At 70.4% G+C, this 42,349-nt stretch carries 53 protein-coding genes; 28 read left to right on the top strand and 25 right to left on the bottom strand.

Annotation, left to right across the window (positions count from 1 at the left end; all coding sequences use genetic code 11):
• Nucleotides 1–1,707 (bottom strand): acyl-CoA dehydrogenase (locus tag G3573_RS05205; protein WP_163259794.1); only part of this gene is annotated, 1,707 nt, incomplete at its 3' end.
• A gap of 194 nt (nt 1,708–1,901) precedes the next feature.
• Here G3573_RS05205 and G3573_RS05200 point away from each other — a divergent pair.
• The 5 genes from G3573_RS05200 to G3573_RS05180 all read left to right on the top strand — a co-directional run bounded on the left by G3573_RS05200 (nt 1,902) and on the right by G3573_RS05180 (nt 5,296).
• A complete protein-coding gene (locus G3573_RS05200; protein WP_163259793.1) occupies nt 1,902–2,522 on the top strand; it encodes a YceI family protein in 621 nt (206 codons plus the stop codon).
• A gap of 86 nt (nt 2,523–2,608) precedes the next feature.
• Entirely contained in the window at nt 2,609–3,214 is a 606-nt protein-coding gene (locus tag G3573_RS05195; RefSeq protein WP_163259792.1) for a YceI family protein, read from the top strand.
• Nucleotides 3,215–3,255: 41 nt separating this feature from the next.
• A complete protein-coding gene (locus tag G3573_RS05190; protein WP_163259791.1) occupies nt 3,256–3,813 on the top strand; it encodes a cytochrome b in 558 nt (185 codons plus the stop codon).
• Nucleotides 3,810–4,379: a YceI family protein gene (locus G3573_RS05185; protein WP_205598082.1), complete on the top strand. Its 570-nt coding sequence runs from the start codon at nt 3,810–3,812 to the stop codon at nt 4,377–4,379. The genes G3573_RS05190 and G3573_RS05185 overlap by 4 nt, the downstream gene beginning before the upstream one ends.
• An 11-nt stretch (nt 4,380–4,390) precedes the next feature.
• The gene (locus tag G3573_RS05180; RefSeq protein WP_346427344.1) at nt 4,391–5,296 is read left to right on the top strand and encodes an L-threonylcarbamoyladenylate synthase; all 906 of its coding nucleotides are present in this window, start codon (nt 4,391–4,393) and stop codon (nt 5,294–5,296) included.
• A gap of 11 nt (nt 5,297–5,307) precedes the next feature.
• Here the strand turns inward: G3573_RS05180 and G3573_RS05175 are convergent, their stop codons facing one another.
• The 4 genes from G3573_RS05175 to bchE form a co-directional block, all read right to left on the bottom strand.
• A complete protein-coding gene (locus tag G3573_RS05175; RefSeq protein WP_163259790.1) occupies nt 5,308–6,111 on the bottom strand; it encodes a 3-hydroxybutyrate dehydrogenase in 804 nt (267 codons plus the stop codon).
• Between the two features lie 244 nt (nt 6,112–6,355).
• Nucleotides 6,356–7,051 (bottom strand): SDR family oxidoreductase, encoded by a 696-nt coding sequence (locus tag G3573_RS05170; protein ID WP_163259789.1) that lies wholly within the window; start codon nt 7,049–7,051, stop codon nt 6,356–6,358.
• A 26-nt stretch (nt 7,052–7,077) separates the two neighbouring features.
• Nucleotides 7,078–7,839 carry a peroxide stress protein YaaA gene (gene yaaA / locus G3573_RS05165; protein WP_163259788.1) on the bottom strand — a complete coding sequence of 254 codons (762 nt, stop codon included), beginning with the start codon at nt 7,837–7,839 and terminating at the stop codon, nt 7,078–7,080.
• 69 nt (nt 7,840–7,908) lie between these two features.
• Nucleotides 7,909–9,444 carry a magnesium-protoporphyrin IX monomethyl ester anaerobic oxidative cyclase gene (bchE, locus tag G3573_RS05160; RefSeq protein WP_163259787.1) on the bottom strand — a complete coding sequence of 512 codons (1,536 nt, stop codon included), beginning with the start codon at nt 9,442–9,444 and terminating at the stop codon, nt 7,909–7,911.
• Between the two features lie 86 nt (nt 9,445–9,530).
• On the opposite strand from bchE, the gene G3573_RS05155 reads away from it, so the two are divergent.
• Nucleotides 9,531–9,938, top strand: coding sequence for a hypothetical protein (locus G3573_RS05155; protein WP_163259786.1), 408 nt, complete (start codon nt 9,531–9,533; stop codon nt 9,936–9,938).
• On the opposite strand, the gene G3573_RS05150 is transcribed toward G3573_RS05155, so the two are convergent.
• Nucleotides 9,935–11,344 carry an FAD-binding oxidoreductase gene (locus G3573_RS05150; protein ID WP_163259785.1) on the bottom strand — a complete coding sequence of 470 codons (1,410 nt, stop codon included), beginning with the start codon at nt 11,342–11,344 and terminating at the stop codon, nt 9,935–9,937. The genes G3573_RS05155 and G3573_RS05150 overlap by 4 nt on opposite strands.
• A 91-nt stretch (nt 11,345–11,435) precedes the next feature.
• Here G3573_RS05150 and G3573_RS05145 point away from each other — a divergent pair, with 91 nt between their 5' ends.
• The 6 genes from G3573_RS05145 to G3573_RS05120 are packed head-to-tail and all read left to right on the top strand — an operon-like array spanning nt 11,436 to nt 14,619.
• Nucleotides 11,436–11,879: an NUDIX hydrolase gene (locus G3573_RS05145; RefSeq protein ID WP_163259784.1), complete on the top strand. Its 444-nt coding sequence runs from the start codon at nt 11,436–11,438 to the stop codon at nt 11,877–11,879.
• Nucleotides 11,880–11,933: 54 nt separating this feature from the next.
• Nucleotides 11,934–12,275: a hypothetical protein gene (locus tag G3573_RS05140; RefSeq protein ID WP_163259783.1), complete on the top strand. Its 342-nt coding sequence runs from the start codon at nt 11,934–11,936 to the stop codon at nt 12,273–12,275.
• A gap of 17 nt (nt 12,276–12,292) precedes the next feature.
• Nucleotides 12,293–12,628 carry a TIGR02301 family protein gene (locus tag G3573_RS05135; RefSeq protein ID WP_163259782.1) on the top strand — a complete coding sequence of 112 codons (336 nt, stop codon included), beginning with the start codon at nt 12,293–12,295 and terminating at the stop codon, nt 12,626–12,628.
• Nucleotides 12,629–12,685: 57 nt separating this feature from the next.
• Nucleotides 12,686–13,627: an SPFH domain-containing protein gene (locus G3573_RS05130; RefSeq protein WP_163259781.1), complete on the top strand. Its 942-nt coding sequence runs from the start codon at nt 12,686–12,688 to the stop codon at nt 13,625–13,627.
• Nucleotides 13,628–13,639: 12 nt separating this feature from the next.
• Nucleotides 13,640–14,101 carry an NfeD family protein gene (locus tag G3573_RS05125; RefSeq protein WP_163259780.1) on the top strand — a complete coding sequence of 154 codons (462 nt, stop codon included), beginning with the start codon at nt 13,640–13,642 and terminating at the stop codon, nt 14,099–14,101.
• Nucleotides 14,098–14,619 carry a hypothetical protein gene (locus G3573_RS05120; protein WP_163259779.1) on the top strand — a complete coding sequence of 174 codons (522 nt, stop codon included), beginning with the start codon at nt 14,098–14,100 and terminating at the stop codon, nt 14,617–14,619. The genes G3573_RS05125 and G3573_RS05120 overlap by 4 nt, the downstream gene beginning before the upstream one ends.
• Before the next feature lie 3 nt (nt 14,620–14,622).
• On the opposite strand, the gene rnhA is transcribed toward G3573_RS05120, so the two are convergent.
• Together rnhA and ispH are read right to left on the bottom strand one after the other, a co-directional pair.
• Entirely contained in the window at nt 14,623–15,069 is a 447-nt protein-coding gene (gene rnhA, locus G3573_RS05115; protein WP_163259778.1) for a ribonuclease HI, read from the bottom strand.
• A gap of 41 nt (nt 15,070–15,110) precedes the next feature.
• Complete coding sequence (ispH, locus tag G3573_RS05110) at nt 15,111–16,070, bottom strand: 4-hydroxy-3-methylbut-2-enyl diphosphate reductase (RefSeq protein WP_163259777.1); 960 nt, start codon at nt 16,068–16,070, stop codon at nt 15,111–15,113.
• A 120-nt stretch (nt 16,071–16,190) separates the two neighbouring features.
• On the opposite strand from ispH, the gene G3573_RS05105 reads away from it, so the two are divergent.
• From G3573_RS05105 to G3573_RS05065, 9 genes are all read left to right on the top strand, one after another.
• Nucleotides 16,191–16,871: a Tat pathway signal sequence domain protein gene (locus G3573_RS05105; RefSeq protein WP_163259776.1), complete on the top strand. Its 681-nt coding sequence runs from the start codon at nt 16,191–16,193 to the stop codon at nt 16,869–16,871.
• Nucleotides 16,872–18,671: an arginine--tRNA ligase gene (gene argS, locus G3573_RS05100; protein ID WP_163259775.1), complete on the top strand. Its 1,800-nt coding sequence runs from the start codon at nt 16,872–16,874 to the stop codon at nt 18,669–18,671.
• 101 nt (nt 18,672–18,772) lie between these two features.
• Complete coding sequence (locus tag G3573_RS05095) at nt 18,773–19,447, top strand: hypothetical protein (RefSeq protein WP_163259774.1); 675 nt, start codon at nt 18,773–18,775, stop codon at nt 19,445–19,447.
• Between the two features lie 13 nt (nt 19,448–19,460).
• Complete coding sequence (locus G3573_RS05090; RefSeq protein WP_163259773.1) at nt 19,461–20,123, top strand: hypothetical protein; 663 nt, start codon at nt 19,461–19,463, stop codon at nt 20,121–20,123.
• A gap of 67 nt (nt 20,124–20,190) precedes the next feature.
• Nucleotides 20,191–20,925 (top strand): NYN domain-containing protein, encoded by a 735-nt coding sequence (locus G3573_RS05085; protein ID WP_163259772.1) that lies wholly within the window; start codon nt 20,191–20,193, stop codon nt 20,923–20,925.
• Between the two features lie 43 nt (nt 20,926–20,968).
• Nucleotides 20,969–21,352: a hypothetical protein gene (locus tag G3573_RS05080; RefSeq protein WP_163259771.1), complete on the top strand. Its 384-nt coding sequence runs from the start codon at nt 20,969–20,971 to the stop codon at nt 21,350–21,352.
• 94 nt (nt 21,353–21,446) lie between these two features.
• The gene (locus tag G3573_RS05075) at nt 21,447–21,707 is read left to right on the top strand and encodes a hypothetical protein (protein WP_163259770.1); all 261 of its coding nucleotides are present in this window, start codon (nt 21,447–21,449) and stop codon (nt 21,705–21,707) included.
• Nucleotides 21,708–21,800: 93 nt separating this feature from the next.
• Nucleotides 21,801–22,799, top strand: coding sequence for a D-cysteine desulfhydrase (locus tag G3573_RS05070; RefSeq protein ID WP_163259769.1), 999 nt, complete (start codon nt 21,801–21,803; stop codon nt 22,797–22,799).
• Nucleotides 22,800–22,801: 2 nt separating this feature from the next.
• Nucleotides 22,802–23,518 carry an amino acid racemase gene (locus tag G3573_RS05065; RefSeq protein ID WP_163259768.1) on the top strand — a complete coding sequence of 239 codons (717 nt, stop codon included), beginning with the start codon at nt 22,802–22,804 and terminating at the stop codon, nt 23,516–23,518.
• 201 nt (nt 23,519–23,719) lie between these two features.
• Here G3573_RS05065 and G3573_RS05060 read toward each other — a convergent pair whose 3' ends face one another.
• Complete coding sequence (locus G3573_RS05060) at nt 23,720–26,035, bottom strand: UvrD-helicase domain-containing protein (RefSeq protein ID WP_163259767.1); 2,316 nt, start codon at nt 26,033–26,035, stop codon at nt 23,720–23,722.
• A 124-nt stretch (nt 26,036–26,159) separates the two neighbouring features.
• Here G3573_RS05060 and G3573_RS05055 point away from each other — a divergent pair, with 124 nt between their 5' ends.
• Nucleotides 26,160–26,399: a hypothetical protein gene (locus G3573_RS05055; RefSeq protein ID WP_163259766.1), complete on the top strand. Its 240-nt coding sequence runs from the start codon at nt 26,160–26,162 to the stop codon at nt 26,397–26,399.
• Here the strand turns inward: G3573_RS05055 and G3573_RS05050 are convergent.
• Nucleotides 26,345–26,599, bottom strand: a complete 255-nt coding sequence (locus G3573_RS05050; protein WP_163259765.1) for a ribbon-helix-helix domain-containing protein — start codon at nt 26,597–26,599, stop codon at nt 26,345–26,347. The genes G3573_RS05055 and G3573_RS05050 overlap by 55 nt on opposite strands.
• A gap of 57 nt (nt 26,600–26,656) precedes the next feature.
• Here G3573_RS05050 and G3573_RS05045 point away from each other — a divergent pair, with 57 nt between their 5' ends.
• Both G3573_RS05045 and G3573_RS05040 read left to right on the top strand, forming a co-directional pair.
• Nucleotides 26,657–27,439 (top strand): ubiquinone biosynthesis protein COQ4, encoded by a 783-nt coding sequence (locus tag G3573_RS05045; protein WP_240454522.1) that lies wholly within the window; start codon nt 26,657–26,659, stop codon nt 27,437–27,439.
• Nucleotides 27,440–27,450: 11 nt separating this feature from the next.
• Nucleotides 27,451–27,762 carry an antibiotic biosynthesis monooxygenase gene (locus G3573_RS05040; protein WP_163259764.1) on the top strand — a complete coding sequence of 104 codons (312 nt, stop codon included), beginning with the start codon at nt 27,451–27,453 and terminating at the stop codon, nt 27,760–27,762.
• A 7-nt stretch (nt 27,763–27,769) separates the two neighbouring features.
• Here G3573_RS05040 and G3573_RS05035 read toward each other — a convergent pair whose 3' ends face one another.
• A complete protein-coding gene (locus tag G3573_RS05035) occupies nt 27,770–28,207 on the bottom strand; it encodes a YbaY family lipoprotein (protein ID WP_163259763.1) in 438 nt (145 codons plus the stop codon).
• Between the two features lie 66 nt (nt 28,208–28,273).
• Entirely contained in the window at nt 28,274–28,690 is a 417-nt protein-coding gene (locus tag G3573_RS05030) for a YbaY family lipoprotein (RefSeq protein WP_163259762.1), read from the bottom strand.
• 138 nt (nt 28,691–28,828) lie between these two features.
• On the opposite strand from G3573_RS05030, the gene G3573_RS05025 reads away from it, so the two are divergent.
• Nucleotides 28,829–29,740 carry an EamA family transporter gene (locus G3573_RS05025; RefSeq protein ID WP_163259761.1) on the top strand — a complete coding sequence of 304 codons (912 nt, stop codon included), beginning with the start codon at nt 28,829–28,831 and terminating at the stop codon, nt 29,738–29,740.
• A 44-nt stretch (nt 29,741–29,784) separates the two neighbouring features.
• On the opposite strand, the gene G3573_RS05020 is transcribed toward G3573_RS05025, so the two are convergent.
• The 3 genes from G3573_RS05020 to G3573_RS05010 form a co-directional block, all read right to left on the bottom strand.
• Nucleotides 29,785–30,297: a YkgJ family cysteine cluster protein gene (locus G3573_RS05020; protein WP_163259760.1), complete on the bottom strand. Its 513-nt coding sequence runs from the start codon at nt 30,295–30,297 to the stop codon at nt 29,785–29,787.
• A gap of 56 nt (nt 30,298–30,353) precedes the next feature.
• A complete protein-coding gene (locus tag G3573_RS05015; RefSeq protein ID WP_163259759.1) occupies nt 30,354–30,701 on the bottom strand; it encodes a VOC family protein in 348 nt (115 codons plus the stop codon).
• Nucleotides 30,702–30,769: 68 nt separating this feature from the next.
• Nucleotides 30,770–31,420, bottom strand: a complete 651-nt coding sequence (locus G3573_RS05010) for a methyltransferase (protein WP_163259758.1) — start codon at nt 31,418–31,420, stop codon at nt 30,770–30,772.
• A gap of 144 nt (nt 31,421–31,564) precedes the next feature.
• On the opposite strand from G3573_RS05010, the gene G3573_RS05005 reads away from it, so the two are divergent.
• Both G3573_RS05005 and G3573_RS05000 read left to right on the top strand, forming a co-directional pair.
• Nucleotides 31,565–32,791 (top strand): hypothetical protein, encoded by a 1,227-nt coding sequence (locus G3573_RS05005; protein ID WP_163259757.1) that lies wholly within the window; start codon nt 31,565–31,567, stop codon nt 32,789–32,791.
• Nucleotides 32,792–32,802: 11 nt separating this feature from the next.
• Nucleotides 32,803–33,375: a YdcF family protein gene (locus tag G3573_RS05000; RefSeq protein ID WP_163259756.1), complete on the top strand. Its 573-nt coding sequence runs from the start codon at nt 32,803–32,805 to the stop codon at nt 33,373–33,375.
• Here the strand turns inward: G3573_RS05000 and G3573_RS04995 are convergent, their stop codons facing one another.
• The 9 genes from G3573_RS04995 to G3573_RS04955 form a co-directional block, all read right to left on the bottom strand.
• Complete coding sequence (locus G3573_RS04995) at nt 33,376–34,299, bottom strand: fatty acid desaturase family protein (RefSeq protein ID WP_163259755.1); 924 nt, start codon at nt 34,297–34,299, stop codon at nt 33,376–33,378.
• An 85-nt stretch (nt 34,300–34,384) separates the two neighbouring features.
• On the bottom strand, nt 34,385–34,891 hold the full coding sequence (locus G3573_RS04990) for a hypothetical protein (RefSeq protein ID WP_163259754.1): 507 nt from the start codon (nt 34,889–34,891) through the stop codon (nt 34,385–34,387).
• Nucleotides 34,892–34,946: 55 nt separating this feature from the next.
• Nucleotides 34,947–35,645: an HAD family hydrolase gene (locus tag G3573_RS04985; protein WP_163259753.1), complete on the bottom strand. Its 699-nt coding sequence runs from the start codon at nt 35,643–35,645 to the stop codon at nt 34,947–34,949.
• A 40-nt stretch (nt 35,646–35,685) separates the two neighbouring features.
• Nucleotides 35,686–36,525: a DUF3298 and DUF4163 domain-containing protein gene (locus G3573_RS04980; protein WP_163259752.1), complete on the bottom strand. Its 840-nt coding sequence runs from the start codon at nt 36,523–36,525 to the stop codon at nt 35,686–35,688.
• 11 nt (nt 36,526–36,536) lie between these two features.
• The gene (ubiA, locus tag G3573_RS04975) at nt 36,537–37,469 is read right to left on the bottom strand and encodes a 4-hydroxybenzoate octaprenyltransferase (RefSeq protein WP_163259751.1); all 933 of its coding nucleotides are present in this window, start codon (nt 37,467–37,469) and stop codon (nt 36,537–36,539) included.
• A gap of 52 nt (nt 37,470–37,521) precedes the next feature.
• Nucleotides 37,522–38,037, bottom strand: a complete 516-nt coding sequence (locus G3573_RS04970) for a hypothetical protein (RefSeq protein ID WP_163259750.1) — start codon at nt 38,035–38,037, stop codon at nt 37,522–37,524.
• Between the two features lie 108 nt (nt 38,038–38,145).
• The gene (locus tag G3573_RS04965; RefSeq protein ID WP_163259749.1) at nt 38,146–38,637 is read right to left on the bottom strand and encodes a DUF3313 domain-containing protein; all 492 of its coding nucleotides are present in this window, start codon (nt 38,635–38,637) and stop codon (nt 38,146–38,148) included.
• Between the two features lie 74 nt (nt 38,638–38,711).
• Nucleotides 38,712–40,067: an ATP-binding protein gene (locus tag G3573_RS04960; protein WP_163259748.1), complete on the bottom strand. Its 1,356-nt coding sequence runs from the start codon at nt 40,065–40,067 to the stop codon at nt 38,712–38,714.
• On the bottom strand, nt 40,067–40,756 hold the full coding sequence (locus G3573_RS04955) for a response regulator (protein WP_163259747.1): 690 nt from the start codon (nt 40,754–40,756) through the stop codon (nt 40,067–40,069). The genes G3573_RS04960 and G3573_RS04955 overlap by 1 nt, the downstream gene beginning before the upstream one ends.
• 85 nt (nt 40,757–40,841) lie before the next feature.
• Between G3573_RS04955 and G3573_RS04950 the strand changes: the two genes are divergently transcribed.
• On the top strand, nt 40,842–41,735 hold the full coding sequence (locus G3573_RS04950; RefSeq protein ID WP_163259746.1) for a branched-chain amino acid aminotransferase: 894 nt from the start codon (nt 40,842–40,844) through the stop codon (nt 41,733–41,735).
• A 74-nt stretch (nt 41,736–41,809) separates the two neighbouring features.
• On the opposite strand, the gene G3573_RS04945 is transcribed toward G3573_RS04950, so the two are convergent.
• A partial coding sequence (locus G3573_RS04945) for a response regulator (protein ID WP_163259745.1) occupies nt 41,810–42,349 on the bottom strand: 540 nt, incomplete at its 5' end.

The following is a 42,349-nucleotide window of genomic DNA, read 5'->3' as shown; positions in this document are numbered from 1 at the left end:
CGCCTGGGCCAGCACGTTGTCGGCGTAGACCTGCAGCAGGTTCAGCTTGCCGTTCAGCCAGGCCGGGTCGCCCGCGCCTTCGGTCAGGCCGCGCGCGGCGGCCTGGGCGCCCTTGGCCAGCATCCAGCCGCCGGCCACGTCGCCGGTCAGGGCCAGGTAGGCGCTGGCCCCGGCCAGCACGTCGGCCGGACGGTCGGCCTTGCGCTCCAGCAGCCAGGCGGTGGCCGCCTCCAGCGCGTCGACGCCGGCGGTCAGCTTCGCGACGGCCGGGGCCAGGCGCGGATCGCCGGCCATGACAGCGATGTCGGCGCGGATGTCGGCGACCAGCTCGTGGGCGGCCTGGCCGCCGCCGACCGACAGCTTGCGCCCGGTCAGGTCGACGGCCTGGATGCCGTTGGTGCCCTCGTAGATCGGGGCGATGCGGGCGTCGCGATAGTGCTGGGCCGCGCCGGTCTCCTCGATGAAGCCCATGCCGCCGTGCACCTGCACGCCCAGCGACGAGACCTCGACGCCGACGTCGGTCGACCAGGCCTTGGCCACCGGCACGAACAGGTCCTCGCGGCGCTTCCAGCGGGCGCGCTCGTCTTCGGTCGCGGCGTGCTCGGCCAGGCCCGCGGCCACCGCGGTCGACAGGCAGACGCCGCGCGCCGCTTCGATCTTGGCCTTGGAGACGGCCAGCATGCGCCGAACGTCCGGGTGGTCGAAGATCCGGGCCGAAGCTTCGCCGGTCCAGGCCGAGCGGCCCTGGCGGCGCTCCAGGGCGTAGGCCAGGGCGTGCTGGTAGGCGCGCTCGGCGATGCCGACGCCTTCGCCGCCGACCGCCAGGCGCGCGGCGTTCATCATGGTGAACATGTGGGCGAGGCCCTGGTTGAGCTCGCCGACCAGCTCGGCCCGCGCGCCCTCGTAGGCCATGACGCAGGTGGGCGAGGCGTGGATGCCCAGCTTGTGCTCGACGCCCACCGGGCGGAAGGCGTTGCGCCCGCCCAGCTTCCCGTCGTCGCCGACGTCGAACTTGGAGGTCAGGAACAGCGAGATGCCCTTCACGCCGGCGGGGGCGTCGGGCAGGCGGGCCAGCACGAAGTGCACGATGTTGTCGGTGCAGTCGTGGTCGCCCCAGGTGATGAAGATCTTCTGGCCGTGCAGGGCGTAGGTCCCGTCGCCGTTCGGCTCGGCGCGGGTGCGCAGGGTGCCGAGGTCGGAGCCCGACTGCGGCTCGGTCAGCACCATCGCCCCGGTCCACTCGCCCGAGATCAGCTTGGGCAGGTACAGCGCGTTCTGGCGCTCGGTGCCGTGCGCCTGCAGGGCCTCGATGCCGGCCAGGGTCAGCATCGGGCACAGGCCGAAGGCCATGTTGGCGGCGTGGAACATCTCGAACGCCGCCAGCTCCAGCGCCTTGGGGAGGCCCTGGCCGCCGTACTGGGTTTCCGCCGCCAGGCCGTGCCAGCCGCCCTCGGCGAAGGCCTCGTAGGCGTCGCGGAAGCCAGGCGCCGCGGTCACCGCGCCGTTGGCGTACTTCGCGCCGTTCAGGTCGCCCTGCCGGTTCAGCGGGGCCAGGACGTCGGTGGCCAGGTCGCCCGCGTGCTCCAGCACCGCGCCGGCGAGGTCGCGGTCCAGGTCGGGCCAGGCGCCGGTCTCGATCAGCCGGTCGAGGCCGGCGACTTCGGTCAGGCTGAACAGCAGGTCGCGAACAGGGGCGCGGAAGCTCATCGACTTGGACTCTCCACCCGGCGGACGAGGCCCCACGCCCCGTCGCGACGCACCTCGGCGTGCGTAAATCGCGGTCGGCTTAGCACGGCGCCCGGCGATCCCCGCCGTCATTTTCGCCGGTTTCGCGCCGCTTCCGGCTCGAATATCTGCGCGTTAGGTTCCGTGAGGGTCGGTCCTCGGAGGGAGGCGTCCGGATGGTTCGCGTGGCGTGCGTGCTCTCGGCGGCGATCTTGATGGGCTTCGCGGCCCCGGCGGTTGCGGCCGGGCCGGTCCAGGACGCGCCTGCCGACCATACGGCGGGGACGACCCCGGGCGCCTACACCCTCGATCTGGGGCGCTCCACGCTGAGCGCGCGGGTGTCGCAGCTGGGCGTCACCACCCACACCATGAAGTTCGGCCGGTTCGAGGGGACGCTCGACGTCTCTTCAGACCCGACGGCGTCGAAGGTGTCGGTCGTGGTGGACGCGACCTCGGCGGAGGCGGGATCTTCGGCGTTCGACAAGCGGGTCGCCGACGCCATGCTCGACGCCGCCCAGTATCCGCAGATGAAGTTCGCCTCGACCCGCATCGAACGGACCGGGCCGACCAGCGGCAAGATCCACGGGGAGCTGACCTTCCGGGGCGTGACCCGGCCGCTGACCCTGGACGCGAAGATCTCCGACATCGCGTCCGGCGCCGACGGCCGCCCGCGCGTGGGCGTGTCGGCCACGGGATCGTTCAAGCGCAGCGAGTTCGGTTCCACCGAGTACCAGGTCCTGGCCTCCGACGACGTGCAGCTTCGGATCGAGGCGGAGTTCAGCCGCTCGGCAGGGTGATCACGGTTTCGTGAGTCGGGCTTCCGCCGAGCTTGGCTGTCGGCAATATCCGCAACAGCGAAAATGACAGTTCGGGAAGCCGTCCAATGATCCGCGCCACCTTGATCGCCCTGGCGGCCGCCGCCGCGTTCGCCGGAACCGCCGACGCCCAGGGGCGCGGCTGGTCGGGCAATCCGGCCGACCAGCCGGCCGGGACCTATGCGGTCGACAAGCGGCACGCGAGCGCCACGGTGCGCGGCGTGCACATGGGCTTCTCCAACTACACCTTCCGGATCGACGGCGTGGACGGCACGCTGAAGTTCGATCCGAAGGACGCCTCGGCCATATCGATCAACGCGACCCTCGATCCGGCGACCGTGCACACCGGCCTGCCGGACTTCGACAAGGAGATCGGGACCACCTTCTTCGGCGGCACGCCGATCACCTTCGTGTCGAAGAGCGTGGCGCCGCAGGGTGCTAACGCCGCCAAGGTGGCCGGCGACCTGACCCTGAACGGCGTGACCAAGCCGGTCACCCTGGACGTGACCTTCATCGGCGGAGGGGCTCACCCCTTCAACGGCAAGCCGGTGATGGGCTTCCAGGCCGAGGGCGCGTTCAAGCGTTCTGACTTCGGCGTCGCGCCGAAGCTGCCGGCCAACGTCTTTTCGGACGAGGTCCGGGTTTCCATTTCGGCCGAGTTCAACAAACAGTGACGGGCGAGGGCGGCCGCCCTCGCCAACACTCGGAGCGACTGATGGCTGAACCGCGCGACCGTTATTCGACGGTGTCGATCCTGCTGCACTGGACCATCGCCGCGCTGATCCTGACCAACGTGTGGTTCGGCTGGCAGATGGACGAGGCCAAGGGGCTGGAGAAGTTCCAGCTCTTCCAGACGCACAAGTCGGTGGGCCTGACGGTCCTGCTGCTCAGCCTCGCGCGGCTGGGCTGGCGGATCGCCAACCCGGCGCCGCCGCTGCCGGCGCACATGGCCCGCTGGGAGAAGCTGGTCGCCCGCGCCACGCACGTCGCCCTCTACGTCCTGATGATCGGCGTGCCGCTGTTCGGTTGGGCGTCCGTGTCGGCGAGCCCGCTGAACATCCCGACCGAGTTCTGGGGCGTCGTGCCCTGGCCGCACCTGCCGCTGCCGCACTCCAAGGCGCTGTCCCACCAGTTGGGGGAGGTGCATGTCGCCCTGGTCCTCTCTACATTCGCCGTCCTGGCCCTGCATGTGGCCGGAGCGTTGAAGCACCAGTTCGTGGACCGGGACGAAGTCCTGTGGCGCATGCTGCCGATCGTGGGGAGACCGCGTTGATCCGTAGAGCAATCCTGGGCGCCGCCGCCGCGCTGCTGCTGGCCCTTCCCGCCTCCGCCGCGCCCGCCGCGACCTGGACGGTCGACAAGGCCGCCTCGGTCCTGGGCTTCAAGGCCAGCGCGTCGGGCGTCGCCTTCAACGGCCGGTTCCAGCGCTGGGATTCGACGATCGCGTTCGACCCGAAGAACCTGGCGGCCTCGTCGGTGACCACGACCATCGACGTCGGCTCGGCGAACACGGGCGACAAGGACCGCGACGAGCTGCTGCCGACCGCCGAATGGTTCGCCGTGGCCAAGTACCCGAAGGCGACCTTCGTCAGCCGCAGCTTCGTCGACAAGGGCGGCGGCAATTACGAGGCGCAGGGCGACCTGACCATCAAGGGCGTGAAAAGGCCGGTGGTTCTGCCGTTCAAGCTTGCGATCACCGGCGACGTGGCGAAGATGACCGGCTCGCTGGTGCTGGATCGCACCGCTTTCGGCGTGGGAACGGGACAGTGGAAGTCCGACGACACGGTCTCGACCAAGGTGACGGTGCTGGTGAATTTGACGGCCCGCAAGGCGGGCTGACGCCGTCCAGCGTGGAGGCCGGGGCGCGCGCCCTGGCCGCCGGCGAGCTCGTGCTCATGCCGACCGAGACGGTCTACGGCTTGGCCGCGGACGCCTCCAATCCGATCGCGGTGGCCAGGATCTTCGAGGCCAAGGGCCGGCCGCGCTTCAATCCCCTGATCGCCCACGTCGAGGACCTGGACGCCGCCGAGCGCGTCGCCGTGTTCGGCGACAAGGCGCGCCGGCTGGCCGAGGCCTTCTGGCCGGGCCCGATGACCCTGGTGCTGCCGGTGCGCGATCCGCAGCGCGTGTGCGACCTGGCCCGCGCGGGCCTGTCGACCGTGGCGGTCCGCGTGCCGGGCCACGCCAAGGCGCGCGAACTGATCGGTCGCTTCGGCGGCGCGGTGGTCGCCCCCTCGGCCAACCGCTCCGGCCGGCCCAGCCCCACCACCTTCGCCGACGCCATGGACGAGACCGGCTTCGCCGTCGCCGCGGCGCTGGACGGCAATCACTGCGCGGTCGGCATCGAGTCGACCGTCGTGTCGGTGACCGACGGCGAGGTGCGGCTGCTGCGTCCTGGAGCTGTGACGCGTCAGGATCTGGAGGCGGTGGTCGGCCCGCTGGCCGAGGCCGGCGACGACGCCAAACGCTCGCCGGGCCGGCTGGCCCTGCACTACGCGCCCGACGCGCCGGTGCGGCTGGAGGCGGACGGCGCCGGGGAAGGGGAGGCCTACCTGGCCTTCGGCCCCGGGAGCGGCTCGCCATTCAACCTGAGCCCCACGGGCGACCTGCGCGAGGCGGCCGCCAACCTGTTCCGCCTGCTGCGCGAGGCGGACCGCACCAAGCCCTCCGCCATCGCCGTGGCGCCCATTCCGCACGAGGGCCTGGGCGAGGCGATCAACGACCGCCTGAAGCGGGCTGCGGGCTACGTAGGCTAGCGCTGCGGCGGCTACTGCGCCGTCCAGCCGCCGTCGACCGAGTAGGCGCAGCCGTTGGCCGAGGCGCCGGCGTCGGACACCAGATACAGCAGCATGCCGTTCAGCTGGTCGAAGGTGACGAACTGCTTGGTCGGCTGGGCCGCCAGCATGACGTTCTTGACCACCTCGTCCTCGGTGATGCCGCGGGTGCGGGCCTGGTCGGCGATCTGGTTCTGCACGATCGGCGTCATCACGTAGCCGGGGCACACCGCGTTGCAGGTGATGCCGAAGGTCGCGACTTCCAGCGCCACGGTCTTGGTGAAGCCCAGCAGGCCGTGCTTGGCGGCGACGTAGGCCGACTTGAACGGCGAGGCGACCAGGGCGTGGGCCGAGGCGATGTTGACGATGCGGCCGCGCCCTTGCGCCTTCATGTGCGGCACCGCCGCCTTGGTGGCGTGGAACGCCGAGGTCAGGTTGATCGCGATGATCTGGTCCCACTTCTCGGCCGGGAAGTTCTCGACCGCCTCGACGTGCTGGACGCCGGCGTTGTTGACCAGGATGTCCAGCCGGCCGAACTCGCGATGCGCGTACTCGACCAGGTCGGCGATCTCGTCGGGTTTGAGCATGTTGGCGCCGTGGTAGCGGACCGGCACGCCGGTCTCGGCCTCCAGCGACGCGCGGGTCTTCTCGATCCCGGCCGGATCGCCCAGGCCGTTCAGCACGACCTTCACGCCACGCTCCGACAGGGCGCGCGCCATCGCCAGGCCGATCCCGGAGGTCGAGCCGGTCACCACCGCGACCTGGCCCTTCAGGCTGGCGAACGGGTCGGTCGGCATCGGTCGCGTCTCCGTGGGCTGCTGCGCGGGCGTCGGTTTAGCGGGCGCAGGCTTTTTGAACCAGCCGAACATCGGAATTCCACTGTCGGTGAATTTAATCCACCGTAGCGTGTGCGGCCCAGCTTGGCCAGCAGCGCATTTCCCGCCGAAGCGGGCGCCGGTTCGGGGACGAGGAAATGCGCCACTCTAGATTCGGCCGAACCTCATCCAATCCAGGAGGATCGGATGAGGTTCGAGGCGGCGATCACCAGCCGAACTGCTTGCCGTCCCAGCTCAGGAACCGGCCGGTGTCGGCCATGGTGTAGCGGGCGATCCGCTCCTTCATGGCGGCGATCGACTGTTCGGGCGTGATGTGCGCGCCCGCGCCGCCCATGTCGGTCTTCACCCAGCCCGGATTGAGCGCCACGCAGACGATCCGGTCGTCGCGCAGCGCGATCGACAGGTTGCGCACGACGTTGTTCAGCGCCGCCTTGGAGGAGCGGTAGGCGAAGTAGCCGCCGCTGGACTCCGAGGTCGAGCCCATGCCGCTGGTGATTGCGACCAGCTTCTTCTCCTGGCCGGCGCGCAGGTTGTCGACGAAGGCGTCGGCCAGGCGGGCGGGGCCCAGCGTGTTCACCGACAGCGTGCGCATCCACTCGGCGAAGTCGATGTCGCCGAGCTGCTGCTGGCGATCGCCGCCCATCACGCCGGCCACCGCCAGCAGGATGTCGACCGGCTGGTCGCCGACCTTCGCCTTGAAGGCTGAGACCGAGCCGTCGTCGGCGGTGTCGAGCTTGTGGACGGTGATCGCGCCGCCGGAGGCCTTGGCGATCTCGTTGAGCTCGTCGGCCTTGGCGGGATCGCGGACGCCGGCGATGACTCGCGCGCCGTCGGCGGCGTACTGGCGGACGAATTCGAGGCCCAGGCCTCGGTTGGCGCCGGCGACGAGGACGGTCGGCATGGCGGCTCCTTAGGGTGTGCGCCCCCTCAGGGGTGTCGCCGCACGAACGTCCAATCGGCCTCCGTCGATCCCGCCTCGTCGAAGCGGTAGCCGGCCACGTCGAAGCGTTTCAGGCCGACGGCGATCTCGATCCGGTTCTCGATGGCGTAGCGCGCCATCAGCCCGCGGGCCTTCTTGGCGTAGAAGCTGATGATCCGCGCCTCGCCGTCCTTGTCCTCGAGGAAGCGGATGTTGATCAGCGGCAGCTTCAGCGCCCGGGCGTCGACCGCGCCGAAGTATTCCTGGCTGGCCAGGTTCACGAGCGTCGGGTCGGTGTGCTTGGCGGCGACCTTGTTCAGCCGCTCGGCGATCTTCGAACCCCAGAAGTCGTAGAGGGTCGTGCCGCGCTCGGTGCGCAGCCTGGTGCCCATCTCCAGCCGGTAGGGCTCGATCACGTCCAGCGGCCGCAGCACGCCGTACAGGCCCGAGAGGATGCGCAGGTGGTCCTGCGCCCACTCCAGCGAGCCGATGTCCAGGCTGCGGGCGTCCAGGCCGTCGTAGACGTCGCCGGCGAAGGCCAGGGCGGCCTGCACCTTGGCCTTGCCCTTGAACGCCTGGAAGCGCTCGAAATTCAGGTCGGCCAGCTTCTCGGAGATGTGCATCAGCGAGCGCAGGTCCGAGCGCGTCAGCTTGCGCGCCACCTCGACCAGTTCGGCGGTGTCGGCCTTCAGCTCCGGCTTGGTCGACGGCGTTTCCGCCGGGGCCGGGGTGAAGTCGAGCGACTTGGCGGGGGACAGGACGATCAGCATGCGGCCTCGCGCGGGAACGACGCGCAGATAGGCTGCGCCGCCGCGCTTGGGAAGCGCCCGATCGGCGGTTCAGCCTGTGGAAACGAGCGCGCGCGGGCGGGGCGCCGGCGCGGGGCGGACGGCGGAGGCTTCTTCCTCGTGGTCCTGCGCCGCGCCCCAGAACTCGGTCAGCAGCGGACCGTTCCGCAGGTGGCGGTCGCGGAAGAAGAAGCTGACGATCTCGTGGATCCAGACCCTGCGGCCCATGCGGTAGTACCAGCGCATGGCGTGGCGGATCTTCGGGTCGGGGTGGGACACCACACGCCACAGCGCGCGCGGCCGCAACTGGGCGCAGGCCTCGACCAGCTTGACCAGCAGGAACACGCGCCACGGCGGCATGCGCTTCATGGCCAGCACCTGGTGCTTGTAGTCCCACTTGGTCTGGTCGGGCTGGACCACGCGCCGGTCCTCGGCCAGCCGGTAGTAGGGCGTCCAGCGGTGCGGCGTGACGTACAGCGCCTGGATCTGGTCGGGGTCGTAGGAGATCAGCTGGCGCAGGCCGCGCAGAAGATCGGCGTCGGTCTGGTCCTCGAAGCCGGCGACCCAGGTGGCCATCGACAGGATGCCGTGCTTGCGCAGCAGCTTCACCGCCTCGCGGTCGGTCGCCGTCGCGCCGCCCTTTTTGATGAGCTTCAGCGTCGCTTCGTCGGTGTTCTCCATGCCGAGCAGGAAGCGTTCGAAGCCAGCCTTCTTGTAGAGGTGCAGGTGATCGGCGTCGCGAACGATGTCGTCGGCGCGGGTCGAGCCGACCAGGGTCACCTCGATGTCCTGGTCGACCAGGGCCTGCAGGAACTCCAGCCACGGCTTGCGTCCGGCGCTGGGGTTCTCGTCGGCGAAGTTGAACACCTCCACCCCGTGCTCGCGGTGCAGATGGGCGATCTCGGCGGCCAGCTTGTGCGGGTCGCGATGGCGCCAGCGGGTCCAGAAGCCGCGCTGGCCGCAGTAGTTGCAGAGGTGCGGACACCCCCGCGAGAACTGGATCACCACCGCGCGCTTGCCGCCCCAGTAGCTGTAGCGGGCGTGGTCGATCAGCTCCCAGCCGATCCGGTAGGCGTCGAGGTCGCGGATCACCGGGGCCGGCGGCGTGGCGTGGGGCTTGCCGTCCACGCGGAAGGCCAGGCCCGGGATGTCGTCGATCGGCGCGCCGGCGGCCAGCGCCTCGACCAGCCGGCGGCCGGTCTCCTCGCCCTCGCCGCGGACGATCACGTCGACCTGCGGCTCCTCGCGCAGGATCTCGCGCCAGTGATAGGTCGGGTGCACGCCGCCATAGAGGATCTTCGCGTCGGGCAGGGCGCGGCGCACGGCGCGTGACACCGCGGCGACCACCGGGTGGCCGGAGGATGAGCCGGAATGGCCGAACAGCACCGCGTCGGGCGCGAAGGCGACCGCCTGGGCCACGATCTGGGCGTGCGACATCGGCCCGAACTCGCCGTCGACCAGGCGCACCTCGTGGCCGGCGTCGATCAGCGGGCCGCCGACGCAGAGCAGGCCGAACGGCGGCAGCTGCTCGCGCGGGATGCGGCTGCCGATCGCGGGATGCGGGACGTTGACGAGTAGGATGCGCACGTGCGGTCTCCGGCGGTACAACTCGAACGTGCCGTAGCGACTCGGGCCAGACCAGCGCCGCGGGGTGAGCATTCGAAGGAGATTCCGTGCAGGAGACGCAGCCCAGCCTGCTGGTCCAGTACCAGGTGTTCGCCGAGCAGCGCCGGCACTTCGGGCGGTTGTTCTGGCTGTCGATCGCCTTCGTCTTGGCGATGTTGCTGGGCGTGGCGGCGGCCTTCCATGATCTGCCGGCGCCGCTCCCGGCGTGGTTGGTCCTGGGCGGTGGGATCGCCCTGGTGCAGACCGGCTACATCGCCCACCGCCTGCGCGGCCGCGAGGACGACTACGAGGGCCTGATGCGGACGCTGGAGGAGAAGCTGCAGGCCGCCGGCGCGGCCTGCCTGCTGGGGCCGGTGTCGAAGGGCGGCGGCGCGCGCTCCATGGTCACCCTCAGCCTGGCGGCCGCGGGCGTCGTCGCGATCGCGGCCGGCGCCTGGCTGCTGTACCGGGGCTAGAACAGCACCCGCGGGTTCATGATCCGCTTGGGGTCCAGCGCCGTGCGGATGGCCCGCATGGTCTCGACCTGCACCGGCGACTTGTAGCGCAGGGCCTCGGCCGACTTCATGCGGCCCAGGCCGTGCTCGGCCGAGATCGAGCCGTCGTAGGCGGCGACCAGGTCGTGGATGATCTTGGAGCCCTCGTCGCGCAGGGCGGAGAAGGCGGCGCCGTCGGCGCCGAGCGGCTGCAGAACGTCGAAGTGGACGTTGCCGTCGCCGACGTGGCCGAAGGCGACCACGCGCGAGCCGGGGTGGAAGCGCTCCGCCGCGGCGGTGGCCTCGACGATGAAGTCGGCGATGCGCGACAGCGGCACCGAGACGTCGTGCTTCCAGGCCGCGCCCTCGGGCTTCTGGCCTGCCGACTGGTCCTCGCGCACGCGCCAGAAGGCCTTGGCCTGGGCCTCGTTCTGGGCCAGCGCGGCGTCGGCGATCAGGCCCTCCTCGAAGGCGGCCGCCAGCAGCCGCTCCATGCCGGCTTCGGCCGCGCCGGGCTCGCCGCTGGTCAGCTCGATCAGCACGTACCAGGGATGCGGCTCGGACAGCATCTCGCGCGTGTCGGGGATGTTCTTCAGCACGTTCTCGACGCCGCGTCGGCCCATCAGCTCGAAGGCCTCGACCCCGCCGCCGGTCTCCGCCTTGGCGCGGACCAGCAGATCGACGGCCGCCTGCGGGCTGGCCAGGCCGACCACGGCGGTGGCGCGCGAGACCATGACCGGGAACAGCTTCAGGCTGGCGGCGGTGATCACCCCCAGCGTGCCCTCCGCCCCGATCAAGAGCTGCTTCAGGTCGTAGCCGGTGTTGTCCTTGCGCAGGCGCTTCAGGCCGGAGAACACCTCGCCGTTGGGCAGGACGGCTTCCAGGCCCAACACCAGGTCGCGCATGACGCCGTAGCGCAGCACCGCCGTGCCGCCGGCGTTGGTGGAGATGTTGCCGCCGATGGTGGCCGTGCCCTCGGCCGCCAGGCTGAGCGGGAAGAACCGGCCCGCCTCGGCCGCGGCCGCTTGCGTTTCCAGCAGGGTCACGCCGGCCTCGACCACGATGCAGTCGTCGACCGGGGCGATGTCGCGCACCCGGCGCAGGCGCTCGGTCGACAGCAGGATCTCGCCCTCGGGGATCTGGCCGCCGACCAGGCCGGTGTTGCCGCCCTGGGGCGTGACCGCCACCCCGTGCTCGAAGCAGATGCCGACCACGGCGGCGACCTCTTCGGTCGAGCGCGGCAGGGCCAGGAGCGGCGTCTCGCCCCGCCAGCGGCCGCGCCATTCCACCAGCTTGGGCGCGAGCCGGTCCGGATCGACGCTCCAGCCGTCGGGGCCGAGCACGGATTTCAGCTTGGAGAGGACGTCGGCGGGGACGGGGAGAGTCATGGGGCCAGCATATCGGCCGCGCGCGCCCATGAAAGGGCGGTGTTCGCCGGACGGGATTTGCTATCAGCGAGGGGCGAGCGGGGAGGGGGCGATGGCGGAGCAGACGACGGGCGAGGCGGGCGTGGCCCGGCCGGTCGCGGCGGTGGGCGTGGTCTGCCTGCGCGGCGACGAGGTGCTGCTCATCCGCCGCGGAACGCCGCCGCGGGTGGGCGAGTGGAGCCTGCCGGGCGGGCGCATCGAGTGGGGCGAGCGGGCGGCCGACGCGGCGCTGCGCGAGCTGATGGAGGAGACCGGGGTCGAGGCCGAACTCACCGGTCTGCTCGACGTGGTCGACGGGATTTTCCCGGGCGACGGAGGCCGCCACTACGTGCTGATCGATTACGTCGCGCGCTGGATTTCGGGCGAGCCGCGGGCGGGCGACGACGCCGCGGACGCGGCCTTCAAGCCATTGAACATGCTCGACGAACTGGTCGCCTGGGAGGAGACTCGCCGGATTGTGAGACTGGCGGTTTCGCGTCTGGCGGATGCTCCGTAGACGCCGGGAAATCCCCTCGTTAGGGTCCCCACATTCGGGGGGAGTACGCTTCCAATGATAAAAAGAGCCGTCGCAATAAGCGCCGCCGCAGCCTGCCTGACCTCGTTCGCGATCGGCGTCAGCGCCAAGACCGACGAACCCATGACCTTCCAGGTCGAGAACGCGTCGGGCGCGACCCTGACGGCGCTCTACGTCTCCACGCCGTCGGCCCTGGACTTCGACGCCGACGTGCTGGGCCGCAAGGTGGTGCGTTCGGGCGAGATCGCGTCGATTTCGGTCGACAGCAGCGTCTGCGACCGCGACCTTCGGGCCGAGTTCTCCGACGGGGAGACGGCCGATATGCGCGAGGTCGACCTGTGCAAGCTCAAGGGCGCTCCGCTCACCGTCGGCGGCTGACCGCAGCCGCCATCTGCGTGCTTCTCGCCGGTCCGACCCTGGCTTTGGCCCAGGACCGGCCGCCGGCCGCCCGCCAGTCCCTGCTGGAACTCGCCTGGGTGCTGGGCCAGTCGCACGCCCTGACCCAGGCCTGCACGCCGGAAGACCAGACCTGGCGCGCGCGCATGACCCGGCTGATCGCGGTGGAGACGCCCGACCAGGCCTTCGAGGCGCGCCTGGCGGAGCAGTTCAACGCCGGCTTCGCCGCCGCCCGCCAGAGCTTCCCGACCTGCCAGCCGGCCTCGAAGGCCGAGGCGGCGAAGGTCGCCAAGCGCGGCCAGGAGCTCTCGGCCGCCTTGTCCCGCACGCCGTAGCGGTCGCGCGCCCGGTCCGATACCCTTGGTCCGAAAACGACTCGGGGGTTTAGTACTATGTCCTGGTTCGCCTTGGCGCTGTTGGCGCTGGCTCTGACCATTCTGTTCAGCGTGGTGAAGATCGTCCCGCAGGGGCGCGAGTACACGGTCGAGCGCTTCGGCCGCTACACCCGCACGCTCAAGCCCGGCATCTCCTTCCTGACCCCGTTCGTGGAGAACATCCGCCGGCGCATGAACATGATGGAGCAGGTCCTCGACGTGCCCCAGCAGGAGGTCATCACCAAGGACAACGCCATGGTGAAGGTCGACGCCATCGTCTTCATCCAGGTGATCGACGCCGCCGCCGCGGCCTACCGCGTGGACAACCTGCTCTACGCCATCAGCCAACTGTCTATGACCAACCTGCGTACGGTGGTCGGCTCCATGGAGCTGGACGAGGTGCTGTCCGAGCGCGAGGCGATCAACACCCGCCTGCTGAGCGCGGTGGACGCGGCGACCAGCCCGTGGGGCGTGAAGGTCAACCGCATCGAGATCAAGGACCTGCAGCCGCCGGCCGACATCACCAACGCCATGGCCCGCCAGATGAAGGCCGAGCGCGAACGCCGCGCGGTGATCACCGAGGCGGACGGCGAGAAGTCCGCCGCCATCGCCCGGGCCGAAGGCGCCAAGCAGTCGGCCATCCTGGAGGCCGAGGGCCGCAAGGAAGCCGCCTTCCGCGACGCCGAGGCGCGCGAACGCCAGGCCGAGGCCGAGGCTAAGGCGACGGCCATGGTGTCGGAAGCGATCGCCAAGGGCGACGTCAACGCCATCAACTACTTCGTGGCCACTAAATACGTGGACGCCTTCGCCAAGCTGGCGTCCTCGCCGCAGCAGAAGACGGTGATCGTGCCGGCCGAGATGAGCGCCCTGACCGGCGCCCTGGCCGGGGTGGCCGAACTGGTGTCGACCGCGCGCGAGCAGCAGCACGCCGCGCCGCGCGGCTCGGTCCCGCGGAGCTAAGGAGAGCGAACCATGGAGCTCGTGACCTCGCTCTATGTCGCCCACCCGTTCTGGGTGTGGCTGTCGTTCGGGGCCGCCCTCTTGGCGATCGAGGCGGCGGCCAACACCGAATGGCTGCTGTGGCCGGCCGCCGCGGCCGGACTCACCGCGCTGTTCACCCTGTTGGGGCTGCGGCTGGGCGCGCCGGCCGAGGTGGCGATCTTCGCCGCCTTGACCCTGCTGACCACGCTGGGCGGCCGCAAGCTGGTCAGCCGGGTCCAGGGCGTCGGCCACGACATCAACGACCAGCGCCTGCGCCTGGTCGGTCTGGCCGGCCAGGCCGCCGGCCCGATCGCCGCCGGCCACGGCCGCGTCTTCGTCGACGGCGCCGAATGGCCGGCCGACCTGGAAGGCGGCGGCGACCTGCCGGCCGGCGCGCGGGTGACCGTCGTCGAGGTCAGCGGCGCGCGCCTGACGGTGCGGGCGGTGGGGTGAGGGCGTTCGCCGCGCTCGCCTTGGCTTTATTCGCTTCGGCTTGCGCGGATGACGCGGAGACGACGGCCTGCCGTCAGCAGATGGTTCGGTTCGACGACTTCGGCGTCCGCCGCATGAGCACGCCCCTGCCGAAGGGGGCGGGCGACCTTGGGCCGGGGTTTACGGTCGTGCGATGCATCCCCAACGAGGATGGCAGCAGCTGCCGCTATCGCGATGAGCGCGGCGTCACCTACGACGCCACCTATTGGGCGACCGATAAGGGGGGCATCGCCCAGCTCGACCTGAAAACGGCCGACGTCGAAGAGGGGGCGGCCCTGCCCTGGGGGCTTCGGCGCGACGACAGCCCCGCGCGTGCGGAAGCCAGACTGAAAGAGGCCGGGCTGAGTCTCGTACAGCGCAGCCGCACCTCGAACGGGCGGACGGCGATCAGCGCGTACCTCGCCGGATGCGGCCGGGTGCGGCTGGGCGTCGAGTTCGACAAGACCGGTCCCGTGCGCGCCGCGATCATGGCGCTGTAGCCTTCAGACCTTCGCCTTCAGCTGCTCAATGCCGAAGTTGGCCAACTGGTCGGCGCGTTCGTTGCCGGGCACGCCGGCGTGGCCCTTCACCCATTTCCAGCTGACGTCGTGGCGCGAGCGGGCGGCGTCGAGCCGCTTCCAAAGGTCGTCGTTCTTCACCGGCTTCTTGTCGGCGGTCAGCCAGCCGCGGGCCTTCCAGCCGCGCAGCCACTCGGTGATGCCCTGCATCACGTACTTGCTGTCGGTGTTGAGCTCGACCTTGCACGGCTTCTTCAGCGCCTCGAGCGCCATGATCGCCGCCATCATCTCCATGCGGTTGTTGGTGGTCAGCGGCTCGCCGCCCCACAACTCCTTCTCGTGCGCGCCCGCGCGCAGCACCGCGCCCCAGCCGCCGGGGCCGGGGTTACCCTTGCAGGCGCCGTCCGTGTAGATGATGACCTTGGTGTCCATCGCGGCCGTCTAGCCGGAGTCGCGCGGGCCGCGCGACCAAATCAGTCCGCCAGCACCCGCGGCAGTTTGAACGACACCGTCTCGCGCGCGCCGGAGTCTTCCGACACTTCCGCGTCGAAGCGGGCGGCGATGGAGGCGACCAGGGCCTCGATCAGCGGCTCGGGGGCCGAAGCGCCGGCGGTGACGCCGACGGTGGAGACGTTCTCGAACCAGCTCCAGTCCACGGCGCCCGCGTCGTCGACCAGGCGGGCGTCGCGCGCGCCGGCGCGCAGCGCGACCTCGACCAGGCGCTGGGAGTTCGAGGAGTTCTGCGAACCGACCACCAGCACCAGGTCGCAGCTGGGCGCCACCCGCTTCACCGCCTCCTGGCGGTTGGTGGTGGCGTAGCAGATGTCTTCCTTGTGCGGGTCGGGCAGGCCCGGGAAGCGGGCCTTCAGGGCCGTGACGATGCCGGCGGTGTCGTCGACCGACAGGGTGGTCTGGGTGACGTAGGCCAGCTTCTCCGGATCGCGGGGCTGGAAGGTTTCGGCGTCCTCGACCGTCTCGATCAGGGTGATGGCCGCGTCGGGCAGCTGGCCCATGGTGCCGATCACCTCCGGGTGGCCGGCGTGGCCGATCAGCACGATCTCGCGGCCCGCGGCGTAGTGCCGCTCGGCCTCGACGTGGACCTTCGAAACGAGCGGGCAGGTCGCGTCCAGGAAGAACAGTTCGCGACGTTTCGCCTCGGCCGGCACGGCCTTCGGCACGCCGTGGGCGGAGAACACCACGGGGCGGTCGTCGGGGCACTGGTCGAGGTCGGTGACGAACACCGCGCCCATGGCCTTCAGCCGTTCCACCACATGGCGGTTGTGCACGATCTCGTGGCGCACGTAGACCGGCGGCCCGTACTTCTCCAGCGCCCGCTCGACGATCTGGATGGCGCGGTCGACGCCGGCGCAGAAGCCGCGCGGAGTGGCGAGCAGGACCTGGATCGGGCGGCGGGAAGGGAAGGGCGCGTTCATCGGGCGCGAACTTAAGGCGCGCGGCGCTCCGGCGCCAGCGACCGTTCGGTTCATTGCGGCCCCGTCGTTTAACCTCTATCAATCCTGCACAAGTCGCACCTTCTTCGGCGGAACTCCCACATGCGTCGCTTCCTGCTCGCGCTCAGCGCCTTGGCTATCGCCTCGTCCGTAGCGGTCCCGACCGACGTGCTGGCGCAGCAGCGCAAGAAGCCGGCCGGCGACGAGAAGCCGTCCGAGAAGGAAAAGAAGAAGAAGGAGTGGGAGATCACCCAGCGGCCGCTGAAAGACCGGCCGAACGCGGGTCCCTGCCCCTATGTGAAGGTGCTGTACGACGCGGCGCGCTACATCGAGTTCGACGGCAAGGAAGCCTCCTCGGCGGTCGGCTTCTCGGGCGAGGTCGAGGGCGTGAAGGCCAAGTGCGAGTACCGCGAGAGCGACCCGATCAAGGTCCAGATGAACCTGCTGTTCGCGCTCGGCCGCGGGCCCAAGGCCGACGGCCAGCAGAAGACCTATCGCTACTGGGTGGCGGTCACCGACCGTAACCGCTCGGTGCTGGCCAAGCAGTACTTCGACCTGCCGGTCAACTTCCAGCCGGGCACGGACCGCATGTACGTGAACGAAGACGTCTCCGGCATCGTCATTCCGCGCCTCGACCAGGCCACCAGCGGCGCCAATTTCGAGATCCTGGTGGGTCTGGACGTGACGCCGGAAATGGCCGCGTTCAACCGCGCCGGCAAACGCTTCCGCATCAACGCGGGCCAGACCCAGAGCGCTCAAGCGCAGGGCCAGACGCAGCAGTAAATGTCCGACCTCAAGTCCGTCCTCAGCGAAGCGGCGGCCGCCGCCTTCGCCGCCGAAGGTTTGGCCGGTGAATTCGGCCGGGTGACCGTGTCCGACCGCCCGGACCTCGCCGACTTCCAGTGCAACGGCGCCCTGGCCGCCGCCAAGGCAGCCAAGGCCAACCCGCGCGACGTCGCCGGCCGCATCGTCGAGCGGCTGAAGGACGACGCGCGCCTGCAGTCGATCGAGATCGCAGGTCCCGGCTTCATCAACTTCCGCGTCACCGACGCCGCTCTGACCGAGCGCGCCGCCGAGATCGCCGGCGACGTGCGCGCCGGGGCTGGCAAGGTCGCTCAGCCGCGCCGCGTGGTCGTCGACTACGGCGGTCCGAACGTTGCCAAGCCGATGCACGTCGGCCACCTGCGCTCGTCGATCATCGGCGAGTCGCTGAAGCGCCTGTACCGCTTCCGCGGCGACCAGGTCTGGGGCGACGCCCACTTCGGCGACTGGGGCTTCCAGATGGGCCTCTTGATCGTCGCCCTGGGCGACGAGGGCCGCGCGGTCGAGTTCATGGCCGAAGGCCCGGGCCCGTTCCCGGCCGAGAGCCCGGTCACCCTCGAGGACCTCGAGCGGCTCTATCCGTCCGCCGCCGCCAAGGCCAAGGAAGACGTCGCCTTCCGCGATCGCGCGCGCAAGGCCACCGCCGAGCTGCAGGGCGGCCGCGCCGGTTACCGCGCCCTGTGGAAGCACTTCCACGACGTGTCCATGGCCGCGCTGAAGCGCGACTTCGGCGCGCTCGACGTCTGGTTCGACCTCTGGAAGGGCGAGAGCGACGCCGATCCGCTGATCCCGGAAATGGTCGAGGACCTGAAGGCCAAGGGCCTGCTGGTCGAGGACCAGGGCGCCCAGGTGGTGCACGTCGCCCGCCCGGGCGAGACCAAAAAGAAGAAGCTGGCGGACGGCACGGTCGTCGTGGTCCCCAGCCCGGATCCGCTGCTGGTGGTCTCGTCGGAAGGCTCGGCCATGTACGGCACCACCGACCTGGCCACCATTCTGGACCGTCGTCGGTCCGAAGAGGCGGAGCTGATCCTCTACGTGGTGGACCAGCGTCAGGCCGACCACTTCGAACAGGTGTTCCGCGCCGCCTACCTGGCCGGCTACGCCGCCGAGGGTTCGCTGGAGCACCTCGGCTTCGGCACCATGAACGGGCCCGACGGCACGCCGTTCAAGACCCGCGCCGGCGGCGTGCTGAAGCTGAACGACCTGATCGAGATGACCCGCGACAAGGCGCGCGCTCGCCTGCACGAGGCGGGCCTGGGCGAAGCGCTGGACGAGGCCGAGTTCGAGGACACCGCCCACAAGGTGGCCGTCTCGGCCCTGAAGTTCTCCGACCTGTCGAACTTCCGCGGCACCTCCTACGTCTTCGACCTCGACCGCTTCACCAGCTTCGAGGGCAAGACCGGGCCGTACCTGCTGTACCAGGCCGTCCGCATCAAATCGCTGCTGCGCAAGGCGGCGGCCGAAGGCGCCGCGGCCGGGCCGATCGCCGTCGTCGAGCCGGCCGAGCGCGACCTGGCCCTGACGCTCGACGCCTTCGAACAGGCCCTGGTCGACGCCTACGACAAGCGCGCGCCGAACTACATCGCCGAGCACGCCTACCGGCTGGCCCAGAGCTTCTCGAAGTTCTACGCCGCCTGCCCGGTGCTGGCCGCGCCCGACGTCGCCACCCGCGGCTCGCGCCTGCGGCTGGTCGAGGCGACGCTGCAGCAGCTGGAAGTGGCGATGTCGCTGCTGGGCATTGAGACGCCCGAGCGGATGTAAGCCCGAGCGCTCCCCGGCGGAGGGGGCGCGACCGCCGATACGCGACACCGTTGCGTGCAGAGCCTCCCTTCCGCAGTCTGAGGGCGAGGGGGAGTCTCTGCATGAAAGCGTTCGTGTCCGCCGCGCTCGCGGCGTTGGTGCTGGCCTCGGCCGGCGGCGTCCAGGCCAAGAACCGCGACTGCGATGGTTTCGCCGAGGCGGCCGACGGGTCCGACCTGTTGGTCACCTTCACCGTCGACAAGGCGGGGACGGTGGTGTCCCGCGAGGCCAGCTGGAGCCCGCCCTTCAAGGCGATCGACGGCGCGACGCCCACCACTCTGATCGGCGGTTCGCCGGAGCTGTCCGTCCGCTATTCCGCGCCGACGGCCGAGGGACTGGGCGCGCCCTACGGCTTGATGGCCACGTTGCTGAGCATCGGCACCCCGCCTGAGATGCTGAAGGGCGGAAAGGTGGTCTTGACGCTCGGGGAGCAGACCTGGTCGTCCGACATGTTCGTTCGCGGCTCGGAGGTCTTCAACATGCGGGACCGCAACCTGGCGGTCGGCCTGGCGAAGCTGTCGTCCACCCAGCCGCAAGAGCCCGTTCATCCCGACCTGCTCGCACTGCTGGACGCCGCCGTCGGCGTTACGGTCGGGGCGGATATTTCCGACGGCCGGCGCCTGGGGGCCGGGAGCTTTGACTTCTCCGACCACGCGGCGCGCGACGCCCTGTTCCGCCAGGCCTGGGCCGCGGCGGAGAAGGCGGCCGAGACGCCGCGCAAGTGCAAAGCGAGCTGATCTGGGCCGCCCCATGAAAGTCTTGATGACTGGCGCGGCCGTCGCGTTCGCGCTTGCGGCTGGCGGGAACGCTCAGGCTGCGGTCAGGCGCTGTCAGGCGACCAGCCCTGCGCCTGGCGGCTCCACCATGGTCGTCACTGCGGAGATGTACGACGCCGGAAACGCGCAATCGGCTCAGGTCTGGTATCTGCAGAACGACGAGCTGAGCAATCCGGAGATCAATATCGCGGCGTGGCTGCAGGAAGGCGATCCGGGTCGGTTGCGATCTCTCGAGGCCAACCTTCGGATCCCAGCAGCAATTCCGTCGAGGTCGTCGAGGGCTGACCTGGTCTTGGTCCTCGACGACGAACCGGCCTTGCGGTTCCCCTGGGATGGTTTCCCCAGCGCCATCGCCAGCGCGGGCTCACGAAGCTACATTTCGGAACCCGTCGCAAATGATCGCACCAACCCAGAGTTCCTGCGCAAGCTGAGCGCGGCCCGGCGTTTGACCGTGTCGATCGAAGGCGATGGGGGCGACATCTTCGCCCGGCGCGTTTTCGAGCTCCCCGATCCTGTCTCGCGGGCGGCGATCCTCTCGGAAACGCGCGCGAAGGCGATGGCGCAGCTGGGGTCGCCGGGATGCACGCCCGCGCCCACGGAAGGACCTCCGCTCCTCGCCAGCGGTGCGGCGCTGTAGCGCCGGCGACACGGACTCTTCCAGCTAGACCGGCTTATGGTGAGCGGCGAGGTAACGTCGTTCGTCCATGCCGCCCCGTCAGGCTCGTCAGCGCCAAGTCCCGGTCGTCCGCACGGACGGCTTTCACCTGCCGGTGTTCCGGCGGCGGGCGGCGCTGTATGTCGACGGCTTCAACCTCTACCACGCCATCGACGAGCTGAAGCGGCCCTACCTGAAGTGGCTGGACCTGAAGGCCCTGGCCCGTGTGATCGCGCCGCGCTCCGAGGTGGTGCGCAAGGTCACCTGGTGCACCGCCTTCCGCCCGGCCTCGCGCGGCAAGCTGGTGCGTCATCAGCTGTACCTGGCGGCGCTGGAGACCCAGGGCGTGGTCTGCCGCACCGGCCACTTCGTGGTCCACGCCGACGGCTGCAACGCCTGCGGGCACATGTGGCAGGTCGCGACCGAGAAGCAGGGCGACGTGAACCTGGCCCTGTCGGTGCTGGACGACGCGCACGAGAACCGCTTCGACGTCTGCTACCTGATGACCACCGACGGCGATCACGCCGCCACCGCGCGCTGGCTGAAGCAGCGCTTCCCGCAGAAGAAGCTGGTCTCGGTCGCCCCGCCCGGGCGCGGCCACAACCGCCATGTCCTGACCTGGGCCGACGCCCAGGTCAGCCTGACGCCCGAGCACCTGGAGCAGGCGCTGCTGCCGGAGATGCTGAACAGCCGCGAGGGCGTCATTCAGCGCCCGGCCAGCTATCTCCCGCCGGACGTGCCGCGGGTGAAGCGCCATTTGACCCTGGTCAGCTCCCAAAGCTGAAACCCGCGCTGAAACCCGGCGCATGTCGGGGAGTTCTGCCCCCGTGGCCCGCAAGTCCAAGTATCAGACGCTCGCCGATCATCTGGCGGCCTTCGAAGGCGTCGAATGGCGTGCGACCTTCGCCGAGGTCGAGCAGGTCATGGGCGCCGCCCTGCCCAAGGCGGCGCGCGCCCACGAGGACTGGTGGGAGGCGCCCGACACCCGTCAGTCGCAGGCCTGGCTCAAGGCCGACTGGGAGGTGGCGCGCGCCGACGTCGAGGACCGCACCGTCACCTTCCGGCGCCGCCCGGCCGACGCCGCCGCGGAGACGCCCGAGAAGGACGTCGCGCCGTGGATTCCGATCACCGCCTGGGCCGTTCTGGGAGGACTTTTGCTGACCCTCGGGGCGGTCGCGGTACGAAAGCGCAGCCGTGGCCGTCCGCGATGAGGAACCAAGATCTTGTTCGAACGTTCGCGCGATAGCGTGCGTTGTAAATTCGGCGGCGCTCGCCATCTTGGACTTTCGTAAGGAGGAGCGCGCGATGACGATCGACCTCTATGGCGGTGGCCGAGCCGTCGATGATCGCGCGCTGGACCTCGTCCGCCTGGGGGCCTCCCTGCAGGAAGAGGCCAAGACCCTGACGGCCGACGTGAACGTGTCCTACCGCCTGGTCCACGAGGTGCTGAGCGAGGCCATGATCGGGCACCCGGCCCGTCCGGCCGACATCGGCGTCCTGCGTCGCAACCTGCGCGCCAAGCTGCGGGTCATGCGCCCGGACCTGGACGACGACGAGTTCGACTGAGCCGCCCGATACGGTTGAAGGGTAAAGCTTCGACGGCCTAGCGCGGCGGCGCGGATCGGTCCTATGGTTCCGCCGCCTTAGGCCGGAGCCCCCATGCACCTCGCGCGCTTTCCCCGTCGGCGTTACACGCCGCACCCGACCCCGATCGAACACCTGAAGCACCTGAGCCGTGAGCTCGGCGGGCCGGAGATCTGGATCAAGCGCGACGACCTGCTGGGCCTGGCCGCCGGCGGCAACAAGACCCGCAAGCTGGAGTTCCTGGTCGCCGACGCCCTGGCCAAGAGCGCGGACACCCTGGTCACCGTGGGCGCCGTGCAGTCCAACCACTGCCGCCTGACCCTGGCGGCCGCCGTGAAGGAAGGGCTGAAGTGCCGCCTGGTGCTCGAGCAGCGGGTGCCCGGCAGCTACGACCCCAAGGCCTCGGGCAACAACTTCCTGTTCGACCTGCTGGGCGTGGACGGGATCACCGTCGTCGAAGGCGGGAGCGACCTCGCCGCCGCCATGAACGCCGTGGCCGACGACGTCCGCGCGGCGGGCGGCACGCCCTACGTCATCCCGGGCGGCGGTTCGAACGCGCTGGGCGCGCTGGGCTACGTCGCCTGCGCCGAGGAGATCCTGGCCCAGACCTTCGACATGGGCCTGGCGCTCGACCAGGTGGTCTGCGCCAGCGGCAGCGCCGGCACGCACGCGGGCCTGCTGACCGGCCTCGTCGGCGCCTCCAGCGGCCTGCCGCTGACCGGGATTAACGTGCGGCGCACCCGCGAGGAGCAGGAGCCGAACGTGCACAAGCTGGCGACGGAGACCGCCGCCCTGCTCGGCATTTCGGCGCCTGCGCGCGAGGACGTGGTCGCGCTGGGCGACTGGGTCGGCGGCGGCTATTCGATCCCGACGCCCGAGATGATCGAAGCGGTGCGCATGCTGGCCAGCCTGGAGGGCGTGCTGCTGGACCCGGTCTACACCGGCAAGGCGATGGCCGGCCTGATCGGCCTGATCCGGCGCGGTCACTTCAAGAACGGCGAGCGGGTGCTGTTCCTGCACACCGGCGGCGCGCCGGCGCTCTACGCCTACCAGCCGGTGCTGCAGGGCGCGTGAGCGTGAGCGTTCGTAAGACCGTCGGCGTGCTGGGCGGCTTCGGCCCGGCCGCTACGGTCGACTTCTTCGACCGGGTGCTGAAGGCGACGCCGGCCAGCCGGGATCAGGACCACCTGCGCCTGATCATCGACAACAACCCGCTGGCGCCCGACCGCAACGCCGCGATCGCCGGAACCGGCCCCTCGCCGGGGCCGGCCCTGGCGGCCATGGCCCAGGGGCTGGAGCGGGCCGGGGCGGACTTCCTGGTCATGCCCTGCAACACCGCCCACGCCTTCCAGGCCGAGATCGAGGCGGCCACGCGCCTGCCCTTCGTCAGCCTGATCTCCGAGACGGTGAAGGCCACGCGCGCCGAGCGTCCGGACGCGCGTCGTGTCGGCGTGCTGGCCACCTCCGGCTGCCTGACCGCGGGCCTTTACCCGAAGGCCTTCGCCGCCGAGGGCGTGGACACGGTCGTGCCCGAGGGCGAGCTGCTCGAGCGGTTCATGACGCTGATCTACGCGATCAAGGCGGGCGACACCGGCCCGGCCGCGCGCGCGGAGATGGCGGCGATCGGCCAGGCCCTGGTCGACCAGGGCGCGCAGGCGCTGATCGCCGGCTGCACCGAGGTGCCGCTGGTGCTGGGCGCCCATGACGCCGCCGTTCCGCTGATCAGCTCCACCGACGTGCTGGTGGCCCGCACCGTGGCCTACGCGCTGGGCGAGCCGCTGCCGGTACGCTGAAGCGTTCTTCTCCTCCCCTGCAAGCGAAGCGCCGCGGGGGAGGGGGACCGCCCGAAGGGTGGTGGAGGGGGTGAACCGCCTCACGACCGAAGCCCAATTCTCAGAAGACAGCGCCGACGTTGGCCGGTACGCGCGCCGCTCGCCCCCTCCACCATGCTTCGCATGGTCCCCCTCCCCCGCTCCGCAGGGGAGGAGAGGGGATCACGCCTTTTCGACGAAGGTGTCGATGACCTTCTTCTCGCCGGCCTTGTCGAAGGCGACGGTGAGCTTGTTGCCCTCCACCGCGCGGACCGCGCCGTAGCCGAACTTCTGGTGGAAGACGCGGTCGCCGCGCTTGTAGCCGCCGCCGGCGCCGGGCTCGGACACCGCCACCAGCTTGGCCTGGCCTTCGATCACCGGCTTGCGCGCCGACCCGCCGGCGAAGCTCGCGCCGCGCTCCTGGGCGCGTCGCCAGCCGGGCGAGTCGTAGGACGACGAGCCGAACGACGGGGCCTGGTCCCAGCGGCTGGCGGCCTGCTGCATGCCCGGGCCGCCGCCGTAGTAGCCGGTCTCGCTCTTGGCCTCGACGTGGTCGATCGGCAGCTCGTCGACGAAGCGTGACGGCAGCTGGGTGGTCCAGCGGCCGTAGACCTGCCGGTTGGCGACGAAGGAGATGCGCGCCTCTTCCTTGGCGCGGGTGACGCCGACGTAGGCCAGGCGGCGCTCTTCCTCCAGACCCTTCTCGCCCTTCTCGTCGATCGAGCGCTGCGAGGGGAACACGCCTTCCTCCCAGCCGGGCAGGAAGACCAGCGGGAACTCCAGGCCCTTGGCGGCGTGCAGGGTCATGATCTGCACCTGGTCGTCGCCGCGGTCGGCGCGCTCCAGGTCCATGACCAGCGACACGTGCTCCAGGTAGGCGCCCAGCGTGTCGAAGGCCTGCATGGCCTGGACCAGCTCCTTCAGGTTGTCGAGGCGGGTCTGGCCGGTGGCGCGGTCCTGGCGCCACATGTCGGTGTAGCCGCTCTCCTCAAGCACGGTCTCGGTCAGCTCGTAGTGCGGCTTGTGCGCGGCGAAGGCCCGCCAGCGGTCGAGATCGCGGATGAAGTTGCCCAGCGCCGTGCGCGTGCGCGCCGGCAGTTCGTCCGAGCCCAGCAGCTCGCGGCTGGCGCGCATGGCCGACACGCCGGCCAGCCGGGCCATGGACAGGATCTTCTGCACGCTGGCCTCGCCCACGCCGCGCTTGGGCGTGTTGACGATGCGCTCGAACGCCAGGTCGTCGTCCTCGGACTGGATCAGCCGCAGGTAGGCGTGGGCGTCGCGGATTTCCGCCCGCTCGAAGAAGCGCGGGCCGCCGACCACCGTGTAGGGGATCTGCAGCATCAGGAACCGCTCTTCGAAGGCGCGCATCTGGAACGAGGCGCGCACCAGGACGGCGATGTCCTTGTACTTGCGGCCCTTGCGCCGCGCGGTCTCGATCTCGTCGGCGATCAGCCGGCTCTCGGCCTCGCCGTCCCAGACCCCACGCACGGCGACCTTGTCGCCGCCGGTCGCCTCGGTCCACAGGGTCTTGCCCAGGCGGCCCTTGTTGGCCCGGATCAGGCCCGACGCCGCGCCCAGGATGTGCGAGGTCGAGCGGTAGTTGCGCTCCAGGCGCACGACCTCGGCGCCGGGGAAGTCGCGCTCGAAGCGCAGGATGTTGTCCACCTCGGCGCCGCGCCAGCCGTAGATCGACTGGTCGTCGTCGCCCACGCAGCAGACGTTCTTGTGCGCCGAGGCCAGCAGCCGCAGCCACAGGTACTGGGCCACGTTGGTGTCCTGGTACTCGTCGACCAGCACGTAGCGGAACCGCCGATGGAATTCGGCCAGCACGTCCGGGTGCTGGACGAAGATCGTCAGGTTGTGCAGTAGCAGGTCGCCGAAGTCGCAGGCGTTCAGCACCCGCAGCCGGTCCTGGTACAGGGCGTAGAGCTTCTGCGCCTTGCCGTTGGCGAACTCGTTCTCCGTGCCCGGCAGCTTCTCGGGCGTCCAGCCGCGGTTCTTCCAGTGGTCGACCAGGCCGGCGAAGGCGCGCGGGGTGAAGCGCTTGGAGTCGATGTTTTCGGCCTCAAGCAATTGCTTGATCAGCCGCTCCTGGTCGTCGGTGTCCAGGATGGTGAAGTTCGAGCGCAGGCCGACCAGCTCGGCGTGCCGGCGCAGGATCTGCGCGGCGATGGCGTGGAAGGTGCCCAGCCACCGCAGGCCCTCGGCGTCCGGGCCGATGATGTGGGTGATCCGCTCGCGCATCTCGCGCGCGGCCTTGTTGGTGAAGGTGACCGCCAGCAGTTCCCACGGCTTGGCCTTGCCGGTGGCCAGGATGTGGGCCAGCCGCGTGGTCAGCACCCGCGTCTTGCCGGTGCCGGCGCCGGCCAGCACCAGCACGGGGCCCTCGGTGGCGAGCACGGCCTGGCGCTGCTCGGGGTTCAGGCCCTCGAGGTACGGCGGCGGCGGAGGCGCCGCGCGGGCCAGGTCGGAAATGCGGGGGCTGGGATAATCGGTCATCGAGTCGCGAACATTCGGAATTCGCGCGGAACATAAGGTGCACGCGCGCCCGCGTGAACCCGCTGCGACCGCGGGGACGCGGAACCGGCCCTCTCGCCTGCCGTTCCCTTCGCAAGGAGGAACCATGGCGGCTCGTATGCCATCCAACGCGCCGTGGATCGCTTTGCTGGTCGGGGCCCTGTTGGTGGCCCTGGCGCTGATCGGCTGGACCGCCTGGTCCGCCTCGCGGCTGGCCGAGGCCGCGCGCGACGTGAAGATCGACGTCGAGATGCCGAAGCCGAAGATCCCCGACGTGCCGACGCCCAATCCTCAGCCTTCGGCGGCCTCGTCGGCGACGGCTGCGGCGGCGCCCCCGCCGGCCTGAACCCAGGCCAGGGCGCTGACCCGGCAGGCCGAGGCCAGGGGACGCCGCCCGCGGCCGGCGTCCAGCGCCAGGATCAGGCCCGCGAGGCTGAGGCCCCGCGCCTGCGCCATGTCTTCCAGCACGGCCCAGAACTCGGGCTCCAGCGCCAGGGAGGTGGCGTGACCGGCCAGGCTGACGGAGCGCTTCTTGAGGTTGACCATGGACACTTGCCGGAAAGGGGAACGACGTTCACCTTACAGGCGTCCGTGAGATCCGCCATGACCTCAGCCATGACGACCGCCCCCGAACCGACCGTTCTCGATAAGCCCGTCCTCGAGAAGTACGACCGGCGACTGGAGCCGATGCGCGCCGCGCGCGCCTTCCAGAAGCTGATGGCCGACAAGGAAGACACCACCCAGGTCTTCGTGATCATGGAGGCCCTGACCGGCCGCTCGACCACCAAGGGCTACGCCCGCCTGCTGGCCTCGCCGGGCGGCGGCCGCATCGCCTACGCCCAGGAAGAGCTGTCGCAGCGCTTCTCCGACCGCGACTGGCTGAAGCAGTTCGCGCCGGGCACGGTGGGCGCCGCCTACCGCGACTTCATGTGGAGCGAGAACCTCTCGGCCGAGGGCCTGGCCATGGAGAGCCGCAAGGTCGAGGCCCACATCGACGATCCGCACGTTTACGCCTGGTACTCGCGCCGGCTGCGCGACATCCACGACGTCTGGCACGTGCTGACCGGCTACGGGCGCGACGCCCTGGGCGAGGCCTGCGTGGTCAGCTTCTCCTACGGCCAGACCCAGAGCCTGGGCTTCGCCTTCATCGGGCTCGGCGCCGCCCAGGAGATCCATCGCGAGAACGGGTCGGTGCCGGCGAGGCGCGCGGTCCTGGAGGCTTGGCGCAACGGCCGCCGGGCGGCCTGGCTGCCGGCGGTGAACTACGCCGAGCTGTTCGCCGAGCCGCTGGAGGACGCCCGCCGGCGGCTGAACATCCGTACCCCGGCGACCTACGCGTCGGTGACCAAGGACGTCCGCGACGCCCTGAAGCTGAGGGCTGCCTAAAGGAGGAACCGATGATCGCGCGCTTCTGGCACGGCCGGGTCCCGCAGGAGAAGTCGGACCGGTACGCCGAGTACATGCGCGCGGTCGTGCTTCCGGACTATCGCGGCGTGCCGGGTAACCGCGGCGCCTGGTGCATGCGCCGCGACGACGGCGAGATCGTCCATTTCGAGCTGCTCAGCTTCTGGGACGACGTCGAGGCCGTGAAGCTGTTCGCCGGCGAGGACCACGAGATCGCCCGCTACTACGACTTCGACGACCTGTACCTGATCGAGAAGGAGCCGGGCGTACTCCACTACGAGGTGTGCGCCGGCACCGGCGTCTGAGCCTGCGTCAGTTGGCGGCCTGCAGCACGATCTCGACCTCGTTCGGCGCGCCCTGGGTCAGCACCGGGTAGCGGGTAACGGTGGTCAGCTTCAGCTTTCCGTCCGGATCGCGGATCTCCGCCCGCACGGCGTAGCTGCGATCGGGCCGGATCATGCCGGGGTCGCAGGCCAGGGCGAAGGCGTAGGGCGGGTTGGCCGGCCCCAGGGCGCGGGTCTGCTCGGTCAGCACCGTCGCGGGCGCGTCGAGCCGGCTGACGTCCTCCAGCGCCACCTTCAGCATGGACGTCGGCGCCAGGGTCATTCGCTCGCGGTAGGTCACCTGGCCTCGCACCTCGGAGCCGCCGGTCGGGGCGGAGGTCTGGGACGCGGCGGCGGCCGCCGTGGCGGCCTTTCTGCCGCGGATGGCGCGGGCGGTGAGGGCGGTGGCGAGGACACGGCGCGGCATGACGAACTCCCGGATTTGGTGCTCGTGCGAGCAATGTCGCCGCGCCGGAAACGTTCCGCAGTCGCGCTAGTGAGCGGCCTCCATGACGATCTCGACCTCGCTGGGCGCGCCCTGGGTCAGGACCGCATGACGGGTCGTGGTGGTGAACCGCAGCGTCCCGTCTGGCTCGTGGATCTCGGCCCGGACGGCGTAGGTGTGGTTCGGTTCGATCCAGCCCGGCTCGTACTTCAGGCGGAACGGATAGGGCGGGGCGTTCGGGCCGATCACCCGGGTCTGCTCGGCCAGCGTCGTGGCCGGCGCGTCGGCTCGGCTGACGTCCTCCAGCCGCACCGTCAGGGTCGAGGTCGGCGGCAGCAGGATGCGCTCGCGATAGGTCACGGTCCCGGTCACCGCGGACGCGGCGGCCGGCTCGGCCTTTTCCGGCGACGCGCAGGCGGCCAGCAGGCCGAGGGCGCACAGGGCGGAGAGAGCGGAGCGGCGCATGCGGGCCTCCGGAACGGGCTTCGCCGCAGCAATCGCCGCGGCCGATGAAACGTTCCGGCGCAAGATGTGACAGGACGCTTCCGGCGAAGCCGTGTTAGGCGGGGATCGCCTCCGCTCCTCCCGTTCAGGCGTCCGACCTTGACCGATCTCGCCGTATCCCGGCCGTCGCCCGCGACGGTCGCCGTCCTCTCCGTCGCGGCCTGCAGCATCATCTGGGGCACAACCTGGTACGCCATCACGCTGCAGTTGGGCGTGGTGCCGACGGTCGCCTCGATCACCTACCGCTTCGGCCTGGCGGCGCTGATCCTGTTCGCCATCTGCCTGATCACGCGCCGGCCGGCGGGCCTGACCAAGGCCCAGCACGTCGCGGCGTTCGGGCAGGGGCTGTTCACCTTCGCGGTCGACTACGCCTTCGTCTATTTCGCCGAGGAGCGGGTCGCCTCGGCCGTGGTCGCGGTGATCTTCGCCGGCCTGGCCTTCCTGAACCTGGTGCTGTTCCGGGTGTTCGCCGGCCAGAAGGCGCCCAAGGCGGCCTGGGCCGGGGCGGCGCTCGGCATGGCCGGCGTGGGCGTGCTGTCGGCGGCGGAGCTGTTCAAGGCCGAACTGGACCCGCGGGCCATCGCCGGCGTCGGCTGCGCGGTGCTGGCGGTGATCGGCGCCGGCGTCGGCAACCTGTTCGCCTGGCGCGGCCAGAAGGCCGGCGCGCCGGTGCTGCAGGCCACCGCCTGGGCCATGGCCTACGGCACGGGCCTGCTGTTCCTCTACGGCCTGGTCACGGGCGTGCACTGGAGCTTCGACTTCAGCCCGTCCTACGTGCTGTCGCTGCTGCACCTTTCGGTGTTCGGCTCGGTGATCGCCTTCCTGATCTACTTCTCGCTGGCCCGCAGCAGCGGCTACGCCCTCGCGTCCTACGTGTCGGCCCTGACCCCGCCGGTGGCCATGCTGATGTCGGTCATGTTCGAGCACGCCAGCTTCGGTCTGGGCGCGCTGGCCGGCCTCGTCCTGGTGCTGGGCGGCCAGGTGCTGCTGATCAAGGGGAAAGAGGCGTAGCGCTACCTAAGATCTCCCCCAAAGGGGGGAGGTCTTGGGAACGCTCAGGCCGTCGCCTCGTCCTTCATCAGCAGCGCATAGGCGACCCGCTCGCCGTTCTGCGTGGCGTAGCCGCTGACGATGCGCGAGTTCGGGGCGCAGGGGCCGAGGTCGACGTCCTCGTGCGGGAAGATCACGATCCGTTGGGCGCCGACGCAGACGATCACCTGCGCGCCCTGTTCGACCCGCTCGGACAGCCGCTTGATGCCGCCGTAATAGGGCTCGCGCTTCCAGGCCAGCGGCTGGGCCGGGTCGACCACGACGCTGAGCCGGTTGGTCTTCTCTTCGTACTGCATGACGAACTTGGCCCGGTCGGGCCGCCATTCGTCGCCGAAGTCCTTGGACAGCAGCCACTCGCACATGAACGCGCGGCACTCGCCCGGCCGGTCGGCGTAGATGCCGCAACCGGAGCCGCGGCGGTAATGTCCGCACCACGACCCCGGCTCTTTGGCGATCGAAGCGATGCCCAGCAGCTTGCAACACAGGCTGCAGTCGCCGCAGCTCTTGGTCGGCGCCATGGTCCGCCCTCCGTCCGTCCTCGGACGAACCCTAGCGGCGCTTCATGACGGTTCGGCTACGCCTTGGTCCACACCGCCAGCACGTTGCCGGCCGGGTCGGTGAAGTGGAAGCGCCGTCCGCCGGGGAAGCTGAAGATCGGCTTGATCACCGTGCCGCCGGCCGCCTCGACCGCCGCCAGCATGCCCTCCAGGTCGTCGGCGTAGAGCACCACCAGCGGCCCGCTCAGCTCCTTGCCGTCGATGTCGAAACCTCCGTCCACCCCGGCCTGGGCGGCGTCGAAGGCGGCGTAGGCGGGGCCGTAGTCGACGAACTCCCAGCCGAAGGTCTCGCCGTAGAAGGCCTTCATCGCCGCCATGTCCCGGCCGGGCAGTTCCACGTAGTCGATCGTCCGGTCCTTAGACATGTCGGCGCTCCAAAATCAGTTCCCGGTTTGTTCTAGTATGCTCGCGTAACGCAGGTCAACGCGCCGCGTCACGTGATGGTCCACACGCCGGTGCGCTTGACCTCCTGGTCCTCCAGTTCGCGCGTGGTCGGCACCTGGTACTCGGCCAGCTTGGTGAGGCCGTCCTTGGGGAAGTAGCTGCGGCCCGGATCGCCGATCAGCACCTGGGTCCCGCGGGCGTGGGCCTCGTGCAGCCAGGCCAGCACGCGCTCGGTCATCGGCTTCTCGTAGCAGACGTCGCCGGCGCAGATCAGGTCGACGTCGGGGGCGGGGCGGTCCAGCAGGTTCTCGGCCGTGAAGGTCATCTCGACGCCGTTGGCGGCCGCGTTGACCCGCACCGCCGCGGCGCAGAAGTCGTCGATGTCCGCTCCAAGCGCCGAGACCGCGCCGGCCTTCAGCGCCGCGATGGCGACCATCCCCGAGCCGGTGGCGAAGTCCAGCACCCGCTTGCCGGCGACCTGCTCGGGATGGTCCAGCAACCAGCGCGCCAGCGCCTGCCCGCCGGCCCAGGCGAAGGCCCAGAACGGCGGCGGCACGCCCATCTCGCCCAGCTCCTCCTCGGTCAGCCGCCAGATCGGGGTGATCTCGTCGGCGAGGTGCAGCTGCAGCTCCGGCGCGTGCGGCGGCCGCTGCAGCCGGGTGTTGCCGCGAATGAAGGCGAGGCGGTCGTGGATGGTCATCGGGGGCCGGTCTAGCGCTTCGGAGGGCTGCGCCCAAGCTCGCTGGAAGCTTGGCCGTGGCTGGCCAAGGCGAAATGGGCGCGGCATGTTGCCGTGGGCGATGCGGGGGTGGCGGTGCTCGGGAAGTGGATTCGGATCGGAGCGGTGCTGCTCGCGCTGGCCGCGGCCGCCGGCGCCGTGGCCTGGACGCGTGCCTCGCCGGACGCCCGGGCGCGAGCCGTGTTCCTGGTCCGCTCTCCGGCCTCGTCGCTCTGGGCCAGGGTCCGGCCGCCGAGCGCGATGACGCTGTGCGACCTGAGGGGGCGCGAGGCGGCGATGAACGGCCGGGTCATGCGGATCCGGACCGTATACTTCACCGACGGGATCGAGCGCAGCGGGCTGCAGGACGACCGCTGCCTAAAGCCGATCGTGGACCTCTATGACGAGGCGCCCAAAGGGGCAGGGCTCAGTTCGAAAGTCGATACCCACGGCTACTATTCCGCGGGGCCGGGCGGCGAGTTCGAGGTGGAGTTCGTCGGCGCCTTCGAGCATGTCCCGTCGTCGCAACCGACCGGCCGCTTCCACATGACCTCGGTCATCGCCGCGCGTCGTGCGCCGCCCAATCCCGTGGACCAGCAGTTCGCCGAGGCCGCGCGGGCGGCCTTCACGATCGACCTGCCGAAGGGCGCGGAGATGCGGGCCGACGCGGAAAGCGCGCGGTTCATGAAGGGCGTCACGTTCGACATCTCCGGACCCGACTATTTTCTTTTCATTTCCGCCGGGGGTCGCTGCGGTTCGGGGTGGTTCTATGGCGACGGCGGACAGGTCGCGGACGACGGGCCGGGGCGGCGCAAGCTGCTCGTCAAGGACGGGCAGGGGCGGGCGAGGGCGGTCGAGTACAAGCTCGAAACCCCGGGTCGCGGTTGGCCGGGCTGTGTCGAGGTGACGATCCCCGATGCGGACGGGCTCAATTGGGCCATGGCGGAGCGGATCGCCGCTTCGGTTCGCATCAATGAGGCCGTGCCGACGGACCCTCACGCCGCCGTGAAAGCGGCGCTGCGCGCCCAGGGCTTCAAGGAGCCGCTCGACGACGGCGGTGACCGTCTCGACCTGGTGGGGAGCTGGACCGGCGGTGGTCGCGCCTACCAGGTGTTCTACTACGGGCACACGGATCCCGCCCGGTATGGCGGCCCCGAAACCGGCTCGTTGCTGATCCTCGGCGACGGCGCCTATCTCGGGCGCTATCCGGTCGACCTGCGGCCGGAGCGGATGGTCGGGGCGACGGTCTATTTCCCGGTGCAGACCTCGGTCGGAAACCGGATCGTCCTTACGGCGGACGGCCCGCCGCGCACTGTGCGCGTCGACGGCCGGAACGTTTCGCTGGCGCGCTAGGGGGCTGGGGGATGGGGCCTTCGATCCGACAGGGACTGGTGACCCTGGCCGCCGTCGCTGGGGCGCTCTTCGCCGTGGCGGCCGCCGCGATCGTCGCCGACGGGCTGACCGACGACGTCCGGCGCAGCGACGTGGCGGTGGTGCTCGGGGCCAAGGTCTATCCCAGCGGCCGTCCGGCCCCGAACCTGGCCGCGCGCCTGGACAAGGCCGTCGAGCTGCATCGCGGCGGCTTCGTGCGGGCGGTGATCGTCAGCGGCGGCTTCGGCAAGGAAGGGCACGACGAGGCGACCGTGATGCGGCGCTACCTGATCGCCCACGGCGTGCCGGCGGACGCGATCCTGGTCGACCACGCCGGGGTGAACACCATGGCCACCGCGCGCAACGCCGCGACGATCATGCGCGCGCACGGCTTCCGCAGCGCCGTCATCGTCACCGAGTACTTCCACGTCTCGCGCACGCGCCTGGCGTTCGAGAAGCAGGGGCTGGCCGGCGCTTCGACGGCGCACGCCGACTGGTTCGACGTGCGCAACCTCTACTCGGTGCCGCGCGAGGTGGTGGGCTACGCGGCTTACCTGGTCAGATAGTCACGCCGGCCTGGCCGACGCCGTCTTCAGCACCGCCAGATAGCCCGGCGCGGTCTCCATGCGCGGCCACACGCCCTTGGCGCCCAGCAGCCGGTGGGCCTCAGGCAGGCTCCAGCAGGGCAGGTACATGAACATGTGGTGCTCGCAGTGGAAGTTGACCCAGTAGGGCGCGATCAGGGCGCGCTCCACCAGGTTGGCCCGGGTGGTGCGGGCGTGGCGCAGCGGGTCGTCCAGGGCCGGCGTGCAGGCGTGCTCGGCGATGTTGCGCAGGCGCGTGACCATCGGAAACCACGTCGCCATCGGCAGCAGCCACAGCACGAACCACGCCCACCACAGGCCTGAGAGGCCGAAGCCCAGCAGCATCAGCCCGTTGACCAGGAAGAACGGCGCGACCGAACGGACCGTCACGTTGGCGCCCTCCGGCGCGTCCGGCTGGCGGCGGCGGAAGAAGGGCGCGACGCGCTGCTTGAAGTAGGTCTGGCCGGTCAGGTCGCGCACGATCTTGCGGCGCAGCGAGGCGCGCGTGACCGGGAAGGGCGCCGACAGCGGCAGGTCCGGATCCTCGGCCTGCTGGGCGTACTTGTGGTGGCTCAGGTGGTAGGGCCGGTAGCTCGCCAGGCTGGCCCCGATCGGCACGGCGCACAGCCAGTGGCCGACGAAGTCGTTCACGCGCGCGTTCGGGTGCAGGCCGCCGTGCGCCGCCTCGTGCATCAGGATGGCCAGGCCCAGCTGGCGGGTCCCGACGATCATCACCGACAGCGGGATCAGCACCGGCCAGACCACGGCCGCGGCGATCGCCAGCCCGATCACGCCCCAGGCGTGGGCGACCAGGGCCAGGCCTTTCCATGACGAGCGCCGGGTCAGCGGCCCCCATTCTTCAGGCGTGAAGAAGTCCTTGGGCTGGACGCGGGCGGCGGCGGGCATGGGCGGCTCCTGAACGGCGATAATCCGCCGTGCCCGCGCGGCTCGCAACCGGATGCTGCAGGCGCGGCTACCCATTCCGGGCTCGTTACTGGAGGCGGTCGCTCTTCTTGGTGGCGGAGATCGGGCCGAACGACGGTTGCTTCAAACGCGGCAAGCCGTCCGGCGTAGCGAACACCAGCACCTTGACGAGACGTCCGGCTGTCAAACCGCCGTCCGTCAATTGCGGCGGAGCTCGGAAAGACGGGAGCAGGGCGCGCAGCGCGGCCGAGCGCTCGTGGGAAGCCCGGAGAACTTCCGCCGGGACGCCCGGCGGGTCGGCGCTTGCGACCGCGCATTCCCCGAGCGCCAGGGTGGGTTCGATCACGCATTCGAAGGTCGCCGACCAGTGGCCGATCTGGCCATAGAGGCCCTTCACGGCTTCAGGCGTGGGGATGCTTTCCCATTTGAACGGCGCCCAAGCGCCCGAGGTCTGCTGGATCTGGGCCTGCCAGGCGTCCTCGCGTTCCTGAGCCGACGCGGGCGCGCACATGCAGGCGAAGAGCGCTGCCGCGCATACGGCTCCTGAACGGTTTCTACGGGTCTGCATCTTCATCGGTCCCCCCCGATAGGGGGGCGATCACCGCACGGCGGGCGGCGCCGCGCAAGCCTCAGCCGACGATCCGCTCCACCAGGGCCGGCACCTGGTCGATGCGCTCCAGCTGGATGTAGCGCGGGCTGTCCAGCGGCGGCTCGGCGCGCTCCAGTTCCCAGGTGGTGTGGTAGGGGATGTAGGCCCCCCAGGCCCCGACCTCGACGGCCGGCAGGATGTCGGACTTCACCGAATTTCCGACCATCATCGCCTTCTCGGCCCCGTCGCCGTGGCGGGCGAACAGGCGGGCGTAGGTGGAGGCGTCCTTCTCGCTGACGATCTCGACGGCGGCGAACAACTCGCCCAGGCCCGACTGGGCCACCTTCTGCTCCTGGTGGAACAGGTCGCCCTTGGTGATCAGCACCAGCCGCCAGCGGTCGGCCAGGCTCTCCAGCGTCTCGCGCACGCCGGGCAGGGTCTCGACCGGGTGGGCCAGCATGTCGCGTCCGGCGCGCAGGATGGCCTGGATCACCGAGGCCGGCGCGCGGCCCTCGGTCAGCTCCATGGCGGTCTCGATCATCGACAGGGTGAAGCCCTTCACCCCGTAGCCATAGACCTTGAGATTGCGCTTCTCCGTCTCCAGCAGGCGCGCGGCCAGCGTGTTCGGATCGGCCCACTCCGACAGCAGCTCGGTGAACCGCTCCTCGGTCAGGCGGAACAGGCTCTCGTTGTGCCAGAGGGTGTCGTCGGCGTCGAAGCCGATGGTGGTCAGCGTCATGGGCGCGCTTTAGCCCGCCGCAGCGCGGCCGGGAAGCGCGTCAGCCCGTCTCGGCGGTCCGCAGCACCGGCGCGCCGGCGAACTCGTCGGCGTAGGCCGGCGCCAGGTAGGGCGCGAACACCTCGTAGGGAACGGTGACCTCGTAGGCGCCTTCCGCATAGGGCCCGATCGCGTAGGGCGGGAACAGGAAGATCAGGCCGCCGGCCTTGCCGGCCTGGTTGGAGGGGGCGAGCACGAAGGTCGACTCGCGCCACTTCGGGCAGGTCCACATCTCGCCGCCCAGCGGCATGGCGCCGGGACGCTCGGTCTTGGCGCGCGTGACGGCGGCGCACAGGGCCGCGTCCAGGCGGGCGAAGTCGGCGTCCTTGCGCAACAGGGCGGCCGGCGCGACGCCGCGCTTCATCGCCTTGTCCCAGATCAGCGCCCCGTAGGCGGAGTTGGAGTGGGCGCCGCCGGCGTATTCGTATTCCTTCTTCTCCAGGCTGAGCAGCTTGGAGGTCTCGGCCGAGGTCGACCAGGCGAGGCCGCGCGCGTAGGGCGGGCCGCTCACGCCCTCCTCGGCCATTTCGCTGCGCTCGGCCGCCGCGCCCTCGGCGAAGGCCTTCAGGTCCTTCACGCCCGCCGCGTAGAGCTGGGCGTGCAGGTCGGGCTGGGCCTTCAGCGAGGCGGGCAGGGTCAGTTCGACCTGGGCGTCGGGCGAGGTGGTCTTGTAGCTGAACGGCGCGGCCGCTTCGGCCGGGGTCACCACCGCAGAGGCCACGCCGGGCTGGGCCGGAGTGGGCGTCTCCGCCTTGTCTTCCTTGCGCTTGCACCCGCCGACGGTCAGGACCAGGCCGACCGCGGCCAGGGCGGCCACGCGGGAAAACCGGACGAAGCTCATGCGCGCGCTCCTCATCCCTTGAAGGCCCCCGCCGCCAAGGCCGCGAACAATAGCAGGCCCGCGCCCCGATTCGACTTGAAAAGCTTCAGCGCCAGGGCCGGATCGTCGAGCTTCAGACGGCGCACCTGGTTGGACAGGTGCATGGCGAACAGGGCGAAGGGGGGGAAGAACAGCGGGCCCAGCTTGGCCGGCAGCCAGACGCTCACGGCCAGCAGGGACGCCAGCATGTAGAAGGCCAGGATGCCCTGCGGAGCCGCGCGGCCCAGCCGCCGCGCGGTCGACTTCACGCCGACCAGGGCGTCGTCCTCGATGTCCTGCAGGGCGTAGATGGTGTCGTAGCCGAGCGTCCAGAAGATGCCCGAGGCGTACAGCAGCAGGGCCGGCAGGGTGAGCTCGCCGGTCATGGCCGCATAGCCCATCAGCGCGCCCCAGTTGAAGGTCAGGCCCAGCCACGCCTGCGGCCACCAGGTGATCCGCTTCATGAACGGATAGCCGGCGACCAGCAGCAGTGAGCCGACGCCCAGCGCGATGGTGAAGGGGTTCAGCGCCAGCAGGATGAGCAGGCTGAGCAGGCAGCAGGCGGCCACGAAGGCCCAGGCCTGCTTGACGCTGATGCGGCCCGACGGGATCGGCCGGTCGGCCGTGCGGGCGACCTTGGCGTCGAAGTCGCGGTCGACGATGTCGTTGTAGGCGCAGCCGGCCGCGCGCATCAGCGCCGCGCCGACCGCGAAGGCCAGCATCAGCGGAAGCCAGGTGCGCCAGTCCATGATCCGGCCGTGCTCGGCCGCGGCCAGGGCGACGCCCTGCCAGCCCGGCAGCATCAGCAGCCAGATGCCGATCGGCCGGTCGAACCGGCCGAGCTTGAGCCAGGGCTTCAGGCGCTCAGGCGCGTGGCGGTCGACCCAGTTGGCCGGGCGCGCGTCGGGCAGGACGGTGTCGGTCATCACGCGCGCTGACTAGCACGGCCTGAGCGGGCGCGGGAGGCGGGCGCGAGGGTCAGAGGTCGCCCTTGGAGACCTTGTCGGCGAAGCGGTCGAAGGCCGTCTGGGCGGTGGACCAGACCCCGGCGCCGACGACGTCGGTGAGGGTGTGGTCGTACCACTTGTAGGCAACCGGCGTGCTGGTGCCGTCGGCGTGGACCAGTCGGCCTTTGATCTCGGCGCCGCCGATGCTGATGCTGGCCATCGACAGGCCGGGCTTGTCCTTCAGCTGCTCCAGGGTCGGCCGGTTGGGGACGGCGTCGACCAGCACCAGTTCCAGCCGGTCCGCGCCGGTGTCCGCGGCGCCCGAGAGCCGCCCCTTGCGGGCCAGGGCCTTCTCGACGTCGGCTTCCAGGTCGGCGGCCAGGCCTTCGATCTCCTTGGCCCCGTATTCGTCGGCCTTCTCGCGCAGCTCGGGGCTGACCGAGACGGTGACGTCGGCCACGGCCGCGCGGTCCGACTGGGCGAAGGCGGGGGCGGCGGAGAAGATCAGGGCGGCGGCGAGAGCGAACTTGCGCACGGGGAGGCTCATGGGGGCGGCTCCGGTGAAGCTAGACCATGAGAGTTAGGTGTCGCGCGCGACTTCGCCAGAGGGGGCGCGTCAAAAATCGCCAAGCCTTTAGTGCGTCGAGGTAACCGCTCAGTACTCGCCGCGCGCCACGCGGTCCGCGAACTTGTCGAAGGCGTAGCCGGCGTCGGTCCAGGTGCCCGCACCGTAAGAGAAGCGGATGTCGGTCTGGTACCACTTGTAGGCGATCGGAGTGGTCTTGCCGTCGGCGCCGATCAGCCGGCCTTCGATCGCCGCGCCGCCGGTCCCGACCCCGCGCCGGGTGAGCCAGGGGGTGGCGGTCAGTTGCTGGGCGGTCGGCAGGTTCGGGACGGCGTCTACCAGCACCAGCTCCATCCGCCCGCCGCCGTGGTCGGTCAGGCGCCCGCCGCGGCGGAGCGCGTTTTCCACGTCGGTCTCCAGTTCGGCGGCGAGCTGCTTGACGTCGGCGACGCCGTATTCCCCCTCGGCCTTGGCCTGCAGCTTGGGGCCGATCGAGACGGTGACCTCCGAGACCGGCGGGGCGGCGGCCAGGGCGGGGCCGGCGAGAAGGGTGAGGGCGGCGGCGAACACGACGCTGCGCATGGAAGCCTCCGAAAGCGCTCACCCTGAGATGAGGGCGATCGGTTCCGCGCCTAGGGTCTGTCCCTGAAAAGTGATCAGCCGGGCAGGCGGACCAGGGCGCGCAGGCCGCCCATGTTGCTGCGGTCCAGGGTGACGTCGCCGCCGTGGCTCCGGGCCACGTCGCGCGCGATGGCCAGCCCCAGGCCCACGCCCTTGACGTTCTGGTTGCGCGCCTCGTCCAGCCGCGAGAACGGCTTGAACGCCTCTTCGTAGTTCTCGGGCTCGATGCCCGGGCCGTCGTCGTCGACGGCGAACTCCACGCCGCCGGAGGGCAGGGTGCGGGCCGCGACGCGGATCTTCTCGCCGTGGGCGGCGGCGTTCATCACCAGGTTGGACAAGGCGCGCCGGACCGCGTTGGGGCGCAGCGTGGCCTCCAGGCCGGGATCGGCCTCGACTTCGACGCTCGCGCCGACCCGGCGGGCGCCTTCGGCCACCTCGTCGATCAGGTCGCGCACCGCCACGGTCTCGAGCATCTCGCCGCCCTCGCCGCGGGCGAAGGCGAGGTACTCGTCGATCATGTGCTCCATCTCGCCCAGGTCGCGCTTCATGTCGTTCACCCGTCGCGACGGCTCGGCCAGGGCGAGTTCGAGCTTCAGGCGGGTGAGCGGGGTGCGCAGGTCGTGGCTGACCGAGGCGAGCAGGGCCGTGCGCTGTTCGAAATGGCGCTGGATGCGCTCGCGCATGTCCAGGAAGGCGTGGGCGGCCTGGCGCACCTCCTTGGCCCCGTGCGGCTTGAAGTCGGGGACCTCCGCTCCGCGGCCGAAGGCGTCGGCGGCCGAGGCCAGCCGTTCGATGGCGCGCACCTGGTTGCGGATGAACAGGATGGCGACGGTGGTCAGAAGCACGGTCGCCCCGCCCAGCCACAGCAGGAAGATGTGGCCGCGGGTGGCCACCGCCCGCTCACGCGGGGCGATGATCCGCATCACGCCGTGCGGGACCTGCACGCGGATGTCGACATAGGCCGGATAGCGCCGGCCTGAGGCGTCGAACCAGAACGGATCGTCCAGCCGGGAATCCAGCGCCTGGGACAGCGAGCGGTCCAGCGCCCCGAACAGGGAGCCCCGGCGCCGACCGCCGCCGGGCAGGCTACGGCCCTCCTGCAGCACGATCGACAGCTGCATGGAGCGCTCGGCCCGGTCGGCGATCTCGCGCAGGTTCTCTGGCCTCGGGTCTTCCTTGTAGCTCTCCACCGCCCAGGCGATGTCGCCCGCCAGGCCTTCCGACAGGCGCGCGGTCACCGTCTGCCAGTGGGCGTCGAAGAACACCCAGGTGACCGCCACCTGCATCAGGGCGACGGGCAGGACGATGATCAGCAGCGCCCGCCCCCACAGGGAGGAGGGCAGGCGCCGCTTCAGAAAGCGCGGCCAGAGGCGGGCGGGTAGCAGGCGCATCAGTCGGGGGCGAGCATGTAGCCCACGCCGCGCACCGTTTGCAGGTAGCGGGGGTTGCGCGGATCGGTCTCGATCTTGCGGCGCAGGCGGGTGACCTGGACGTCGACGGCGCGGCCGGCGGCGTCGGCGCTGTCGCGGGCCAGGTCGATCCGGTCGACCGCCGCGTGGGCGTTGACGGCCAGCAGCTTCAGCAGCTGCGCCTCGGCCTCGGTCAGGCGCACCAGCGTGCCCTCGCAGGTCAGTTCCGCCCGCTCCAGGTCGAAGTCGTAGGACCCCAGCTTGACGCTCTTGGGACCGGTCGGCTTGGGACCGGCGCGGCGCAGGATGGCCTCGATGCGCAGCAGCAGTTCCTGCGGCTCGAACGGCTTGCCCAGATAGTCGTCGGCGCCCAGGCGCAGGCCCTCGATGCGGTCCTGCGGGAGGCCGCGCGCGGTCAGCAGCAGCACCGGCGCGGCGCCGCGGCTGCGCACCCAGGCGGTCAGGGAGAAGCCGTCCTCGCCCGGCATCATCACGTCCAGCACGATGAGGTCGAAGTCGAGCAACTCCATGAGACGACGCGCCGCACCGGCGTGGGCGGCGGTGGTGACCCGGAAGCCGGAGCGGGTGAGGAACTCCTTGAGGAGATCACGGATGCGGTCGTCGTCGTCGACCACCAACAGGTGTCTTTGACCCGATTCCGACCCGATCACGTTTCGCCTCCGAGGACAGCCGCGCGGTTGACGCGTCCGGGAAAGAGGCGTCTAAACTCCGGCCGAATTAGGGAGAAAACGTTCAATGTCGTTCGTTCCTTTCGACGATCGTGACGGCTGGATCTGGATGAACGGCGAATTCGTGCCCTGGCGCGAAGCGAACACCCACGTTCTGACCCACGCGCTGCACTACGGCTCCTCGGTGTTCGAGGGCGAGCGCATGTACAACGGCGAGATCTTCAAGCTGCGGGAGCATACCGAGCGTCTGTTCCGGTCCGCGGAGATGCTGGACTTCCAGATTCCTTATAGCGTGGCCGAGATCGATCAGGCCTGCAAGGACACCTGCGCCCGCGCCGGCCTGACCGACTGCTACATCCGCCCGGTCGCCTTCCGCGGCGCCGAGCAGATCGGCGTCTCGGCCCCGAACTCGAAGATCCATGTAGCGATCGCCGCGTGGGAGTGGCCGAGCTATTTCGACGCAGCCACCAAGATGAAGGGCATCCGCCTGGCCTGGGCGAAGTTCCGCCGCCCGGACCCGCTGACCGCCCCCAGCGCCGCCAAGGCCGCCGGCCTCTACATGATCTGCACCATCTCCAAGATGGCCGCCGAGCGTGAGGGCTACGCCGACGCGATGATGCTGGACTGGCGCGGCTACGTGGCCGAGGCCACCGGCGCCAACGTGTTCTTCATCAAGGACGGCGTGGTCCACACCCCGCCGGTCGACGCCATCCTGGACGGCATCACCCGCCAGACGGTGATCGAGCTGGCCAAGGCCCGCGGCGTGGAAGTGGTGGTCCGCCACATCCGCCCCGAGGAGCTGGCCGACTTCACCGAGTGCTTCGTCACCGGCACCGCCGCCGAGGTCACTCCGGTCGCCGAGATCGGCGAGTACCGCTTCAGCCCGGGCGCCCTCTCCAAGGCGCTGATGGACGACTACAGCCGCCTGGTGCGGCGCGAGGCCCAGTCGGTCGCCGCTTAAAGAACCGATCCCTCGTGAGTGCGAAAAGCCCCGCTTCGTAAGAAGCGGGGCTTTTTGTTTTCAGGTCTTGGGGTTCAGGCGACGGCGCGATCGGCGCTCTCGTCCTCGGCGGGCCCGGACAGGACCTCGGAGAGGGCGCCCAGCAGGCGGGCCGGATCCAGCGGCTTGGACACGAAGTAGGTCATGCCCGCGGCCATGCAGGCGGCCACGTCGTCGTCGCCGGTGTCGGCGGTCACCGCGATCACCGGGGTGTGCTGGTTCGGGCCGGCGGCGGCGCGAAGGCGGCGCGTGGTTTCGCGGCCGTCCATCTCCGGCATGCGCACGTCCATGAAGATGACGTCGAAGGCTTCGGCCCCGGCCATCTCCAGGGCCATGCGGCCGTGCGAGGCGGTGGCGATGTCGGCGCCCAGCGGCTGCAGCACCAGCTGCACGGCGCGGCGGTTGATCTCGTGGTCGTCGACGACCAGCACGCGCAGCGGACGCTCGTCGTCCTCGGACGTTTCGACCGCTTCCGCGACGGCGGCGGGCGCGGCCTCGGCCGCGGCTTCGAGCGCAGCGGGGGCCGGAGCGGCGACCGGCGCCGGCGCGAGCGGGCGCATGACGAAGGGCTCGGC

The organism is Caulobacter sp. 17J65-9 (assembly GCF_010975005.1).
Taxonomy (GTDB): domain Bacteria; phylum Pseudomonadota; class Alphaproteobacteria; order Caulobacterales; family Caulobacteraceae; genus 17J80-11.
This window is presented reverse-complemented; position numbering and strand designations above follow the sequence as displayed.

Coding starts and splice junctions, on each gene's coding strand:
- G3573_RS05200 (WP_163259793.1), top strand. CDS start 1,902: ATGGTTCGCGTGGCGTGCGTGCTCTCGGCGGCGATCTTGATGGGCTTC.
- G3573_RS04980 (WP_163259752.1), bottom strand. CDS start 36,525: ATGAGCTTCGTCCGGTTTTCCCGCGTGGCCGCCCTGGCCGCGGTCGGC.
- rnhA (WP_163259778.1), bottom strand. CDS start 15,069: ATGGACACCAAGGTCATCATCTACACGGACGGCGCCTGCAAGGGTAAC.
- G3573_RS05150 (WP_163259785.1), bottom strand. CDS start 11,344: ATGACTCTCCCCGTCCCCGCCGACGTCCTCTCCAAGCTGAAATCCGTG.
- G3573_RS05000 (WP_163259756.1), top strand. CDS start 32,803: ATGGGGCCTTCGATCCGACAGGGACTGGTGACCCTGGCCGCCGTCGCT.
- G3573_RS05060 (WP_163259767.1), bottom strand. CDS start 26,035: ATGACCGATTATCCCAGCCCCCGCATTTCCGACCTGGCCCGCGCGGCG.
- G3573_RS04990 (WP_163259754.1), bottom strand. CDS start 34,891: ATGAAGATGCAGACCCGTAGAAACCGTTCAGGAGCCGTATGCGCGGCA.
- G3573_RS05020 (WP_163259760.1), bottom strand. CDS start 30,297: ATGGCGCCGACCAAGAGCTGCGGCGACTGCAGCCTGTGTTGCAAGCTG.
- G3573_RS05105 (WP_163259776.1), top strand. CDS start 16,191: ATGCGTCGCTTCCTGCTCGCGCTCAGCGCCTTGGCTATCGCCTCGTCC.
- G3573_RS04970 (WP_163259750.1), bottom strand. CDS start 38,037: ATGAGCCTCCCCGTGCGCAAGTTCGCTCTCGCCGCCGCCCTGATCTTC.
- G3573_RS05130 (WP_163259781.1), top strand. CDS start 12,686: ATGTCCTGGTTCGCCTTGGCGCTGTTGGCGCTGGCTCTGACCATTCTG.
- G3573_RS05070 (WP_163259769.1), top strand. CDS start 21,801: ATGCACCTCGCGCGCTTTCCCCGTCGGCGTTACACGCCGCACCCGACC.
- argS (WP_163259775.1), top strand. CDS start 16,872: ATGTCCGACCTCAAGTCCGTCCTCAGCGAAGCGGCGGCCGCCGCCTTC.
- G3573_RS05050 (WP_163259765.1), bottom strand. CDS start 26,599: ATGGTCAACCTCAAGAAGCGCTCCGTCAGCCTGGCCGGTCACGCCACC.
- G3573_RS05190 (WP_163259791.1), top strand. CDS start 3,256: ATGGCTGAACCGCGCGACCGTTATTCGACGGTGTCGATCCTGCTGCAC.
- G3573_RS04960 (WP_163259748.1), bottom strand. CDS start 40,067: ATGCGCCTGCTACCCGCCCGCCTCTGGCCGCGCTTTCTGAAGCGGCGC.
- yaaA (WP_163259788.1), bottom strand. CDS start 7,839: ATGCTGATCGTCCTGTCCCCCGCCAAGTCGCTCGACTTCACCCCGGCC.
- G3573_RS05195 (WP_163259792.1), top strand. CDS start 2,609: ATGATCCGCGCCACCTTGATCGCCCTGGCGGCCGCCGCCGCGTTCGCC.
- G3573_RS04950 (WP_163259746.1), top strand. CDS start 40,842: ATGTCGTTCGTTCCTTTCGACGATCGTGACGGCTGGATCTGGATGAAC.
- G3573_RS05035 (WP_163259763.1), bottom strand. CDS start 28,207: ATGCCGCGCCGTGTCCTCGCCACCGCCCTCACCGCCCGCGCCATCCGC.
- G3573_RS04985 (WP_163259753.1), bottom strand. CDS start 35,645: ATGACGCTGACCACCATCGGCTTCGACGCCGACGACACCCTCTGGCAC.
- G3573_RS05040 (WP_163259764.1), top strand. CDS start 27,451: ATGATCGCGCGCTTCTGGCACGGCCGGGTCCCGCAGGAGAAGTCGGAC.
- ispH (WP_163259777.1), bottom strand. CDS start 16,070: ATGAACGCGCCCTTCCCTTCCCGCCGCCCGATCCAGGTCCTGCTCGCC.
- G3573_RS05145 (WP_163259784.1), top strand. CDS start 11,436: ATGGCGGAGCAGACGACGGGCGAGGCGGGCGTGGCCCGGCCGGTCGCG.
- G3573_RS05045 (WP_240454522.1), top strand. CDS start 26,657: ATGACCTCAGCCATGACGACCGCCCCCGAACCGACCGTTCTCGATAAG.
- G3573_RS05125 (WP_163259780.1), top strand. CDS start 13,640: ATGGAGCTCGTGACCTCGCTCTATGTCGCCCACCCGTTCTGGGTGTGG.
- G3573_RS04995 (WP_163259755.1), bottom strand. CDS start 34,299: ATGCCCGCCGCCGCCCGCGTCCAGCCCAAGGACTTCTTCACGCCTGAA.
- G3573_RS04965 (WP_163259749.1), bottom strand. CDS start 38,637: ATGCGCAGCGTCGTGTTCGCCGCCGCCCTCACCCTTCTCGCCGGCCCC.
- G3573_RS05095 (WP_163259774.1), top strand. CDS start 18,773: ATGAAAGCGTTCGTGTCCGCCGCGCTCGCGGCGTTGGTGCTGGCCTCG.
- G3573_RS05075 (WP_163259770.1), top strand. CDS start 21,447: ATGACGATCGACCTCTATGGCGGTGGCCGAGCCGTCGATGATCGCGCG.
- G3573_RS05015 (WP_163259759.1), bottom strand. CDS start 30,701: ATGTCTAAGGACCGGACGATCGACTACGTGGAACTGCCCGGCCGGGAC.
- ubiA (WP_163259751.1), bottom strand. CDS start 37,469: ATGACCGACACCGTCCTGCCCGACGCGCGCCCGGCCAACTGGGTCGAC.
- G3573_RS05175 (WP_163259790.1), bottom strand. CDS start 6,111: ATGCCGACCGACCCGTTCGCCAGCCTGAAGGGCCAGGTCGCGGTGGTG.
- G3573_RS05010 (WP_163259758.1), bottom strand. CDS start 31,420: ATGACCATCCACGACCGCCTCGCCTTCATTCGCGGCAACACCCGGCTG.
- G3573_RS05030 (WP_163259762.1), bottom strand. CDS start 28,690: ATGCGCCGCTCCGCTCTCTCCGCCCTGTGCGCCCTCGGCCTGCTGGCC.
- G3573_RS05085 (WP_163259772.1), top strand. CDS start 20,191: ATGCCGCCCCGTCAGGCTCGTCAGCGCCAAGTCCCGGTCGTCCGCACG.
- G3573_RS05090 (WP_163259773.1), top strand. CDS start 19,461: ATGAAAGTCTTGATGACTGGCGCGGCCGTCGCGTTCGCGCTTGCGGCT.
- G3573_RS05140 (WP_163259783.1), top strand. CDS start 11,934: ATGATAAAAAGAGCCGTCGCAATAAGCGCCGCCGCAGCCTGCCTGACC.
- G3573_RS05055 (WP_163259766.1), top strand. CDS start 26,160: ATGGCGGCTCGTATGCCATCCAACGCGCCGTGGATCGCTTTGCTGGTC.
- G3573_RS05170 (WP_163259789.1), bottom strand. CDS start 7,051: ATGCCGACCGTCCTCGTCGCCGGCGCCAACCGAGGCCTGGGCCTCGAA.